This window comes from Olavius algarvensis spirochete endosymbiont (genome assembly GCA_900608495.1).
Lineage (GTDB): Bacteria > Spirochaetota > Spirochaetia > DSM-2461 > DSM-2461 > UBA2779.
In genome coordinates, this window is sequence record UWYT01000094.1 from 1 (window position 1) to 49,640 (window position 49,640).

Here is a 49,640-nt window from a genome sequence, read left to right on the forward strand (position 1 = left end):
CGCGCGGAGTTCGTCAGGCATTTCTCAAGCACCGCATCTTCAAGTTTCTTTATCACCCTGGCAGGGGAACCCAGCACAAGCGAGCGTTCGGGTATGCTCATGTTCTCCGTAACCAGGGAACCCGCGCCTATAAGGGAGTTTTTTCCAATCACCGCACCAGTCAAAATAACACTGCCCATTCCGATTAGGCAGCCTTCTTTGATTTCACATCCGTGAATAACGCAGTTATGACCGATAGTAACATTCGCTCCAATCATGGTTGGGGCCCCATCATCTGTGTGGACGGAGCTGCCATCCTGTATGTTGCTACTCTCGCCCAGAAATATCAGCTCGATATCCCCTCGCAGTGTGCAATTGAACCATACGCTGCTATTCTCACAGAGTATCACCGATCCGATAATATCGGCGCTGGGCGCCACAAAGATTCGCTCTCCGCGAAATTCCGGGTTTTTGCCTTCAAAATTATAGAGCATAGATCAATTCTACCAAGTTTTGTCTCATCATGCCTCATCTGCCCGCCTGGGTGCTGCTCAATTGTTTGCCAGTGTTAACTGCGGACGTGAGAATTCTATTCCAACAGAGATTTTAGTTCGGGACGCGCGATAAGCTGTGCCGGACTTAGCCCGGCATTATCTTTCGTTCTGGGATTAGAGCCAGCCGAAAGCAGTTTGCGAATCGCCTCTTCGTTTTGAGCAAATGCCGCGTAGTGCAGAGCTGTTCTACCTTCGCTGTCTTTGCCGACAGGCAATGCCCCTGCCGCCAAAAGATCGGCCATTATATGCCAATGTCCAAGGCGGGCGGCAATCAGCACTCCCGAATAACCGCGTGAGTCCTTCTGATTGGGATTAAGTCCAGCCGCCAGTCTGTTTCTCACGAGATAGATCTGCCCGTTGATTATCGCGGATATCATAGCATCTGAGTTGGATTTTGTCGAAGCCTCGTTCGATATACGGATAAAACCAAGGGTTAGATGGGCACCGATGAAACGATAGGAGTCGCCCTCGTAAACAATCGCCAATGCACGACTTTCAAAGGGGCTTACGACCGCGCCAAGCAGTTTAACTTCATTCGCCCGCTTGTCTGGAGGGCTGTTATAAACTTCCTTGGAATCGCCCCGAGAAGATTTGATGCTGAGACTGTAGCCCCGGTTCGATTGTTCGCTTGCTTCCAGTACAAACTCGTAGGTATATCCTCCAGTATAAAGGCGAGCATCTCTAACATCGGGACGAAGGGATGATTCTAACTTGTAAGTGGCGATTATTTCGTCAACCCGTCGGCCATAGCGTTCCCAGAAGACATCCAACGATGTTTGCCCGCTCCAGGGCAGGGGATTGGAGCGATGGAGTATTTCATCGGTAACGGCATCAATTACCAGGATAGTGATTTCTGATTGGTCGAATTTCCTATCAGTGCCGATTAGGGTGCCCCATCGCCCCTCAGAAGACCAGCCAAGCGGATAGAGATGGAGGTTGCCTTTTGAAAAACCTCTGGCTTCCGAAGGTGCCTGGGCGAAAACTATCTGAATAGGTGAGAAACAAGTGCTTAACAGTAGTACGGTGGCGAAAAGTGTTCTATACTGAAGCCGAAACATTTTGAACAGCATAAGTCAGGAGTGGTGAGCGTGCAATGGCTCAATAGACGAATCGAGGCTCTAAAGGGCGATATTACGGCGCTTGAAGTTGATGCGATAGTGAACGCGGCTAACTCTTCGTTACTTGGCGGAGGTGGTGTTGACGGCGCGATTCATCGCGCGGGTGGTCCGGATATCCTGGCCGAGTGCAAGAAAATTCGCGACATCAGATATCCATCCGGTCTTCCCGTCGGGGAGGCTGTTGTAAGCGGCGCGGGGAATTTACCCTGTAAGTGGGTAATCCATACTGTCGGACCTATCTGGAATGGAGGAGGGAATCGAGAGGAGGAGCTACTTGCGGCAGCATATCGAAATTCCCTGGAGGCTGCTGCTGAACTGGAGGCGCATAGCATAGCTTATCCGGCCATTTCGACTGGCATTTACAGGTTTCCACAGGACAGGGCGGCTAAGGTGGTTTGGAAGACTCTGCCATCCCTGCTTCGCTCTCTTGAATTTCCCAAGAAAATATACTTAGTATTCTTCTCGAACTCTGCATTATCCACTTTTTTGAACCAGGTTTCGCCACCGGAGGTACCGCAGTGAAGGAAGTCACTTCTTCTGAAGATCGTAAAAGCTTGCTCGCCATTGCTCGAAACGCAATTTCAGAGAGCCTGGGCCTCGCTCCGGGACCACCAATCCCTTCTCCTCCTGGGAGTGGCGGCGTCTTCGTAACCCTTAAGTTGAATGGCATGCTTCGCGGCTGTATTGGACGCCTGCGTTCAAACTCACCCATAGGCATTACGGTGGCTCAAATGGCCAGAGCCGCCGCTTTCGAAGACCCACGCTTCCCTTCCCTCACAAAGGAAGAGTTCAATCGAATAGAGATGGAAATCTCAAGACTCTCGGGATTCTTCCCCATCGACGCCAATAAGGTGGAGGTGGGCCTCCACGGCCTGTTGCTGTCGCTCGGCTCAAGAAGCGGACTTCTTCTGCCCCAGGTACCAGGCGAGCAAGGCTGGGACAGGGAGGCATTTCTCTCCGGACTTTGCTCGAAGGCCGGCCTGGACGATAGAAGCTGGGAAAATCCAAACGCCAAACTAGAGGCATTTACAGCCGAGGTTTTCGGCAATGAATGATAAAAGCCACACACGCCAGGCACACTTCACTACAATATAGGCATGGACGACAAAACTCTTGGCACAATTGCAAACCAAATTCGCATTCTCTCAGTAGCCATGGTGGAAAAAGCCGGCTGTGGTCACCCCGGCGGTGCCATGGGCGGTGCTGCATACGCAAGTTTGCTCTTCGCGGAATATCTCAATTTCGACCCCTCGGACCCTAACTGGTTCGAGCGCGATCGCTTCTTCCTGGACCCCGGCCACATGTCGCCCATGCTGTATGCAACACTCAGCCTCTACGGATTCTACAGCATCGAAGAAATAAAAAATTTCCGCCAGTGGGGAAGCCCGACACCGGGCCATCCCGAATTGGATGTGTCTCGCGGCGTCGAAAACACCTCCGGCCCCCTGGGCCAGGGTCATTTGTTTGCCGTGGGTTCTGCAATCGCCGATAAGTTTCTGCAAGCACGCTTTGACTCCCACTTGGCACACAGGCATTTTTCCTTCATTTCCGACGGCGGAGTGCAGGAAGAGATATCCCAGGGTGCCGGACGCATAGCAGGTAACTTGGGATTAGACAACCTGATACTCTTCTACGATTCCAACGGCATCCAGCTCTCCAGCCCAACTTCCGAGGTTAGCTCCGAGGATACTGCCGCTAAGTACCGCAGCTGGGGCTGGAATGTGATTGAAGCTGACGGAACGAATTTTACTGAGTTACGCTCGGCGCTGGATGATGCAATCTCCGAAAAAAACCGGCCTTCGATTATCATTGGCAAAACCGTTATGGGCCTAGGCAGTCTCGATGCCGATGGCAAGCCCTTCGAAGGCAGGGTATCGACTCACGGCCAGCCGTTAAGTGCCGCGGGGGCTGATGTGAAGCTTACCATCGCGAATCTTGGCGGAAATCCCGAAGATCCCTTTGCGACTCTTGCAGGTGTTTCCGATGCCATAACCGAAATCATCGAACTTAAGAAAGGAATTGCAGGCAGGAGGAAGAAGATTAAGGCGGCTTGGGCCGAGAACAACAGTGAAGAAGCCGCCAGGCTTGCCTCCTGGATAGCCGGCGAAATTCCCAATCTGGATTTCTCCGAGGTGAAACAGAAATCGGACATTGCCACCCGTACCGCGTCTGCTACCGTTCTATCCTGGCTAGCCGACAAGGTTGAGAACATGATTGTTTCATCAGCAGACCTTTCAAACTCCGACAAGACCGACGGTTTTCTGAAAAAAACTCGGGCTTTTAGAAGTGGTGATTTTGGCGGCGCATTCCTTCAAGCCGGTGTCTCCGAGTTGAGCATGGCAGCCATACTGAGTGGTCTTGCTCTACACGGCGGCGTAATTCCCGCTGGAGGTACTTTCTTAGTGTTCTCGGACTATATGAAACCAGCCGTGCGCCTAGCCGCCCTGATGGAACTGCCCGTCATCTATATATGGACCCACGATGCATTTCGCGTCGGGGAAGATGGTCCAACCCATCAACCGGTGGAACACGAGGCACAGATACGACTTCTGGAGAAATTGAAGAATCACTCCGGCAAGCCCTCTTTGCTGGTCCTGCGCCCTGCCGATGGCGCCGAAACCACCGTTGCATGGAAGCTCGCTCTGGAAAATCGTTGTACGCCAACGGCGCTTATATTGAGCCGCCAAAACATAGCCGATCTACCATCGACAAGTCAGAATCGCTACCAGGAAGCCCTGCAAGCTGAGCGCGGAGGCTACATAGTGCAAGACTGCCCTGGTAAACCGGATATCATCCTGCTGGCATCAGGCTCGGAAGTCTCCACCATGACGGCGGCGGTTCCCCTGTTACGAAGCAGAGGAAGAAAAGTTCGCGTGGTTTCAATTCCCTCCGAAGGTTTATTTCGTAGACAAGACTCATCCTATCAGGAAATCGTTCTACCGACCGGAGTACCCAAACTCGGACTCAGCGCCGGACTGCCTATAACTCTGGAAGGGCTAACCGGCCCCGAAGGCAGGGTATTTGGACTAGAAAGCTTTGGATTCTCCGCACCGGCCAAGGTACTTGATGAGAGACTTGGTTTCACTGCCGAGAACGTCCTCAAGGAGGCAGAAGCACTCCTAAACTCTCTCACGCCGAAGTAGAAACACATACAGAACCGCCGCTGCGACAATCATAATCAGAGAGAGAAGCTGTCCCATCGAAAGCCCAAGGATTATCAACCCTAAGTTGCTGTCCGGCTCTCTCGTGTATTCGATAAGAAATCTAACTATCCCATAACCTGCAAGATATAGCGAAAGAGTAGCTCCCTCGACTCCTAAACGGTTTCTCAACGGCCAGAGTATACAGAATAGAACTATCCCCTCAAAGAAACCCTCATATAGCTGGGAGGGATGTCGCAACGCCGCGCCCGGAGCATTCGGAAAGTACATTCCAATTGCCATGTCGGTTGTCTGGCCATATAGCTCCCCGTTAATAAAATTGCCAAGTCTGCCAAAAGTATAGGCTATCGGAATGCACGGCACAATGAAATCGCTAACCGGAAAAAAATCAAGCCGGTACTTGCGAAGAATGATGATGGCCGCTAACACAATTCCTATCACGCCGCCATGATAGGACATGCCGGCAAAACCAACAAAACGAATCCCATTCTGAAACTGGAAGGGCAAAAATATCTCCAGTGGGTGCTGAATGTAATACTCAAAGTTGTAAAGGAATACGTATCCAAGTCTCCCCCCAATCAATAAGCCTATCAGCAGAGCCATCATGATGTTTTGCAGCTGCGCGGAACTTATCTCGAAACGGGGCTCCCGTTTAAGTCGCCAGCTTGCCAGCCCATACACTGTCAGGAACGCCACTATATACATTAACCCGTAATATCGCACTTCGAAGTGACCAATCGAGAACGCCACTGAGTTAATCCGCCCAGGTAAGTGCTGCCACCAATCCACCATTCCAAGCCCTCACTAAACCCATATTCTGCCTACCCATCGTGGTGCTTGTCAAACAGAAGCAACACTTCATATAGTAGTAAGTCGAAAATTATGGGAGGAATCAGCCTAAAGGGCACTCGCGCATTAGTAATGGGGTTGGGTTTCCATGGCGGCGGTATCGAAACCGTGCGCTATCTTGTTCATATGGGAGCCGAGGTTCGATGCACTGACTTGAATCCGGAGAAATCCATTCGGTCTTCGATTGAAGCGCTTTCAAACCTTGATGTCCAATACATCCTTGGCGAACATCGTCCGGAGGATTTCGACTGGGCTGACATCATAGTCAAAAACCCTGCGGTGCCCTTATCGTCGCCCTGGATTGCGGGGAGAAGCAATGTTGAAACCGATCTCTCACTATTCTTGAGACACTGCGAATCACCAATTCTCGCATTAACCGGCAGCAAGGGTAAATCTACTGCGGTATCGGCGCTTCTGCACTTTCTGAAACTTCGCTATCCGGGAACACGACTCGGAGGGAACAGCACTGTAAGTCCTCTTGCATTTGTCCATCTTCTAAAGCCGAGCGATCCAGTGATTCTGGAGCTTTCGTCTTGGCAGTTGGCCGATCTTAGGGGTCGAAACCTCTTGCGGCCAGTAATAGCGGGTATAACCAATTTAATGCACGATCATCAGAACCGTTACGAAAACTTTGCCGACTACGAAACCGATAAAACCGCAGTATTCGAGCTTCAAGGCGCGAACGATTTCTCTGTTTTCCCGGATGATGAATACGGACGAAAATGGAGTGAAACGTCGACGGGCAAGTCATATCTGGTGAAAAAGAGCGAGCCGCAGGAAAAGTTTTTTAAGGGCTCGTTTGTCGGCAACGAACAGATAGGATACTTCAGCAACGGGATTGAGAGGGAACAATTGCTGGCCAAGGAACTTCGGGTGCCAGGCGAGGTTTTTCGCCTGAATCTTCTGTTCGCCGGCACAATGGCGCGGCTTTGGGGTTTAGACTCCCAGGAGATTTTGAAAGCCTCGGCTAGCTTTGCGGGTATACCCTATCGCATGGAGTTTTTTCTGGAGCGTGATGGAATACGTTACTACGATGATACAGCTTCCACAATTCCAAATGCCACTGCGGCCGCGCTGCTGGCAATGAATCGCCCGGTGATACTGATTGCCGGCGGCACCAACAAGGAACTGGATTTCGCCCCCTTCGACAAGCCCGCAAAAAAGGCAAAACGCATCATCATGCTGGCTGGCAGCGCAACGGATATTTGGCTCCCTCGCCTGCGTGCCATGGGTTTGGAAATCGAAGATGCCAAGCACAGCATGGCCGCCGCCGTCGCAGCGGCACAAAAGGAAGCTGGAAGCGGCGATGCGATTATCCTTTCACCTGGAGCCGCCAGTTTTGGTATGTTCCGCCATGAATTTGAGCGGGGCGATGCCTTCAAGGCCGCAGTACTGCAAAAATCATAACTGCCCAGCTTCGGAATCACTGCCAGCAAACTCGTTACTGGCCCCACCTGCGGGCCGAATACTCTTCAGTCCCCGCCGAACTCGCTACTTGCACTTGCTCCATCCACAAGCCGGACAAGTGGTGCACCCCTCATGAAAAATAAGCCCGGTGTCACACTCGGGACAGCGCCAATCGCCAGTGATTATCTCCTCTCCATCCCGGATATACTTTTTAAGTACCCGTCCCACAACTCTTTCAAAATCAGTAAACTGGGTGTCCTTCTGCAGTTGTCCTATGATGAACTGCAAGGGGGTACCATGGCGAAGAGCCATCGAAATAAATCTGGCAAGCGATGCATTAGGGGTATCATATACCTTCGTAAAATCCTCGAAAACCAGACGGGGATTTCTATCTCCTATAACCAAATCGTATCGTTTCTTCTTCACTTTGCGCACCACGCCCTTCGTCCATCCGTTGATGCGAACCTTTTCGTCGTCTGGCACATCAATCCAGAATATCTCGTAAGGACTGCCATTTAGATTCCCAGTTATTACAATGTACTGCTTACCCCTCACCTTCACATGGTGTATTTCACAAGGCAACTCGAGGGGGCGAGGAGGCGCAGAGCTGCGGGATATGAACTTGTTGTCACTCTTCCCCGAATGTTCTAAAACGCCCTTCATACTGCCCTCGGGGTTGAAAGTGGTAAAACCCTTGAGTCCCTTTTTGTAGGCATAGAGGAAGAGGTCTTTGTATTGATCGAAGGTGGTGCCTGGTGGAAGATTTAGAGTCTTGGAAATTGAGTGATCGATGTTTTGTTGAATGGCGGCCTGAAGGTCTATAGAACGGTATGGGTCTATGTCCGCCGCAGTTACCATCCAGGGAGGAGCGGCCTGATCGTGGCCTTTTTCCTCCTTCCAGGCTAGCCACGCTGCATCGTAGACCGTTTCAGTGGTAACCTCATCAGCCCTGCCCACCCGAATGTTACGCTCATACTGTAGCGCAAAGGCGGGCTCGATTCCGCTGGAACAATTCTGTCCCACCGAAAGGCTTGTTGTACCAGTGGGAGCAACGGTATTCATCTGTATGTTTCGCAATCCTTGCTTCCCGATTAAAGCTCTAATATCTTCGGGTAAATCCCTAACGAAATTAGCGGCCAGGATGGGAGACGCATCGAAGGCAGGGAAGGCACCCTTTTCGGCGGCCAGTTCGGCCGAGGTTCGATAGCTGGCATCCCGCAACGTGGCCGACATTTTTGATGCAAATTCGATCGATTTATCGGACCCATAAATGATGCCTAGCATAGTCAACGTTGTTCCCAGGGCTGTGAAGCCCAGTCCGATTCGCCTCCATTGCTTGGAGAATTTCTCAATTTTATCCAAGGGATATGCCGTTACATCGAGTACATTGTCCAGGAAACGTATCCCAACTTTCACGGACCTGGCAAAGGCCTCATAGTCAAAGCTTGAATCTGAACTAAAGGGGTTGGTTACAAATTCCGAGAGCTTCATCGCAGCCAGGCAGCATAAGGAATAGGAGGGCATCACAAGCTCCCCACAGGGATTTACTCTGTCCATCGCAAAAGCCCAATAACCGTTGTTGAATCTTTCGACGGTGTCTGCATTGAAAATTCCAGGCTCGTTGTGTATAAAGGCATGCCTTGCCAACTTGTCGTAAAGCTCTCTTGCACGAACAGTTTTATACACTCTGTCGCCGAAATGCAGTTTGAACTCTTCATCATGCTCTACAGCTTTCATGAATTCATCCGTAATTTTCACCGAGATGTTGAACTGGGTGAGTTCCTTATTTGCATCACCCTGTTTCACCTCAATAAATTCCTCTACATCGGGATGAGCAATATCCAGCAGAGCTATGTGAGCGCTTCTTCGCTGCCCCCCTGTCATGATTGTCTTCGCGCTTTGATCGAATATTCTTAAAAAGCTAACTACACCGGAAGATTCACCTCCCCGTGAAAGAAAATCGCCTTTGGGTCGAAGCTTGGAGATGTCGAATCCCACTCCCCCGCCCATCTTACTGATTACAGCATCTTCTTTTAAAGAGTCGTATATACCCTCCAGGGAATCTTCGACATCGATGGTGAAGCAATTATTGTAATTCTTCATGGGACTGTCGGGCCGGGCATTTGCCAGAATACGTCCCGCTGGAATAAGACGCCCTGAATGAATCTCCCGATAGAAACTTTCTTCTATTTCGGCTCTTAAGGGCTCAGCTTCCACCGAGGCGATTTCCTTGGCTACGCTCCTAAACACCTCTTCTGCCGACTCCTCGCCATGCAGCATATACTTACGTCTGAATATTTCCTCGCAGAGCGGTTGCTTGAATGTAAAATTCTTCTTCAAAACAACGGACATGAACCCTCCTAACTTCGTGAATGCTCATTTTGTCCCCATTGGGCCTTAAATTACAAGGTGGGAAAATGCATAAAACGCTATATGTATGGCATTTATTTCCTTATTTGTCGGCAAAAACGCTACTAGCCGACTTCCAAGTCAGCGCAGTGAAGCAGTCTGATGGGTTACTCGGCAGTCTGCAATTGCGGTGGCCTTAATCTCCACCAACACATCCAGCGGAAGTCCAGCCACTTCCACAACCGCTCTTGAGGGATAAGGCACTTCAAAAAATTGTTCATAAACCTGGTTCATCGCGGCAAAGTCGTTCATATTTTTCAAGAAGATTAGAACTTCAACAACATCGTTCATCGTGCAGTCAGCCGATTTCAGGACGGCCTGCACGTTTCTCAAACTCCGTTCGGTTTGATTCGCAATTCCTTCGGGAATTTCATTATTATTCGGATCTACCGGGAGTTGTCCGGAAACGAAAACAAAATCCCGAGTGCGGATTCCCTGGGAATAGGGTCCGATGCTCCTGGGTGCCAAGGCTGTCTTAATACTATTTCTCATTTTGACTCCTGCCAAGCCTTATTCTATCAACACTGCAATTCATGGCCTATCTCAAAATAGCGCGCTCAAGCCCTATTCCGTGCAACTCGCCAAACTTTTTCTCGCCGCATGCCAGGCAAGCGTGGCACACTTCACCCGCAAAGGAAATTGGGTAACTCCCCCAAGCACCATCAAGTCTCCCCATTCCTCCAAGCTATCAGAGTTCTCCTCGCCGCGTAGCACTTTTAAAAAAACATCTATTAATCGTCGAGCCTCTTCGGGAGTCTTGCCGATAAGCCGCTCGCTCATCAGAGAGGCCGATGCGGTGCTAATGGCGCAGCCATGGCCATCAAAACACACCGACCCAATCTTTCCATCTCCCCCCACAACAAGTTCCAACTTGAGTGAATCGCCACAGGAGGGGTTTTCGTGCAAGTATTCGTCGGCTATATGGGATAGATCGGCCTTATTGCGTGGGAATTTGTAATGATCGAGTATTATTTCCATGTAGAGATTATCCAGTTCGTTCACTATCTAGAAATACTCTCTCGCGCCGACTATCGCGTCAACCAGGCGGTCTACTTCATGGATGGTGTTATACACCGCCAAAGAGGCTCGAGCAGTGGATTGGATACCCAAGTGTCGCATTGCCGGCTGAGCACAGTGGTGACCTGAGCGAATGGCTATCTGGGCTTTGTCCAGGTACTGGGCCACATCATGGCTGTGAATTCCTTCCAAATTGAATGAAAACACCCCCCGGCGTTGATTTAAATCGACCGGGCCATAGAGCTTCAAACCCTTAACGGATACAAGTTTTTCATATGCATGTTCGCCCAGCTTCAGTTCACGGGTCTCTAAGCGAGAGAGGCCGGTCGCGATCATCCAATTCAAAGCCGCAGCCAGGCCCACGACGGCGGCGACATTTGGGGTTCCGGCTTCAAATTTATACGGTAGTTCGTTCCAGGTGGATTTCTCAAGCCTCACAGTGGATATCATCTCTCCACCAGTCTGCCATGGAGGCATTTTTTCCAACCATTTCTCATGCCCCCAAAGGACTCCCGCACCCATCGGCCCGTAGGTTTTGTGCCCGCTGAAAACCAGGAAATCTGCACCTGTGGCCTGGACATCAATCGGAAAATGAGGTAGCGACTGAGCTGCATCCAATACCATGGTGATATCATGCTTGCGACACCAGGCAGAAATAGCTCGTATAGGATGGATAGTCCCGAAGGCATTTGAAATGTGAGCGACGGCGAGGATACGTATTTTTTCTGCCCTCCCATCTTTCTCCAGCGTCTCTAGGAAATCAATGTTAAGCGTGGCATCCTCGTTAACCGGAATAGCTACGAGTTTCGCATCGGCACGATTTGCCGCCTGTTGCCACGGAACAAAGTTGGAATGATGCTCAAGCGCGCTCACAAGCACAATATCGCCCGGACTGAGGAGCAACTCTCCTAAGCTCCAGGCACAAAGATTCAGACCCTCGGTGCTGCTCTTGGTAAAAATGATTTCTTGTGACGAGGCGGCGTTTAAATACTGCCTCACAACAGCTCTGGAATTCTCCAGCGCCAGAGTGGATATCTCGGCCAGTTTATACAGGGAACGATGAACATTGGCATTTTCTTCCCTGTAATAGCGGTTCATTGCGCTAAGCACTGATTCGGGTTTCTGACTGGTGGCAGCGTTATCAAGATAAGCAAGCTCTGAATTGTTGGCAAGTAGTGGAAATTCTTCTCTGATTTCCTCACCCAATTCGGCCTTGGAATCAACACTGAAAACACCGGAGATCATTTAAAACACCCTTTAACTGTAATCGGGTAACTGTATATAGACATTCTCGCCCCTCTGTTCAACAGGGAAGGCGCTAACTCCCTCGGTTGCAGGCAAACCACTAACTTCGCCGGTTATACAATCAAAAGACGAGCCATGCTTCTCGCAGTATACACGCCCGTTCCAAACTTCACCGGACGAGAGCTCCGAGTATTCATGCGAACAGGTATCATCGAGTGCACCCCATCCATCGGGTAGTTTGAAAATCACAATATCGTAGCCCTCCACGTCAACCGCCAGGGATGCCCGGTAGCTGGGAAAATCAGCAAACTCCGACAAACTGGCCGCTTTCACCCATCGGCCCATAAACTGCTCACACTCATCGCGGCATCTATGTCACTTTCAAGCATTTTCCACACAGAAGCCGGGGCATTGTCAAAAGCCTTCAACAAAAACCCACGGATAAGCTCGCGGGTGGCCTCTTCTGGCGAATAACCGCGAGTTTCCAGATAAAAAATCTGATTTTTATCAAGTCGCCCTGTTGTCGAACCGTGACTGCATTTGACATCGTCCGTCAGAATATTTAGTTTCGGAAGCGAATCTGAGCGCGCTCCGGCACTCAAAATGAGATTATTGTTGGTGAGATAGGCGTCTGTTTTCGCTGCATGAGGCCACACATCTATCAGACCTTGGAAAATGGCGCGGTGTAAGACCGCGCCATTGTAAAGCGCGTTCGAGGTGGTATGAGCGGCTCGATGTTCTTGAATCGTGCCGATATCATAGTGTTTGCCCTCCCCTGCCACATAAATACCATTTAACTGGGCATCTGCTTTCATGTCCTTTAACAGAACTCTGGTACGAGTCTTCAGCAGGGTTGTTCCAAAATGGGACTCACGAAATTTCACGCTGGCATTTTCTTCTACTTCAATTCTACCGTGTAAAAATGCCACAATCGATGCTCCAAGATTCTGTCGCAGTGTAATATCCAATTTTGCTCCGGGTGAGACAGAAGCAGTCAGGCCCCCATTGAGGATTGGCGTTATGGATTTATCATGTTCTGGAGTTCCTTCCAAAGACCAGATAACAGCACCCTTCGCGCCCGATGCCGCTACGATGTGTAAGTGAGGAGCCGAAAACAGGGACTTCCGAGTATATTTGGAACACTTCAGTCGTTCTTCCACCAGTACTGGCTTGTCAGACTCCCCAGTCAGCTCAAGTATTAAACAACCAGGCATATCACGATAGTGCCACGCCGTGATTCTCTCTGCAGAATCATTCAGTTCGGCTTCGCCCACCACCTTGAGGGTTTCAGGGACATCATCCAGTGCACACCACCACAGATTGAAACCGGCATCTCGGAGCAGCTCGGGGGAGGACAGCCCTGTCACAACTCCATTCTCACTTATGACTCTTCCAGCAAAGCCCTCTGGCAATGAGGAGGTAAGATAATTCTCCTCATCCTGTATTTCGCCGGCCAAATTGGCATTCGAATCCAGGATTCCTCTAGGCAGGAGACGAGCCAGGTCAGTACGCCGCCAATCTTCCTCGTCGGCGCTCGGCCAAGTTATCCGCCCGAAGAGTTCTTCCGCCGATTTCCTAAGCGAATTTATCATCCCACACTCCCCTCCATCTCCAGCTCTATCAGGCGATTGAGTTCTACCGCATACTCCATGGGTAATTGCTTTACTAGCGGATCCAGGAACCCATTGACAATCATCATCGAGGCCTCTTCCTCCGACAGGCCTCTTGCCATCAAATAAAAAATCTGATCCTCGCTAATTTTGCTGACCCTCGCCTCATGCTCGATGGACACATCCTCAGATTCAATCTCCATATATGGATATGTCTTGCTTACGGAGTTCTCATCGAGAATCAGCGCATCACAAACCACATGGCTCTTTATGTTGTTCAAGCCCTCGGCCACCTTAATTAAACCGCGATAAGTAGCAGTACCGCCATCCTTGCTAATCGACTTGCTGGTAATCACGCTGGAAGTATTGGAAGCCGCATGGATAATCTTTCCCCCTGCATCCTGCTCCTGTCCCTTGCCCGCAAAAGCGATGGAAAGTACTTCTCCATGTGCGCCCTCACCCATCAGCCATACAGCCGGATACTTCATCGTACGTTTAGAACCGATATTCCCATCCACCCATTCAACTGTTGCCTTTTCGGCGGCATAGGCCCGCTTAGTGACAAGGTTATAAACATCGCCCGACCAGTTTTGAATCGTCGAATATCGAACCCTTGCTCCTTTCTCAGCCACGATTTCCACCACCGCGCTATGTAATGAATCAGTGGTATAAACCGGTGCGGTACAGCCCTCGATATAGTGAACAAAACTATTCTCGTCCACTACAATGAGAGTACGTTCGAACTGGCCAAAATTCTCCGAATTGATTCGGAAATAGGCCTGAAGAGGAATCTCAACCTTAACATTCGGCGGAACATATATGAAGCTTCCACCCGACCAAACCGCCGTATTCAAGGCTGCAAACTTGTTGTCATTGAATGGAATAATTGTTCCAAAATATTTCTGAACAATCTCTGGATATTCCTCCACTGCTTGTTCCGGCGACAGGAACAGCACCCCTTTGCCTCTCAACTCCTCATGAATTGAATGATAAACCACCTCCGAATCATACTGGGCGCCGACGCCCGCCAGGAAATCCCTCTCAGCCTCTGGCAAACCCAAACGATTATAGGTTTTCAAAATATCCTCTGGCAAATCCTTCCACGAAGAAACCTGGCCCATCGAGGATTTGGCATAGTAGTAGATGTTATCGAAATCAATATCGCCAATCTGTGCGCCCCAATTTGGCATTGGCTTCCGAAGAAAGGCCCGCAAACCCCTCAGTCGATATTCCAGCATCCACTCCGGTTCGTTCTTCTGCTCACTAATCGCTCTTACCAAATCCTCGGAAAGTCCCTTTTGTGGTTTGAAAACGGATTTGTCAGGATACGAAAACCCATATTTATAGTCCGTAAACCCCGCTATTGGTGCAGACCTCATGCTCCAAGTCTCACTTTCATGTCCTCGAATTGCATGGTATCCCTAACCCACTCATAGCCTTTTGCCTCCAGTTCATCCACTATTTCCGGTCCCCCGGAAAGAACAATGCGCCCATCAACCATTACATGAATCTTATCTGGTTTAACGTAATCGAGAATTCGCTGATAGTGAGTTATCAGAAGCGCCCCGAAACCCTCCTCCCTCAACCTGTTTATCCCCTTGGCCACTATCTGAAGCGCATCAATGTCCAAGCCAGAGTCGGTTTCGTCCAAAATCGCAAAATTCGGCTTCAGCATCAGCATCTGGAGTATTTCCATCCGTTTTTTCTCTCCACCCGAAAAACCTTCGTTTAGGTAACGGTTGATGAAATTCCGATCAATGCCCATGTAATCCATCATATGTCTAAGCTCCCTGATATACTCGGTGACACTGAATCGTCCCTCCTCGCCCCGGCGTAGTTCCACAGCCCGCTTAAGAAATTTCCCCACCGTAATACCCGGAACTTCGACTGGATACTGAAAAGCCAAAAACAATCCGGCACGAGCGCGTTCAAAGCTTTCCATTTCAGAAATTTTCATTCCTCCCATGGAAAAACTGCCTTCAAAAATTTCAAACTGGGGATTTCCGGCAATAACGCCTGCAAGCGTACTTTTACCAGAACCGTTAGGTCCCATCAGCGCGTGAACTTCATTGTCAGGTATCTCAACAGTGATTTCCCGCAATATTTTTTTCCCCGGTAAACCGGCTACTAAATTATCAATTACCAGATTCATAAATCTCCTTAACTATTATAAAATGAGGCTTCCGCCTGCCTAAATCGGATAACCCATCATAAGCCTAGCATTTTCGCTCATCATATTTTGATTCCAGGGTGGATTCCAGACTACTTGAGCGCGTACATCCGTTACATCCGTTTGTGTTCTGATTTTCGATATGACATCGGAAGTAATCACATCTCCAAGAGGGCACCCTGGGTAGGTAAGAGTGAAATCAACCTCCGCTATGTTTTCCTCAACAACCTGAACCCGATATACCAATCCCAAATCGACAATATTCATATTCAGTTCCGGATCGATAACATCGTAAAGTGCATCCTTTACATCCTGATCACTTGCCACTCGTACCAGCCTCCAGTGCTAAAAACTTATCCAGAGTGGTATTCTCAACGAAGTCCATCCACCTATCTTGAAATATCTGAATAAGAGGTTTGATTGTACAACCGCATTCATCCTGCACGCAGTGCCCATCCACCGTTAGACAGTCAGCAATTCGCTCGTCCCCGCGAACAGCCTCGATAATCTGCTTCAATCGAATCAAACCTGGCTCCCTAGCCAGCCGATAACCGCCACGTGGTCCCATCTCAGCAAGAAGCACTCCTCCTCCTCTCAATTTTTGAAGAATCAAGGCCAGGAGTTTGTATGGGATGGTGTATCGTTTTGATAACTCTCGGGCCGAAAGCAATGTCTCATCCACCTGCCGGGACATCTCCACCAGGGAGATTAACGCATATTCCATGTCCTTATTTAATCGAAACATTAACGCTCCATTTATCTTGTCTTTATACTACCAAAAAACTAGTATAAGTCTGAAACAAAAACTGAGTCAACTCTTTTTTGTGTCAGAATCCTAAAAACACGCGGTCTAATCAAAAGAACCGCATCCCGCCTGAAATTGTTGTCAGCTTTCTTCCAAAAGACGATAAAATCTTGATTTTTTTGTGTGTGTTAAGATTTTTTTGTCATTTTGATTTTTTTGTGTTAAAATGAAGACTATGAAGAAGAACATTCTATTAATCGTAACAGGGCTGTTAATTCTACTTTGCTTAACTTCACCTTTGAGTGCCGTGGATCTCAAAATAGACTATCTTGACGGTAACCTTGAATACCGAAGAGATAACAACGCTTGGCAACAACTGGCAATTGGAGATCTCATTCCGGAAGAGGCGTCTATTCGACTCTCAGGCAATGGCTTCGCTGAGCTTTCCGCCGGAGCCAGGAAGATTACTCTTACGAAGGACGGAGTATACAACAATGACGACTTAGCCAGCGACAATACCAACTCCATCAATCTTCGTCAACTAATCGGTTCCAAGTTTTCATCGTTGATCAATCGCGCTGACACTTCGAAAAACACCGCTGCTGCGGTCCGGGCACGCAGGGCCAGTGACTATGGCTCCATTGCTTGGGAAGATGATTCAACCGACTATCTCCAGGATGGAATGACTCTTATGAGCAAGGGTGATTTTCTCGGGGCCAGGGAGTTGTTCAAAAGAGGAGCTCTGTGGGAATCCGGTGCTTTGCAACGTGAATGCTTATTCCGACAGGGAGAAGTTGAGCAAATACTGGGTAATCCTCGAATAGCGCGTGATACTTTGACTAGCATTGCCCCCCTCGAAACCGACCCATTTCTGGGTGAATACTCGGTTGTAATGGCTACTCTGTACATTGAGAGCAGGGAGTACGCGAAAGCCGACTCAATACTTGCTCTCTATCTGGATACTAATCCAAAGGATGAAGCAGCTCAGTCTGCCTGGTATCTTTCCGCACTCAGTATGGATGCGCAGGGAAACAAATCTGGCAGTCGGAGTAATTTGCAGAAAGCTGTAGAGCTCAACCCGGACACCCAAATTGGTATAAGTGCCGCACAACTGCTGAAATAGCGATACCCTCATCCCCCCTAGACATTGTGGCAGGCTACGAAATGGCCTGCTCCCTTGTCGATAAGCTCTGGGGTTGCTTTCGTGCACAAATCCGATACCAGGGGACAGCGTGTTGCAAAACGGCAACCATCCGGTGGATCAATTGGCGAGGGCACATCACCACGGAGGATGGTTCTCTTGTTTTTCCTTGTCAAATCGGGATCCGGTATTGGTATTGCGGACAGGAGAGCCCTGGTGTATGGGTGCTGTGGATGTGCGTATAGCTCATAGCTTTCGGCAACTTCCGCGAACATACCGAGATACATTACGCCAATCCTGTCGGAGATATGCTTTACCATAGATAAATCATGGGCGATAAACAAATAAGTGAGTTTCATCTCGTCCTGAAAATCTTCCAGCATATTGACAATTTGAGCCTGAATTGAAACGTCGAGAGCCGAAATCGGTTCATCGCAGATTATCAATTCTGGTTCCACCGCCAAGGCTCTGGCAATACCTATTCGCTGACGCTGTCCTCCGGAGAATTCATGAGGATAACGATTCGCGTGTTCCCGCTTCAATCCAACATAATCGAGTAGTTCGAAAATTCTTTCCTGCCTTTCCCGATCCTTGAAAATATTGTGAACCAGAATGCCCTCTCCGACAATATCTGTAACTGTCATCCGGGGATTCAAAGAAGCATAAGGATCCTGGAAGATCATCTGCATGCGTTTACGAAAAGGAAGGAGATTCTTCTCACTCATAGCCGTAAGATTGGTACCATCAAGGAAAATTTCACCGCCAGTAACGTTATATAGACGGATTATCGTTCGACCCATAGTCGATTTGCCGCAACCGGATTCACCAACAAGTCCAAAGGTTTCCCCGCGATCAATATGAAAGGAAACATCATCCACTGCCTTCAAAAACGATTTCCTGAAGATGCTCCCTCTCCGAATCCGAAAGTATCTGCGGAGATTTCTAACTTCCAGAAGGTGTTTTGTATCGATCAACAATCTTCCCCTTGCTATAGCCGTTGATTTTTGGCGCATTCTCATGAAGCAGCCAACACACGGATATATGAGTATCGCTCAAGCGAATAGTAGGTGCGGCTTCTTCGAGACATATCCTCATTGTGTATGAACAGCGCGGCGAGAAAGGACAACCTTTCGGCGGATACATTAAATTCGGAGGCGTACCCCGAATGGGTACTAGGCGCTTTTCGCTAATTGCCAGGTTACTCGGTATAGACTGGTGCAGCCCCACCGTATATGGATTTTGAGGATTGTAAAAGATATCTCTCTCGTTCCCCGCTTCCATAATAGTTCCACCGTACATTACAATTATTCTGCTGCAAACTTCGGCTATTACTCCCAAATCGTGAGTAATCAGTATTATTGAAGCATTAATGCGCGCTCTCAAATCGTTCATCAAATCCAGAATTTGAGCCTGGATGGTTACATCTAAAGCCGTCGTTGGCTCATCGGCTATTAGTAATCCGGGATTACTGGATAGGGCAGTGGCAATCATTACTCTCTGGCGCATTCCTCCCGAAAATTCATGTGGATAGCTCTTAATCTGTTTCTCGGGCTCCGGAATTTTAACTAGTCTCAACATCTCAACCGCCTGCGCGACAGCCTTTTTCCGACTTAGATTTCGATTATGATAACGAATAACCTCAACCATTTGATTTTCGATGCGATAGACAGGATTTAAAGATGTCATAGGATCCTGAAATATCATGGATATTTCATTTCCGCGCAATTCGCACATCTCGCGCTGACTCTTTTTCATCAAATCTTCGCCATTGAATATAATCTCACCCTGCTTAATCTTCCCGGGTTTTTCGATCAAACCCATTATCGAGAGCGCGGTAACACTTTTCCCCGAACCAGATTCACCGACAATGCCCAATACGTCCCCTCGATTCAGATAGAACGAGACTCCTCTAACCGCTTGAATTTCGCCCAAATGCGAAAAAAATGAGGTGCTGATATTCTTGACTTCAAGCAATGGTTCGCCGCTCATTGTTTCAGCCCTTTCTCAGCCTGGGGTCTAGCGCATCGCGCAGTCCGTCTCCCAGGAAATTGAAAGACAACATAGTAATTGCAATGGCCATCGACGGGAAAAACAACTGATATGGAAAGGATAGAAGCGCAGAGAGCGCATCCTCGGTTAGGGTTCCCCAAGATGCCATGGGAGCTGAAACCCCCAAGCCAATAAAGCTTAAAAACGCTTCAGTGAAGATGGCTCTGGGAATCATCATCGTCATGGATATGATAATCGGGCCGATTGTATTGGGTATCAGATGCCTCGATATGATTGATCGCTTCTTCACACCCAGCGCTCTGGCGGCTAAAACAAATTCCTGCCCCTTCAGGGATAATACCTGTCCTCGTACCAGTCGCGCCATAGTAACCCAATAAACACTTCCCAACGCGATTATCATTGTCCATAGGCCGCGGTTACCCACCAGAACCATAATGAGAATCACATAGATGAGTAGGGGGATAGAATTAAGGATATCGACAAATCTCATCATGAGGATATCGGTGCGGCCCCCCTCATATCCGGCAATACTGCCATACACGGCCCCTATTAGCAGATTCGCCAATGAGGCCACGAAGGCCACAATAAGCGATATTCTGGCGCCGTACATAACTCTAACTAGAATACTCCTGCCAATCGAATCGCTTCCAAAGGGATAGGTTCTGTTGAATACTGTCTTCGTAGCTTCGGTTATCGGATCACCCCCGTTAGCCACGAGGGTGAAATTATAGTCGGCCTCTTTGCCTGGCAGCAGATTATAAGAAAAATCCAATTCTATTTCTAAACCCCGCCTGGCATCAAAATATGTGTAGGCTTTCCTCTCCAAATCTTTGTTCGTATCGAAAATCCGCTCAAGTATTTCACCCTTTTCACTAACACGAAGCAAATTATAGTCTTTCGTCAGGAAGACATAGTAATCATCAGCCACTTCGTAAATGTCCAGTCTAGGTGGTGTCCTGGCATAGTCCAAAATCTGATCCGAATACGAAAACCGCGAAAAGAACGGCCCCAAGACTGCAAATAGGATGGTGCTTATTACCCCGGCAAGCCCAGCCATGGCCAATTTGTGCTTCTTCAATCGACGCCATGCATCCTGCCAATAGGTAAGAGATTTTTCAAGTGTTTCCAGATTCTGACTTTCTTCTTTGCTCACAAATCCGAAATAATCAGCTTCGGATGGCATGTCTAAGGGATTTCCTTATCAAATCTTATTCGCGGATCAATCATAGCGTATAAAACATCCACCAGATAAATCATTAAAACGTAAAAGGAAGCATAGAGCACCGTAACGCCCATAATTACAGTGTAATCACGGCTACTAACGCTCTCAACAAAATATCTCCCGATGCCAGGAATAGCGAAAATGCGTTCAATAACAAAAGATCCTGTCATAAGAAGAGCAATGGTGGGTCCCAGGTAGGTAATCACAGGTATCAGGGCATTTCTCATTGCATGTTTGCCGATTACAGACAGTTCCTTCAAACCATTTGCGCGTGCGGTTCGAATATAGTCCTGCCTTAGCACCTCCAGCATACTCGATCGGGTAAGTCGCGCCACAAAAGACAACGAATATCCGCTTAAGGCAAGTATAGGCCCGATATATGCCCATGGAGTTCTCAATCCAAAACTGGGTACCCACCCAAGTTTTCCAGCAAACAGATAGATATACAAGGTGGCTATAACAAAATTCGGGATTGTAACTCCCAAAGTCGCCATGAACATAACAAAGTAATCAACAGGACGATTCTGCTTCAGGGCAGATACTATCCCAACAGGGATACCAACTAGAATTATGAGCAAAACGGCAAGAAACCCAATCTTTGCGGTAGCTGGAAAACCAAGTCCAATCAGCTTATTTACGGAAACACCCACCCTGGAAAACGACGGACCCAAGTTAAAAGTCAACAAGCTTTTCATATAGTCGAAATATTGAACAATTAGCGGCGCGTCCAAGTTGTATTTAGCATTCAACGCCCGCATGATTTCATCTGGCACCGGACGTTCTCTTGTAAACGGCCCTCCGGGTATGGAACGCATCATGAAAAAGGTTACCGTCGCAATCAAAAAAATCGTAAACAGGGATTGGATAAATCGTCTAAAAAAGTAATTTCTCACGATGCTGTCACCCTCGAAGAGTATTTTGAACTAAAAAGGAAGGCCGATCGTCTCCGAACGGCCCACTTCCTTACGCTTTATCTTTCAAGATAGGCACCACTAAAATCCAGTGCGCTGAGCACGCTCCTTGTCCAGTTCTTCACTTGCGGTGATGATAAGTAAATCTCGGTGTAATAGTACACAGGGGCAATCGGCAAATCAGTCATCAAAATCTTTTCTGCTTCATAAAGAGCTTCAAAATGCTCCGCGCCGACTGTCTTATTGGCATAGGATACAAGCTCGTCAAAGGTGCTATTGTTATAATGGCTATCGTTATAGTCATTATCTACCTGAAATATAGCAAGTAAACCCATGGGGTCCATGAAGTCTGTCAGCCAGCCGCCTCGGCAAACTTCGTATTCACCTTGCTTCCGCGTATCTTGGAATACTGCCCATTCCTGGTTGATAAGGTCGGTTTCGATGCCCAAATTTGTCTTCCACATTTCCTGCACCACTTCGGCCACCAGCTGATGGTTCTCGCTGGTGTTGTATATGATGGTGAATTTTGGGAATCCTTCACCATTGGGATATCCGGCCTCCGCCAATAAGCGTTTTGCCTCTTCAATCCCACTTCCGTCAGTCGGTATTCCACTGCTGGCGGCAGTTTCGGCGAAATCGTTTCCCTGGTGATCAATGAAACCCACGGGTACAAAACCAGCTGCTGGAATTTTTCCTCCACCCACAATCTCACAAATTTTTTCCCTATCAATGGCAAGGGTAAGCGCCCTTCGCACCCTCTCATCCTTCCACATGTCTAAATCCAGATTGAAGCTGTAATAATATGTACCAAGTAAAGGGAATATATAGAATTCTGGATTTTCCGCAGTCAGTCTGGGAATTTCCGATGGAGGCACATCATTTAGAAAATCGAATTCACCTGCCTGATAAGCGGTGTATGCAGTGGTTAAATCATCAATGAATGCAACTTCGATAGCAGAGAGTTTCACATTGTCTGCCTTCCAATAGTTGGGATTTTTCTCCATCCTCAAACCTTCACCAATTGTGTATTCCGCGAGTTTGAAAGGACCGTTGCTGATAGCCAGTTCTGGATCGCTTGCCCAAATCCCATCCGGACCGGCCTCAACAGAGCTTTGCTTGACAGGCATGAAATGATAAAAAGCTACAAGCGAAATGAAATATGATGTTGGGTTTGACAGTTCTACTTGCAAAGTATAGTCGTCCAGGGCTTTGATTCCAACATCTTCCAAAGAGCCTTTACCTTCCGCAACATTCTGAGCGCCAACCACGTTGGTATACTCCCAAATCCAGGAATACTCAGATGCCGTTGCGGGATCCATAGCGCGCTTCCAGGAATATTCGAAATCGTGCGCCGTCAATCTGGAACCATCAGACCACAGCGAATCACGAAGTTTGAAGGTAACAGTTTTTCCGTCGTCGGAGATTTCCCAACTCTCTGCAATACCAGGTTTAACAACACCTGCCTGTTCACGAACCAGGCCTTCATACAGGTTACTGATAACATCGCCACCATCAGTTGCGCCGTTCAGAGCGGGATCTATAGTTTTCGGACCGGAAGATGAAAGATTCCAATAAAGCGTTGATGCAAAATCCGAATCCCTGTCATCCCTGTCTCCTTTGCCGCTAACGATGGTTGTCACCCCTAGTAGCACAAGCACCAAAGAAATCAGTTTTCTTCTCTTCAAGATAATCCTCCTTAAAATTGAATTTTATACCTTCTCAACATTGTTGTCTACTGGTGATTGGCTTCTGATTTCATTCAAGTCTAAATATCTAAGGGTCGCAAAATTCCTTATGCTTTCTCATCGTTGAAGAGCGGTCCCTAAAAAATTGCCGTATGTTTTGTGTAAGCAGGCTGTCTGAACTAATCAAGTATCAGTCATGTCAATTTTCCAGAATAACTATCTCTACCCTTCGATTCTTTTTCCTGCCTTCAGTGGTGGAATTGTCGCCAATTGGCTGCGAATGCCCCATGCCGCGAATCACCACTTGTGACTCTGTTCTTACTCCCCGCTCGATAAGAAACCGAGCTACGGCCTGTGCGCGTTGATAAGAAAGCTCCCAACCATCCGAACTTCCCGGGGGTTTTGCAGTATGCCCAACAACTAGAATATCTCTATCTGGATAACGTCTAAGCACTCCCACAATTTCCTCCAGCTTCTCCTCCTCCCCACTAAGCATCCGCGCCTCGTCTGGCACAAAATGTATATCATTCAGTGAGATACTAACTCCCTCGTCAATGGATTTGGCCCTAATATCATCGCTGGTTAAATCTTCAATCTCTTCGATTATCGAATTCTTATCGAGCACAGTATAATATACTGCCTGACCTTTCGAGGTACCCTTGAAAGTGAACACTATCCCATCGTTCATAAGATAGCTGTATTCGAACCCTCCCGTTTCCGCATAATTCCTACCAGAACTGGCATCCCATAATACTTCCTGCCAAAATGTTCCAATAATTTCAACGGGAAACCAAGCATAAGCATCAAAAAGTTTAAGCGTGTCCAAATCCGGAGTCCACTGATAACTGCAATCTATTGAAACTCTTTCCATCCGTCTCCCGTCACGCTCGATCGATTCCAGATATTTGTAGTGCGCTGCAAATGGAATCTCCAGAAGCATGTCAATTTGAAAGAACAGCTTCTTGAAGTCGAAAACTTCTACACCGCTGGCTGTCCATCCCGCACCCAAAGGAACAAAACCATCAGGATAAACTGGGATATTGCGGGTCATCGGTACCGGAGATTCCGTTCTGATACCTGATATACGCCCTCGAACATCTCTCCGATACTCAACTTCATAATTTTCAAACCAGGAATAAATATCAGAGTCTGTCGCCTTTTCGGATATCTGATAATTGACTCGCAACAAACCACCATCTCCCTCTCCTTCAACAACCTCAACAGAAATCTTGTTTCGGATCTGCGAACTGGAACTGTACTCGCCATTTACCAACACTTCCTCATCTATAATGCTGGTTAAATGCCACTTGTCACCCTTGTTGTGGATGTAGTTAAAGCGAGTCTGAGGGAAAATTCGAGAACTGGAAAAGAATGCGAATAGAGCGAACACAAGGCATCCGACACGAACTCGCCACATCACCAACCGAATGGTTCCGAGTGCTAAGGTTTCAGGTCGACTACAACACGCAAACACGGAATTAATCTGTCTCACGCGCTCCAGCAACATTACGATTATCGCTTGGGAAACGCTTGAGCGAGCAGTATCGCAAATGATGAGAATTCAGGCACTGAAGTTAAGAATCAACCCTGCCTTTACCTGACTTGACACCGCACCATACTCCTTAATCTCGGTTTGTTGCAAACCAGCAAGGCCGGAATTGCTAACTAGATGCTTCTTTCTTGCCTGCAACATGCTGACAATGCGATTAAGTAAAAACAGTCTGGAAATCGGCACCGTGTTCTCACCCGCGGAAGCAGGGGTGCCTGAAACGTGTCTGAATTGTGCGAATACAGTATGAGAGGGTTTAACGGGAACCGATACGCGTCCGTCGGACTGGGAAACACGCACTATCCGAAGAGGTGATAACTGGCCACTTACCGCAACGGAATCCATTTTAATCCTCACAACAGCATTATCGGAGAATTCAAGTATGAAATTAACTTAATAGCTAATGCATTCTTCGGTGTTCGGAATTGGTTTGACAGTTTATGCACATAACCGCATAGGGAATGGCGCTAAGACGTTCATCAGTGATTCTTTTCCCACAGCTCACACAAATCCCGAAGCGACCATTCTCAAGACGGCCAAGAGCCGCTTCAATTCTTTTCAACCTCACTGTATCCTTTGTTCCAATGACTTCCAGAATTCGAGCATCTATATCATTGGAAGCCACATCCGCAAGGTCTTTCACACCCATGTCCTCTACGGCCGCTCGGAAATCTTTGTTTTCATTGATTAGAGTATTGAGAACTTCTTCCTTGAGTTCTGTCAATTTCCGCTGCATTTCGGTTTTGAACTTCTCGTTCATAAAAACTCCGTGTAAAAACGCACACAATTTGAATGATAGTTCTCAGTTTGTCAATAAGCTTGGGAGATTGTGGGCACAATCCAGATTGGAAGATAACCGAATGCAACATTATTTTTGCGGCCTTGACTGGACGCTACGCCGTAAAATATTGTACGTTCGGAACTAAAGGTGAAAACAAAGCTTCAGGAGGACGCTTTTTGAAGGAAGAGGCCATAGAAGTGGAGGGAGTTGTGAAAGAGTCACTTCCCAATACAATGTTTCGAGTTGAACTGAAAGCAGGTCACCTGATTTTGGCCCACCTATCAGGAAAAATGCGGAAACACTACATTCGTATCGTACCTGGTGACAGAGTTCGCGTTGCCCTGTCCCCCTACGATCTCACTCGGGGCAGAATAATCTACCGAGAACGCTGACGTAACAGAAACCAGGTTACGCCCGAACCGCCGTCCTTTGCTTTAGCTCTTCCAAACCCTCCAACTTCGGTGCTACTCTCAAGACAATTGCGTACCACAGACCCCAGTATCGCCTGGCCTTTAGAGTGCAGCCCTTTGCCATGAATAATCAATCCCTTTCGAAGCCCACGCCTCCGCATTGAGCCAATAAAGGCCCCTATCTCCCTCCTCGCCTCTTCCTCAGTTGAGCCATGCAGATCCAACACATCCTGGTGAGCCTTCCGCCTCCAGTTCACTCTCATCTTGTTAAGATGGTTAGAATCTCCCTCCTCCTTATCTCCAAGCGCCCGGGCATCAGGTGGATAATCATCAAGCCAGTTCCCGCTAATCGCGGCCGTGCTGAGAACCACCAGAAAAGCCTTCCGAACCACAGAGCCATCGAACCAACTTACCAGGCCGCGCCTGCTCTGTCCGTTTTCCCGGTCACTTCGACGATTTTTCCATCTATCCAATATCGTATCGAAACTCATCCCTAATATCTCCCCGAAACAACAATCAGCAAGGAACGCGGTAACCAACCCCCCAAGCCATAACCGGTCCGTACCAGGCAATAATCATCCTTAAAAAACAACAATTCTCAACATTTCACCTGCGAAAGTTGAATCAAGTCGGCAGCCAGCGAGCCCGGAAATTTCTTAAGCGGTTTTGAATCTTCTTTCACCCCCGCTGTATGTCGATTCCAAAGATGATCGCAAACTCCTACAAAGACAGATGATGAAAGCAAAAAGAACGTACATATTATGAAAAAAAATTCACTTCCCTTTACACCCCTTCAAAACATCAAAATAGCCAACGACAGCAGAAGTGGAATAAAAACAGAAGCCGGTGGAAAAGACAAGGTGGAGGGAATCTGGTTTGAAAGTTCCAGGCGATTCTCCGGGATGCTGTTTCAACTTGAGAGCCGGGCTCCTGGCGGAAGCCAACAGCAAGGGCACAGACAACACGAGAATCAGCGATAACGCCGCCAAGACTCCACTTGAACAGTTCCAGGCTCAACTTCCTCTGTCCGAGAAATATCATCAACACTGGAAAACCCGACAGGTACGAAACGTCCAAAGTCCATTTCTCACAATGAAAAAAGATTTCTCAATAGCGAAACAGGCTGGGTTCCAAGAAGCAAATCAGCATTGGAACCATGCCCCGCGGTCTCGATATCTGTGCCGTCCACAGTGGGCAAACCAGGTTCCAGACGGGCGGCTCAAAGATCCAGCATACCCTGGCTTTTGTCATGGGCACCGCAAGCATAGCCTCATCCCTTAAATGCAACGAGCGAAAATTTCGATAAGGAATCCAGCCTCATCTTCGGGGCGCCTTCTAACGGGAAAGAACTGGAGAGCCTCGACACCTTCTTCATCCGTGCCAACCTCCAAAACATCCGACTTGGAAGCTCGAAAATCCGCGAGCCACTTCTATCTCATCTTACCCATTCCCAGAATTCTTCATATTCCTTCTTAAATAAATTCTTATAAACGAAATAAATTCTTATAAACGAGTTAAAAGAGTAAAAGAGCAGTTTGGAATATCCAAGGACTGTAAATCCCGCCTTGCTTCCTGCATCTAAGAAATCCAAAAGGCCTGAGGGAATCTGCACCTGTCCTTTATTCGACTCACGGCAACCAGGGAAACAATGCAGCGTCGAATCTCCTGCCGGCTTTGATTGATTCTATGGTTTCTTAGAATTTGATGTCTGAGTTCAACACTTCCTTACAATGTTATCTTAATCTTATCCACCACCTGTTCAAGAACCGCAAGTTCCTCATACCGGGCTGGAATAGTCAACATTAATCTTGATTGGAAAACAATCAAGCCGGCTTCTGGAAGTCGATAGGTTCCTTCCTGCTCAATCGAATTCCGGGTGGCCATAACAAGAAGTGGCCTGGGTAAGTTCTGTTCCCCAATTGTAACCTGGTTCTCGAACACCGCCTCCAGTAAGGCAGATTGAACCTTCGCAGTTACTCTGCTGATTTCATCAGCCAATACAACATTGTAAAAAACGGCCCTCTGCGAGTACAAATTCGCCAGTCTGCTGTCTGCTTGAGTCTGCCGGCAGCAAATCCGGAGTAAACTGAGCATCCAACCCTTTAATGACTTCGTCAGGCCGGATACGCCTTCAACCAGTATATGACCCGACGCAATCAGTCCAATCAGCCAACTCCCTCATGTCCCACCCGCCGTCCTGTTGTCTTACGAGCTTCATCCACACAGATTCATTGCGTTATTGATTTGTGTCGCGATATCCACGCAATTTCCCCTTAAGTCCGGTAATCGGAATTTATTTTTACGTACTCTTCAGACAAATCTGAAGCAATCACCGATGCGGAGGCCATTCCCATATTCAAGGCAATCTCAATCTCCACCTTCTTCTCGTGAATCGGCCAACCATGCGGGGGTATGGGCAGCTCCGAATCCTTAAGATAGCTGTGCAAGAATTCCTCCATCTTTTTTCCCAAATGGAACGCGCCATTGCGGAAAACAGTTCTGCCTCCAATGCCCAGTTCCAACTTCTTAGGATTGATTCCAATCCCCAGGCGTCCGCACTCCGCTCCAAGCGACTGGAGAATTCGCCCAACGTTAGGATCGTTGCCCCTTATCGCCAACTTGCTTAACGGAGCATTGGCCACAGCGCGGGCCAATCTATGGGCCTCGGCGGTATTTGAGGCACCAGCAACGCTTACCCTGATTACATGGGCGCAACCTTCACCGTTTCTAACTACATCCTCAGCCAAATTGAATGAAACTTCCATCAGAGCATTTCTGAACTCATCGTTGCCAGGGTAGGAATGCAGGCAGGAGGACAAAAGAAAAACTGAATCGCTTGTGCTGGTTTCGCCGTCTATGCTTATTCTGTTGAAGCTTCCATCCACCACCTCCAGGAAAATGCGCCTTCCGACGTCCCGTGGAAAATCCACATCGGTGAGAATAAAGGCGAGCGCTGTCGCCATATTCGGCTCAACCATTCCCGCTCCCTTGGCAATACCCAAAATTCTTCCCGCACCACAGTCGTGTGAACGCACCTTTGGCCAGGAATCAGTTGTCATGATTGCTTTGGCAAATTCGAGAATCAAACCCGTACTCATATTACCTTTGAGGTCCGTGAGCGCGGCTTCTATCTCTTTCAAAGGCAAGGCCCAGCCAATAACCCCCGTCGAAGAGGGGAAATAAGGTGCAGAGTCGCCAAAAATTTCGCTACAGAATTCCGAAAGTCGCCAGGAAGCTTCGAGTCCTCCCTCTACGCCAACATTGGCCACCCTATTGTTTACGAGGACTCCCTGAATCTGAGAACTCTCAAGCAGTTCTCGTCCAACAACAATGGGCCAGCCAGGAAAGGCGTTTCTTGAAAAAACCCCTGCAAACGACGCCGTAGGCTGCAGCATTCTTATTAAACCAAGATTCATTTTTTGAACGCCACCATTCGGTCTTTCCGGCGGCACAAATTCCAGCGAGCCCACCCCAACCTCAAATCCGTCGGGAAGAACCGCGTCTTTTCTCAATCTACGTTGATATGCAGAAAAACTAGGGTAAAGCATTCGGCCACATAATAGCCAGTTTTACGGAGCTAAGCCAACTCCGACCGCGATTTAATTATTCGCGTAATCAAACCGTATTCCAAAGCCTCTTCCGCATTGAGCCAATAATCCCTATCGGTATCTCCGGCAACCTTTTCCAGCGACTGGCCCGTCTCACGTGCAATCAGGACATTAATCTTTTCCCGCAGTCTTTCCAGTTCCCGCGCATGAATTTCAATCTCGGTGGCCACCCCACGCATACCCGAAAGAGGCTGATGAATCAGGAAATGGGCGTTGGGTAGGCTCAATCTGTTCTCTTTGTTGGCGGCAAGATGTACCAAGGCAGCCGCGCTGGCGACAGTGCCCATTCCAACTGTTATAATTTCCGGTTTCACAAAACGCAGCATGTCGAAAATCGCATATCCGGCATCCGCATCCCCTCCAGGCGAATCAATAAACACTTTGATAGGGATATCCCCCTCGGCCTCCAGCAAGAGTATGTTCCGAATCAGCCTCTCCGCCAGTTCTTTATCTATGTCCCCTGACAAAAGCAGCGTCCGGGTTTCAAGAAACTTGGACTGCAAGCCATCATAATCGTTTTTCTCCGCCAATCTTTCCTTTTCATAACTGTTTCGCATGCAACTCTCCTCCGAAATACTGGCAAGGTTCGCCTTCGCAACAGATGGATAACCTGGCCTTGTTCTCCCCTTTTGACACTCCTGGATATCAATAAGTATAACATGGTGTTCCGAGTTTGCCCATCGGATTATTTTTGCTGGATACCCTAAAGCAATTGTCAACAGGGCGGGGACAAAGCAGAGTCCGAACAGAGGGTGCTAGTATAGCGCAAGCAGCTCCGATACTCGCCTGGCTCCCAGAATGTGTAGAAAATTTACCATCCGCGGCCCTTTCGTCTTGCCGATTAAAACCAGGTAGAATACCGCAAAAAAATCCTTCGAATCGAGTTCATATTCATGAATGACATCGTACATCGCCGTGTTAAAATCTCTCTCGAACACTCTGCCGAGTTTCGTTTCCACCAGGGTCTTCATGCTCCTCAGCGCTCCCAGCAAAGCGGGAGAGACATTCGGCAAATCAATTGGACCGTCGGAGGGGTTCCTCAGGTTGAAACGAAAATCCTCAGGTGCGCAATTATTCAACCAGCTTTGGGCACAGGCCGCGCGTACTCTGAAACCATCCCTGTCTTCCGCAGGCACATCGCCAAGAAAATTGATTACCGCATCCGTTATTCCGGAATAAATTTGAAGGAGGGTGGTAAGATGGCGAAACTGAATCTGATAGGGTTGTCTTGCTGGCACGGCGGCCACCTGTGAAAGTTCATAGATACGCGCGTTCTTATACCATTTCGCCTTGGGATTTTGTGGCTTATTGAAGTAGTCGCGCTCAATACGATCGTAGTCCTCGTACATTTTAATCACATCCAAATCGAAACTGATGGCAAATTCACTATTTGGCCGCGTGCCGACAAACATGAAGCGCACTAGCTCGGGTTGATAATATCTAAGCACCTCCGACAACGGCACCATCTGCCCCTTGGAAGCGCTAATCTTTCCGCTCCCACCCTTAATCCGCACGAAATCATATTGGAAAGTAATTGGCGCAGCATATTTGAAAACCTCCCTGGCGATTAGCTTTGCCGTATCAAAACTCCCTCCCTCACTATGATGATCTTTCCCAGCCGGCTCGAAATCCACTTTTTCAAAGCGCCAGCGCATCGGCCAATCAATCCGCCAAGGCAGCTTGACACCTCCGAAGCGCCGAAAATCCACCGTCTCATTATTGCCGCAAGCATCGCACACATAAGAAATCACATAATCAGCGGGCCTGGCCAGCACTCTTGTTGTATCCCTCCCGCACGCGCCGCAAAAAACTTTCAGGGGATACCAATCGCTATCCAGCTTCTCAGTCCGAAAGGCATCCAGCGCCTGGCGAATCACATCCCCCTTATCGAGAGCCAGCCTTATATCTTCCGCGTAACACCCGGCCTTGTAGCGCTCGGTTTGATAGATGTATTCCGGTTCAATTCCCAGAAGAGGTAAAATTCTCTCAAGTTCCTCCTCATTGTGAGCCGCATAGCTTTCCCGCTCTCCTATCATATCGGGAACACTGGTAATTGGCCTTCGCAGGTAAACCTCCAAACTTTGCGACATGTTTTCCGGAACTTTGCGGAACACATCATAGTCATCCCAGAAGTAGATGAAACGGACTTTTACCCCCCGTTCACGTAGGGCCCGAGCCACCAATTCCACCGAAATAATCTCCCGGAAATTTCCAATGTGTACCGTACCCGAAGGTGTAATCCCGGAGGCGCACACATAAACTTCCTTCCCCTGGCGATCGCGGATAATCTTAGAGGCGGTTATATCCGCCCAGTGGTTTAGTCTACCCTCATCCTGTTTCATAATTCGCCGATCCTACCCACACAAGGCACCTCCAATCAAGGGTAGCCGGAATCGAAACCCGAGAAGTCGAAAAAACTGTAAACCAGGGCTTTCTCAAATTTGCACCTAATAGAATGCACCCGCGCGTCCGATACACTATAGCGATGTCTCGTTTGGCTTTGCCGATAATCTGCGTCTTACTATACACGAACGTCAGCCAACTTCCTGCATGGGAGGATACAGGGGTGGCTTCCTGGTATGGCGGTGTTTTTCAAGGAAGAAAGACGGCAAATGGCGAAATCTACGACGCCATGCAATTCACCTGCGCGCACAAAACTCTGCCCTTTGGTACTTACTTAACGGTTACGAACCTGGAAAATAACCGGACTGTCCGAGTTCGAGTAAACGACAGGGGCCCCTTTGTCAACGAGCGTATTATCGATCTCAGCTATGCCGCGGCCAGGGAACTCGGGATGATCCAAAACGGAATCGCGAAAGTGCATATAGAGGTAGAAGAATCGGCCATACCGCAAGTGCGCTTCAATATCCAGGTTGGCGCATGGAAAGATTTCGATAGGGTGCTGGCTCACAAAAATCGCCTGGACGAGGCCGGAATAGATTCGCGAGCCGATTTGCAACCCAATGGGATTACCCGCCTCATTGTTGCGGAACTTGCCGAGGAAGAAGTATTCCAAACTGTAATTGAATTGGAACGCCTGGGATTTACCAATCTTTTCATTTATCAGCTCCAATAGCACAAGGCAGCTTTAAGGGCCTCCCCATCCTAGTACGCCAAGCACATCCCCCCGATAAGAATTATGCGTTTATGAGACGTCGCCAAGTGAACTCTATACACACTCGGTGGCTGGCTGACAAAACAACCGAAATCCCAACACCAAATTCCTACGATGGTCGTCTCAAATCCGCTGCTGCTAATTGACGCCAGGCTTTCTATTCAATCTCTTCCCAGAAAGCCACCGAAACTGATCGTATTTCAGTTTCAATAATTCGGCCGCCTTCCCCTGATGCCCACCGGCTTTCGCAATTGCCTTTTTCAGAAGTCTGTATTCCAGTTCCTGCACTTCCTTTTTCAAATCGATGGGCCATGCTGTGGATTCTTTCAGCTGGTTTTTACCTGTATCCTGCCCACCCTTTCCAACTTCGGCAGTTTGTTCTTTGATGAGCGTTTCAGTTGAGCCGGCGGTCTCAAGCACAACTTCGCCGTTGGATTGCCAGGGGCTTGCAAAGGGGTTGACTGTCAAACTCTCAAGCACCGGGGCTTCTTGCCTGTATACTGCCCTCTCAATGACATTCTTGAGCTCCCTTATATTTCCAGGCCAGCGATACCCCCGAATAATACGAAGCGCCTCATCTGAAAGAATTGGAGACTGCTTCCTTCCCAGTTCCCGGGCCATTTTAACGGCAAAATGATTAGCCAGTTTTACAATATCATTCCCTCTCTCCCGCAGGGGCGGGAGAAACAGCACCTCGAAGGACAGGCGATCGAGCAAATCCAGCTTGAACAAGCCATTGTCACAGAGTTTAGGCAGATTTTGATTTGTGGCTCCAATAATGCGAACATCCACCTCAACCGTCCGCGAGTTCCCGACTCTTTGGAAAGCGCCATACTCAACCACTCTCAAAATCTTCTCTTGAACCTCAATCGGTATCAATCCAATTTCATCGAGAAACAAAGTGCCATTGTTTGCCTCCTCAAAACGGCCTTTCCGAAAGTCTGTCGCCCCGGTAAAGGAACCTTGTTCGTGACCGAAAAGTTCGGATTCAATCAAGCCGGGTGAAAGAGATGCGCAGTTTAGTGCTACAAAAGCCCCTTTCCAGCGCTGAGAAAGATAGTGCAGACGGTTGGCCGCAAGTTCTTTTCCAGTGCCTCGATCGCCGATAATAAGTACTGGGCGGTCCACCCGCGCCACTCTCCCAAGTAAGTGCTGAAATTCAAGGAACACCTCTGATTCGCCGAGGGCTTCTTGCGGTCCTCCTGTATATTTCATCCGGATATTTTACAAGAATTTGATATTTCATGCCAGAGAATTTGGTATTTTTTACCATTTTCTGCAAGCATCTCCTCCATAACAACGATTGGCATGATACTTGCTTTCTTAAAAGTAAAAAGTAATACGGAGGATAACATGGGAGTTTTTAGCAGATTGGGTGATATTGTCAATTCCAATATCAATGCGATGCTTGATAAGGCAGAAGACCCTGAAAAGATGATTCGCCTTATGATTCAAGAGATGGAAGACACGCTTGTAGACCTGAAATCTTCGTGCGCCGCAAAGATGACGACTCGGGCCGAGATGGAGCGCGACCGCAACGAATTCACTGAAAAGATTGAGCGCTGGGGAACGCGAGCGATACTTGCCGTCGAGAAGAAGCGGGATGATTTAGCCAAAGAGGCTTTGCTTGAGAAAAAACAACACCAGACTCAACTGGAATTTGTACAAAAGGATTTAGAGAACTATAATCGTCTTATAGAGGAGTGCAAAATCAACATCAGTCAGCTTGAATCGAAGCTTGATGAGGTGATAATGCGACATAAAATGCTGATTCAACGTGGTATTCATGCCGTCGAAAAAAAGAAGGCTCGGAACCTTGTATCCAACGCAACCGGTGCCCGGGCGATGATGCGTTTCGGAGAGCTGGAAAACCGTATTGAGAGGATAGAGGCCGATGCCGATTTGGCGGGCAGCACAAACGATCTTGAGAAGCAGTTTAACAGATTGGAATCCGATGGGATTGTAGAGAAAGAACTGGAAGCATTGAAGAAAAATTTGGATACGGCCAGGAAGCCCACGACAAGCAAGAGCCAGAGCGTTGGGAAAGACGCATAAAGGGAGGAGTTAAGGATGTCCACTCGTAAAAAATTATACCGATCGCGAGATGGCCTGATATTGGGTGTATGCAAGGGAATCGCCGAATGGAGAGAATTCCCAGTCGAGCTGGTTCGCTTGGTATTTATCCTGCTGGTTGTTCTTGCAGGGATGTCCATTTGGATATATTTCATCTTGGCTCTGATTTTTCCATTGGAACCGCGCTATGGAAAGGATAGGCGCAATCATTATAGTAAAAATATGGATGAGGAATACGAAGAACTCAAAAAGGAATATCGAAAAATGGCCGATGATATCAACAAGGAGCGAGATTGGGAGAACCGTTTTTCCAAGAAAAGCTAATCAACATGAGGTGGATGGTTTTGAAAGCCCGCGTAGGCCCGCCGAAAAAACGCGGTGTGAGACTGTTCACCTCTTTGCTTCTGTTTGCCCTTTCCGCGAGACTAAGCGCGCTTCCCGTGCCCATTGGAGAGGTGGAAATCGGACTGGAAAGCTTCGATGGGTATCAGGAAGGCATGGCCTATGTCAGTACTGATGAGAGTGGAACTATGCTGGAACTTTTCATCAGCTATAAGGGCTTTGGTTTGGACAATGTCACCTGGACACTCAATTCGGAAGATTTGCTTACATTTCGCGAGGTTTCGACGAACGCCGCCTGGTGGCGTTCGCGTCTGCTGGAAATGAATATTGAGCAGGCGGTGGAAAACGACGCGGCCCTGATAAATCCCAAACTGGTGTATTCCCATCGCAAGAGACTCTATCCTTTTGAAGGTGCCGAGCATCTTCTGAAGTTTGTTCGACAGGGCCGTGATTACGCCCTGACTGTCGCTGAAACTTCACCCGGGGCCGGAACCAAGCAAGTGGAAGAGAAGACTCTTCCCGTATTCACACTTCATTTTGCGGGAGCTCAGTTGCCTATATTGAGAGACATAATATCTGATGAAAACGTAAGCTTCCTTCTGAGTGAATACGCCGCGGAAAAGGCGAAAATCCAAGCGGTTCTGGAAGGCGGGCCGAGCGGGAACTAATAGCTGCGCTCCCCGCGAAGCACGCCGAGTAGTTCCACTTTGGAACGGACTGAAAGTTTCTTGTAGAAATTGGACACATGGTTGCGCACGGTGTTCGGGCTTATGCCGAGATTCAGAGCAATTTCGACATGGGTTAAACCCTGAACGATAGACCGCGCAATATCACGCTCACGTTCGGTGAGGGGGAGGGTTTCCGGAATGCTCCGCTCGGCAATGGACACCTGAATATCGACGCTCATTTCTCTTACGTAGAATACAATTCCTGCCGTAGCCATCCAGAAATAGTAGAGAGACAAAAACAAGAAGCGTATGGAACGACTCAACATCGGAATTCCACCGCTTTCCCCCAGCAGCCTGCTTGCCATAACAAGCGGTAGGAAAATAACCGTTAAGAGCGTGATTAGCAAGACGGTTACCCTGGTGGGGCCTCCTTTTATCTGCGATGCGCTTCGAACTATGTCCACTAAGATTACGCCGAGCGCAAGAAAGTATAGGAAGCCGGCCGCAATTGAAATCGGCCGCAGGAAACCTGTTAGTAAATACACCGCGCCCAAGGCAAAATAAACTGCACATGCAATGATCGATGCAATCCTTCGAAGCCAGGTCCAATTACGGGCAATTATGTGATTCACTGTCGCCGGTAAGTAGTACAGCAATAACGCATAACCAGCGAATTCGGCCATACCAGTTCCAATTGTCACTCCCCGGCCACCGCTAAGGAGCTCTGCCCAGTAAAATCGGACTCCTGCAAGCAAAAGGAGTATGGCTAAATAAGAAATAAACAAAAACGTGTTCAATCGCCTGGTATTGCGCTGTCGCAACCAATAAAGCAGGCTCATCGACACAGCGGAAAAGGTTGCCCCTACGGCGAATATGTATATGAACAAAAATATATGATCAATCAACTTGCTTTGCCTTCGAGTCTTAAATTCATGTATTTTCGCAACGTCGGGGTATTTTGCATTTCGATACCCTTGATTTAATCGTCGCTTTGTTTCCTAGTATAACATATGACATCGGTTAACTGAATCCAACTATGTTAAGTGGCCTTTTTTTCGCGTTTATTCCAGTTGCCATCACTAGCCGTTTTTGTTATACGTCCTTGTAACATTTTTATCCATACCCAAGGAGTTGTTATGGAAAAACATGAGCTTGCAGGCTATATAGACCATACACTGTTAAGGGGAGGGACAACTAAAAGGCAGATTCGGCTGTTGTGTCTGGAGGCAAAGGAATATGGCTTCAGATCTGTTTGTGTTAACAGTTGCTGGACTTCGTTTTGTTCGGAGTTTCTTGGGGATACTGACATTGCTACCTGCGTGGTGGTTGGGTTTCCACTGGGGGCGATGGAAACCATGTCAAAGGCATATGAAGCCAGAAGAGCAGTGGAACTGGGAGCCCGGGAAATAGACATGGTAATGAATATTGGAGCCTTCAAATCGAACGATTCGAATTTAGTTCGAGATGATATTGCCACGGTTGTGGATGCTGCCGGCGATGCGGGTGTCAAGGTAATTATAGAGGCTTGCTTGCTTACAGATGCAGAGAAAATAAACGCCTGCCTGATGGCCAGGGATGTAGGGGCCAGTTTTGTAAAAACTTCAACTGGCTTTAGTGAGCATGGAGCCACTGTCAGGGATGTTCGTCTGATGCGAAAAACGGTTGGAACGGATATGGGAGTGAAGGCCGCCGGCGGAGTGCGCACTGCTGAAGACGTTATTGCGATGATTGAGGCCGGGGCCACGCGCATCGGAACCAGCGTAGGGGTAAGTATCATTGAGGGCGAGAAACTGCCATCCTCTTATTGACAGTGGCAAGACGAGAGGGTGAAATTCCCGATTGAGGCAACAGCTGTTTCCATTGGCTTTGCCCGAAATCATTGACCAATAGTGGAACTGTCAAGTAGCATAGCTTGGTGCGCTCTGTAGGGGCGTTTTTATTTACTCCTTGGTAGGTGAAGAGCAATGGCGAGAAACACGAAGGCTCGTGGAAAAATCGTCCGTCGTCTAGGTGTCAACATTTACGGTAACAGTAAATACGATAGATTGCTTAAGAAGAAGCCACAGAAACCAGGTAAGGAAAGAGATTTTCGGAGCAGAGGCAAGGTTAGCGATTACGGACGCCAGCTGCTTGAGAAGCAGAAGCTTCGACTATCCTATGCTTTAAGCGAAAAACAGTTTTTCAACACCTTCGTGAAAGCGAAGAAACTTCGCGGGCTTACTGGCGATAATATGATGATTCTGTTGGAACGACGTCTGGATAATGTGGTTTATCGTCTTGGTTTGGCAACTACGCGGGCACAGGCGAGGCAATTTGTCAGCCACGGCCATATTCGCTTGAATAGCAGGCGCGCGAATGTACCGTCAATGGTGGTTCAAGTGGGAGACAGTATCAAAGTGAAGGAATCAGAATCGAGCAAGAAACTCCTACGGGAAAGTTTGGCGCATAGCAACCAGATTATGCCGGGCTGGCTGTCAATTGATGGAGATGCTCTTGTTGGATCGGTTGAGCGACTGCCTGACCGGGTTGATATACCATTGATTGCAAATGAACAGATGGTGGTGGAGTTTTATTCGAAATAGAGAGCATAATGTCTCTGTTTAGCGGGTTTCATCATGGAAAGCCGAGATAAACCCGGCAGAATCTATGGCCGCTTTTTCCCCGAAACTTCCGCAAGCGGGAAGTTTGATTAGCATGTGATTGATGCGTAGGAAGGAGAACTTTGGAGACTCTGATCAAATAACTCTGTGATTACCCGAGACAGTGGAGGTGCTCTCAATATACGCATCGAATGAAATGGGCCGAGTTGCCCCGCCGTTAACCGGGATTATATAAACACAATCGAAACTGGAAACGCCTTCTGCGCCGGCCTAAGCTACATCCGGGGCCTCAACATTGGAAGAAGCTGTGCGGGAAAGGGCCCCGCCGCAACTCTGTCTTAACGCAGAACTACTGAAGCCAGGCACGCTAAGCGCAACCCTTCACCGCAAATAATCACCATCCCACCGTTCCAGCCCTATCATTTTCTACCCAGAGTAACTAGAATTACCGCGATATCAGATGAACGCACTCCTGGTATCCGAGATGCCTGACCAACACTCGCGGGCCTGATGATGCTCAATTTTTCCCTCGATTCGGCGGACAAACCCGATACAGATTCCCAATCCATCTTGTTTGGAATTGAAACACCTTCCATTTTACGAAAAAGTCGAACATGTTGCTCCTCCCGTCTTAAATATCCCTCGTATTTGATATCCAGTTCTATTTGCTTAAGCCAATCAGTATTTGCTCCCATGGCGATTGCGGGGTCAAGTTTAATCAAATCCTCAATGGACACATAAGGATCGCGCAGTAAATGCTCGAAATTCTCACCCTCCCGGCATGTAGCCTTCCGTGCAGCACCCACCGTAGGAACTCCTTCCAGCCTCCGTGTTGCCCCCTCTCCTAATTCCGTCCCGACTTCAAGTTCACCCTCACCCAGGATTCTCTTCCGAAGCAAGCAGCGAATTTCCTCGATCTTTGAACATTTAGCCTCAAAACGTTCAATATCCCCCTTGCCAAAGAGACCCGCCTCCTTCCGTCGAGCAAAAAGCCGTCTATCGGCATTATCATGCCTGAGCGCAATGCGATACTCCGCCCTGCTGGTAAACATTCGATACGGCTCCCTGGTTCCTGAAGTAACCAAGTCATCAATAAGAACACCGATATAGGCCTCCGATCTATCGAGCACTAGCGGCTTCTCACCCTGCAGACGCCGCCCCGCATTTATACCCCCCATCAAACCCTGCGCCGCCGCCTCCTCATAACCACTCGTTCCATTAGTCTGACCCGCTATAAATAGATTTTGAATCCTCTTTGATTCCAGATTCGCCATCAACTCCAAAGGATTCAAATAGTCATACTCAACCGCATATCCCGGCTTTATTATCTGCGCGTGTTCGAGTCCAGGGATGCTTGTAATAAACTCTCGCTGCGAATCCTCAGGCAAACTAGTGGAAAGGCCATTGAGGTAGATTTCCTGGCTATCAAATCCCTCGGGTTCCACAAAGACATGATGTCTCTCTCTATCTGGAAATTTGACAACCTTATCCTCAATCGAGGGGCAATAACGGGGGCCAACTCCGGCAATTTTGCCCGAAAACAAGGGCGAACTGCCAAGATGCCCGCGAATAATCTCGTGAGTTTTCCGATTCGTATAGGTTATATAACAGGGCAGCATCGGTCGTCTTGACACCTCCGCTCCCCCAAAGCTGAAGCCAAAAACCTCTTCATCACCGAACTGGATTTCCATCCGATCGACATCAATCGAACGTCGATGAACCCGTGCCGGAGTTCCAGTCTTCATACGCCCAACATCAAATCCCATCTCCCGGAGTCGATTTCCCAATTCCGGGGCGGCCATTTCGCTAATTCGTCCTCCCGGCCCCTCCCACTCGCCAATAAACATTTTCCCATTCATAAAGGTCCCGGTCGTAAGGACAACCACTCTCGCTCCAATTCTGCCGCCCCGCTCAGTTACCACTCCCTTTACAGCAATCGACTCTCCATCCCCGCTTCCAAGAATGAAATCCACAACAGTATCTTGATATAGATGCAGATTGGCCTCAGCTTCCAGGGTTTTCTTCGCCCTAATACGATAGGCCATCTTGTCCGCCTGAGCTCTTGGTGCCTGAACCGCCGGACCTCTGCTGCGGTTTAAAACTCGAAATTGAATCATCGTCTTATCGATAATTCGCCCCATTTCCCCGCCCAACGCATCAATTTCTCTAACCATATTCCCCTTCGCCAGGCCCCCAATTGCCGGATTACACGAAAGCTGCCCAATCGTATCCAGATTTTGCGTAACCAGCATTGTCGAATAGCCAAGTCGACTGAGCGCCAATGAAGCTTCTATCCCAGCGTGGCCTCCACCGACAACAAGTGCTTCATAATCCACTCTTCTTCTCCTTCAAATCTCACATACAACCCATTCTAACTCAACAGACCGCGACTTCCTATTCCGCCTGAGCCATATCATCCATCGTAGGCGGGTCCGCCCCCCTTCTGGCACAGTTCAAACTGGATGCCTTTATCGCAAACTTCAAAGCATCGAGCGCCTCCGCTCGGGTTAAAACCTCCCCGCAGCGCATCGAAAGCCTGCCCAACTGACTCAATCGCACTAGCAGCGCACCGTGAAAGCTATCCCCGGCACCAACCGTATCAATCACTTCAACCGGATACTCTCCCGATTCCACACGAAAGCCAGGTGTCAATAGCACAGCTCCGTTCTTTCCCCGAGTCACAACCACAATACCAGCTCCGGCAGCCAACCAGGCACGAGCGCTATCCTCTCTATTCCTTCCAGGATAAAGCCAATCCAAGTCCGCGCCGCTAACCTTCACAATAGTTGCCAGAGTAGCCAGTTCTTCCGTCTCCCTTCTAAACGCCTCCACATCACTCACCATCATAGAACGAATATTCGGATCGTAAGAAAGGGCCCGTCGTCCCACCTCCCGTCGAATCAGGTTTCTAATCGTTCGCGCCCCTGGCTCCAGAAGAAGCGAAATCGAGCCAAATTCCAAACACTCCACCTCGTCCGAAAAACTCGCAGGTACGTCAAGCAGGTGTCTATCAGCCGAGTCGTGCGTATAGAAGGCATAACGCGGCTCTTTGCCCTGCTCTATTCCTACAAAAGCCAAGGTAGTAAGACGATCCGATCGACAAATAAGGCTCGTATCCACTCTCTCCGCAAGCAATCTATTAAAGAGCAGATTTCCGAAAAAATCGCTCGAAATTTTACCGAAGAACCCAGCCTCAGCGCCCAGCCGTGACACGGCGATAGCCAAATTATAAGAAGAACCCCCAGTGCACGGCGCATATGTTAGTTCGTCTCCCTCTCGAGGAACAAAATCGATTAACGCCTCACCACAACTAACAATCACAAAAAACACCTCCTTAACATATCAAACCCAGAAATTCAAACCCAGAAATCTTTCCGTCCGGCCGCACCCTCACTTTCAATTTTAGCACTGAACTCCGAGAAATTAACTTGCAGACTTGCCTTGGAATCACCCCAGCTTCTAACAATGGTTAGCACCTCGCCTCCCTCATTCAAACTCACATCCATTTCCCGAAAGCCATGTTCGGCCCGGCCAGGTTTTAGACTGCCCGCCCTCAAATCCACCTTCGCGCCCACTGCCGTTCCACCGACGCCAAAGACTTCAAAACTGTTGCGAAACTCCATCAGACGAAGGAGTCTCTTCACAACCGGCCGCTCCAGCTGGGTCTCCGCTTCCTCCAAACTATAGCCATGCCTGTTGATATCTCTTCCCTGCCGCGTCTTCTGCACAAGCTCAATATCATTCGGGCCCGCCAATAGTCCAACATAGTAAACCTGCGGAATACCAGGCACAAAGAACTGTAGCGCCCGCGCTACCATATAAGCATCGTCGTTTTCTCCAAGCGCCGAATAATAAGTGCAGTTAACCTGGTAGATATCCAGATTCCCGAAGTCCGCCGTCGAATACCGTCTATTCACACTGGAACCTTTTTCGTAGAGCATGTTAATCGTGAAGTCAATCTGCTCTGAACTAAGCAGGTCTGCCACATCCACAATTCCAATCCCATCGTGAGTGTCCAAGGTAGTTACACAGTTTCCAGGACGACGAAGCAGCCAGTCTCTAAGCGGCACAGCGTTTCCCGAATAACAGGCATGAAGTAACAACATCGGCAGAGCAAAATCATATATCATCACCCTTCCCAAGCCAGCCAGCCGCTCCTGGTAACTGAAATGCTCATGTATCTCCGGCAACAGGGTTACTCCGTGGCGCTCGGAAATATCCACGCAGCGTGTTAGCAAATCAACAATCTCCGGTTCTTCAAAGAAAAACCTCGTGCCCCGCCTCTTAGTTGCGTACCCAATCGCGTCGAGTCGAATCGTGCCAATTCCCCGCCGCGCGCAGAGTTCTCCTAATTCCGATTCAAGCCAACACCTGCCGACATCCGAGAACACATCAATATCAATCTGTTCCTCGAAAAAAGTGCACCAAACATCCCTCACAGTCCCATCTTCAAAAGTCACCGATGTCCACGGATTTCTGGGTTTGCGGGTGTAGATGAGAGCACGCTCGTCCTTCGGGATTCCATCCGGAAAAAGTTTATCAACCGGAATAAACAAATCTGCCCAGCGCGAATTTTTCCCCTTCTCCAACCAATCCAAAAACCAGGCCGATCGCACTGAAATATGATTCATCATGAAATCAACGGTCAACTCAAAATCACTCCCAAGCGTCTCTACATCTTTCCAGCTCCCGAAGGCGCTATCCACCTCTCGATACGTAGTTGGAGCAAAGCCTCTATCTGCCGTAGACGGGAAAAACGGCAGCAGGTGCACGCCTGCCAAACAATTTGAAAGTCTCCGTTTCATAAAACCATGCAGTTCCGCAATATTGCGGCCCAAACTATCCGGATAAGTGATTAGATGAACTCCATTAATCATCTGCAGCTCCTAATTTCAAAGATATCTCAACTCTGTCTTGAAAAACAACCTCAACTGGATTTCCACAAGACTACTTGCTGCATCCAACAGTTCTCAATCAAGCCACAGTCGCATAGTGAGTCATACCTTACACTCATTGCCTGGTTTCAACTGCGATACCGACAAGCCGGCACTCTCATCGTTGACACCCTTGTTCGCGAATACTATAGTTCACGCAATCAGGCGGGCTGTAGCGCAGGGGTTTAGCGTACATGTCTGGGGGACATGGGGTCGGCGGTTCAAATCCGCCCAGCCCGAATTCGGTGCCTGACTACTGCATAATAAACTCCACTGAAGCTGGAATGAGGGGGATGAAAATGACAAACTATCTGATATACAGAACTCTGAGCAGGAGTCTCTATTACACCTTGGCTGCGGCGTTGGTGGTTTCTCTATTGGTTAGTTGCCCTAAATCCAAAGATAATAACGTAATCGCGGGTGACAAACTGTGGAAATCTATTGCGATATCCTCCGATGGATCCAAGCTTGCCGCAGTAGTGGAATACGGCCATCTGTATACCTCTGCGGATGGGGGGGCCACCTGGATAGATCGCAGTAACGCCGACAACTCTGCAATTGCAGGAGATAAATCCTGGCAGTCCATCACGATGTCTTCCGATGGGTCCAGGCTTGCCGCAGTAGCGGAATACAGCCATCTGTATACTTCCTCAGATGGAGGAACCACCTGGATAGATCGCAGTAATGCCGACAACTCTGCAATTGCAGGAGATAAATACTGGCAGTCCATTGCGATGTCTTCCGATGGGTCCAAAATTGCCGCGGTAACGGGTTTCGAGCATCTCTATACCTCCTCGAATGCGGGAGAAACCTGGATAGATCGAAGTACTCTCAACCCTGCAATAGAAGGGAATAAATGGTGGTTTTCAGTTACGATGTCTTCCGATGGGTCCAAAATTGCCGCGGTAGCGGATTTCGACCACTTCTATACCTCCTCGGATGCGGGAGAGACTTGGACAAGAAGCAGAGTTACTGATTCTGTAATTACGGAAGTTGTATTCTGGCAATCCGTTGCGATGTCTTCTGACGGGTCCAAAATTGCTGTGGTACCTTATGATGGCCGCCTGTATACCTCCTCGGATGAAGGAAACACTTGGACAAATCACAGCACTTTCGACTCTGTAATTGCTGGAAATAAGAATTGGTCTTCAATCACGATGTCTTCCGATGGGTCCAGGCTTGTCGCGGTAGAGGAATACGGCCATCTGTATACCTCCGGGGATGGAGGAGTCACCTGGATAGACCGCAGTATTCGCGACTCATCAATCAGGGGAGATAAGCGATGGAAATCCATGGCGATGTCTTCTGATGGGCTTACAATTTTTGCAGGGCTATATGGCGACCATCTGTATATCTCCAGGAATGGGGGAGTGGACTGGACAGATCTCAGTGAATGAAATTGCGTATCTTTAAGGAGGCTATTGAGATTTCGGCAGACGCCGAGGCGCTTAGTCCGGCATCTCCTGGCGGCTGTTTAACTGAAAATACTCCGTATAATACATGCTAAAGCGACAGTGATAAGGAATCGAAGTTCGGAGCCCTCGAGGCGATTATTCCGGGGAATGAGATTACCTCCGACATCGCCGAAATGGGCGTTGACAAGATTGCCTCTTTCATCTTCAGGAACAGCAAAGTACCAAAGCGATATTCCGATTGTCAAATGGCTTGCTGGCGGGGCTTACATCTCTTAAGATGGGTATTAAATTCGTGTGAAGAAGCAGTCCGCGAGTATTTTGAGGAGGTTGGGAGTTCTGAAAACCACATGTCATGAAACAGCCGTTGATGCGCTCGGGCGCTAAGTGCATGGCGTTAAGCACCTTATAGAGCCATAATGAAGCAAAATTTAACCTTGAACCTAGAAGTATCAGGACGCAGCGAAATGACAATCTTCGGGCCGGTTTTCTCTTTTCATATTTTTTCGATTTTTTCTGTTGACAGGTTGTTGGAATTTTTTATAATGAAAATCAAGTGTAAACGTATTCTGAAATAAAAACGTTTCGACAAAGGAGTATACAATGAAGAGAATTCTCGCAGTCTTCGCGACGGCATCTATTCTGATCTTTTCCGCGTTTGCTAACGGCGATGCGGCGATTGGAACGGGGGACGCAGGTACATTGAGAATTGGCATTATCCTGACCACTTCCGGTCTGGGGGACAAAAACTTCAACGACATGGCCTACGACGGCCTGGTTATGGCCGAGAATGAACTTGGCATCACTTTTGACTATGGTGAGCCGGAAACTGTCAGTGACTACGAAACCCAGCAGCGCTCTTTCGCTTCTGCGGGCATCTACGATCTGATAATCGCGATTGGTGCGGATCAGACTGAACCACTGACGAGCGTCGCAACGGATTTTCCGGATCAATCCTTCACTCTCCTCGACGGCTCTATCGACGGCCTCTCCAATGTGCATTCGATTGTCACGCAGTTTCAAGATCAAACCTTCTTAACCGGTGTTCTTGCGGGATTGATGACCAATCGCTCCGATTTCCCGATGATAAATCCTAAAGAAAAAAGAATCGGCATTATCCGAGGTTTGGACCTCCCGGTGCTGCGGAATGCTACCGCAGGGTACATGGCCGGTGCGCGATACGTCGATCCTGATGTGGAAATCCTTGTTGGAGACGTTGGATCGTTCAACGATCCGGGGAAAGCCAAGGAGATGGCGTTGTCGATGTACGATAAGGGGGCAGACTTCATTCAGCTGATGGCCGGAGGATCGGGATTGGGTATCATCAGCGCTGCAGTGGAAGCAAATGCATATGCGTTTGGAGTTGGAGACAACCAAAACGGTGATCAGCCAGACCATATCCCGGCCACTGCTATCCGATACGTCAACGATATCATCTTCAACGACGTGAAGAACTACCTCAACGGTGCGTGGTCCTCAGGTAAAGATGTGTGGGGCTTCAAGGAAGCCGTCGTCGGGTATACAACAGAGAACAGTATGGTGAGTCTTCCCGAAGATGTGGTTGATATCATTGAAGATATCAGGATGAGCCTCGTCGCCGGTGAGATAGTTCCTCCCAGTGAAGTTGACGACGTAGATGCTTGGATAGCGGAAAATCAGTACTATTAGAGTGTTATTGAGCCAGAGCCCCCCGTAATCAACGCGCATCATGCGGGGGGGGCCCTCCCGAGATTTCCCATATACCTATAGGAGTAGCCTATGATCGAGATACGGGGCCTGTGTAAGGCCTTTGGCGTAATTCAAGCCCTTAAGGATGTGAACCTCCGGATCAACCAAGCCAGCGTCAGAGTTCTCCTTGGCGAAAACGGCGCGGGTAAATCCACTTTGATGAAGGTTTTGTATGGGATGTACGCTCCGGACCAAGGAGAGCTTTTCTTTGACGGTCGGAATACAGTGCTAAGAAACTCCCATCAAGCGATCGACCTTGGGATTGGAATGGTACATCAGCACTTCATGCTGGTGGAAGAATTTTCCGGATACGAAAATGTTGTCCTTGGTTTCGAACCGAAGAAATCTGGACAACTTGATCGGGGAAGAATGATTTCCGAGGTGAACAGGCTGAAACACGAGTCTGGTATCGACATTGATCTCTCCCGCCGCACCGGAGCAATGACTGTGGGTGAGCGACAGAAGGTGGAGATTCTCAAGCTCCTCCACCGGAAGTCGGATATTCTTATACTGGACGAACCCACAGCGGTCCTCACACCAAATGAAACCCATGATTTGTTTGCAATGATCAGAATCTTAAAGGACCAGGGCAAAGGTGTAGTTCTCATCACCCATAAACTTCACGAGGCTCTGGAGATTGCGGATGAAATCACCGTGTTGCGGGACGGTGTGGTGGTATCTGACGGTATCGACCCGGAAGGAAAGTCCCGAGAGGACCTCGCGAAAATGATGGTGGGGAGAGATGTTGCACTATACTCGCGGAAGCCCTCTCCAAAGGTTGGCGAGCCCTTGTTCGTCTGTGAGGATATCACAACCGAATCCTCCGGCGATTGCGCCCTGAAAAGCATCCATTTCTCCGTCCATGAAGGTGAAATCCTGGGCATCGCAGGAGTGGATGGCAATGGCCAAAGAGAGCTCGTCGAGGCCATCGCCGGGCTGCGCGAGACCGCAGTTCGACGTGTCTTCGTACAGAATCAACCCGTCCCAGCCGGGACGCCAGATATACTCAAGAGCGGAATCGCCTTCGTGTTCGAAGACCGCAACTTCAACGGTCTCATTGAAAATATGTCCGTCAACGAAAACGCAATCCTCGGCTATCACCGAGAAAGCTCATTGAAAAGGGGTTTTCTCTTAAGCCAGAAGAAAACTCGGGAAAGGGCGAAACGACTTATCAAAGAGTATCAGGTGCGGACTCCTTCCGACCAAACCTCTGTAGGTGATCTCTCCGGAGGCAATCAGCAGAAAATATTGATCGCGAGGGCATTGGGCGCAGGACCGTCTATAGCGGTTATTTCTCAACCAACTCGCGGCGTCGATATTGGTGCCATGGAGTATATACACGAATCAATTCAGCTATTCCGGGATCTCGGTAACGCGATACTGCTGATTTCAGCAGACCTGGACGAAGTGAAAAGCCTTAGCGACCGAATTCTCATCATTCACGAAGGTGAGATAGTCGTGGAGGGAAAACCCACCGAGTTAAGCGATACCGAGATAGGGCTCTACATGACGGGATCTCACCCGGATTGACAATTTAGGAGTATCTACATGACAGAAAGACCCCTGGCAAGTCGCCTGAAAAACGTTCTAATCCCATTCACTGCACTGCTTCTCGCACTTCTAGTCTGTGCAATTCTCATCCGTTCGTTCGGATACTCGCCGCTCTCGGTTTATAAGGGAATTATCATTGGGGCTGCCGGCAATATGCGCTCCTTGCTTCAAACCTTGAGCGAATCTACAGTGCTTATCCTCACTGGGCTTTCGTTCGCAGTAGCTTTCAAAGCGGGGCTTATCAACATCGGTGCGGAAGGTCAGCTTTATATGGGTGCGGTGTTTGGCTCCCTGGTGGGACTCTACCTGCCCCTGCCTGGAATAATCCACAAGGCAACCGTAATCCTCGTCGCAGCTGCCGCAGGTGGAGCTTGGGCTGCGCTCGCAGGTTACCTGAAAGTCAAATTTAACGCCCATGAAGTTATTACCACCATTATGTTGAACACCATCGCGGCCAATTTTTGCAGCTACCTGGTGAACTACCCGTTGCGGGCGAGCGAGGCTATCGCTCAGTCCGATCGTCTCCTCGAAACAGCTATTATCCCAAGATTTTCCGCTCAAAGCCAATTCAACCCAACGTTTTTCCTGGCCTTGATTCTCGTAATAATCGTATACATCATTGTTCATCATACGGTATTCGGATACGAGATGCGGGTTACCGGGAGGAATCGTAATGCGGGACTGGCTGGTGGAATAAACGTTAATCGAATGATCATCGCCTCCATGGCTCTCAGCGGGGCAGTCGCAGGCTGTGCGGGCAGCTTCCATATCATGGCAATCAATACGCGGCTGATTGATGGTTTTTCCACTGGATTCGGGTTCGCCGGTGTTGCTGTGTCCGCACTAGCCGGTGGAAATATTCTGCCGATCATCTTTTCCGGAATTTTGTTCGGTGTTTTCAAGAACGGCGCGCTAGTCGTCCAGCGGATATCCCGAATTCCCTCGGACTTCATACAAATTCTGCAGGCACTGGTTATCATATTCGTGGCGGCTCCAATGATGATTCTGGCGTTTATGGATTTCGTAAGGGGTGGAATCCGCAAAATCACGAACTTTACCGGCCTGAGAAAGAATAGACGGAGGACAGCACCATGAATGTCTTTGATTTGGTTATTTCTTTATTGTCGACAACACTGCGGATGTCGGTCCCACTGCTGCTCGCCGCGCTTGGAGGCATGTACTCAGCGAAAGTTGGCATCATGGCACTCGGTCTGGAAGGCATGATGCTCTCCGGTGCATTTGGTGCGATTTTAGGAACGTATTTATCCGGCAATCCCTACATTGGACTGCTTATGGCAATTGCCTTTGGGGTGATAATTGCGTTGCTGCATGGACTTCTAACAGTACGCTTCCACGTCAATCATATCATTAGCGGCATAGGTTTGAACTTCCTGGCATTGGGTATGACCACTCTTCTTATGCAAGTTATCTGGGGGAGTCGCGGAAATTCCCCGCAGACTGCCTCCTTTGGTCCTATTTTGCCCGTAGCTAAGGGGAGTTTCTTCGGGCTGCTTACCCCGATAACCCTATTCGCGATTATAGCAATCGTGGGTTCACGCTACATTTTCCGAAGGACAGTTTTTGGTTTTCGTTTAAGCGCCGTGGGCGAAAACCCCTATGCCGCAGCAACTGCAGG

49 protein-coding genes and 1 tRNA gene are annotated in these 49,640 nt (G+C 48.6%); 19 read left to right on the forward strand and 31 right to left on the reverse strand.

Annotation, left to right across the window (positions count from 1 at the left end):
• Positions 1-473: gamma carbonic anhydrase family protein (locus tag S1OALGB6SA_RS02125; RefSeq protein ID WP_148084002.1), on the reverse strand; the 473-nt coding region annotated here is incomplete at its 3' end.
• 95 nt (positions 474-568) lie between these two features.
• Entirely contained in the window at positions 569-1,591 is a 1,023-nt protein-coding gene (locus tag S1OALGB6SA_RS02130; RefSeq protein WP_161786806.1) for an ankyrin repeat domain-containing protein, read from the reverse strand.
• A gap of 24 nt (positions 1,592-1,615) precedes the next feature.
• Here S1OALGB6SA_RS02130 and S1OALGB6SA_RS02135 point away from each other — a divergent pair, with 24 nt between their 5' ends.
• From S1OALGB6SA_RS02135 to S1OALGB6SA_RS02145, 3 genes are read left to right on the forward strand one after another with little or no spacing between them, the layout of a single operon-like run.
• On the forward strand, positions 1,616-2,173 hold the full coding sequence (locus S1OALGB6SA_RS02135) for an O-acetyl-ADP-ribose deacetylase (protein ID WP_230204363.1): 558 nt from the start codon (positions 1,616-1,618) through the stop codon (positions 2,171-2,173).
• Entirely contained in the window at positions 2,170-2,706 is a 537-nt protein-coding gene (gene amrA / locus S1OALGB6SA_RS02140; protein ID WP_037563353.1) for an AmmeMemoRadiSam system protein A, read from the forward strand. Before S1OALGB6SA_RS02135 ends, amrA begins: the two co-directional genes overlap by 4 nt.
• 42 nt (positions 2,707-2,748) lie before the next feature.
• A complete protein-coding gene (locus S1OALGB6SA_RS02145) occupies positions 2,749-4,794 on the forward strand; it encodes a transketolase family protein (RefSeq protein ID WP_124032399.1) in 2,046 nt (681 codons plus the stop codon).
• Here S1OALGB6SA_RS02145 and lgt read toward each other — a convergent pair.
• Positions 4,771-5,562 carry a prolipoprotein diacylglyceryl transferase gene (lgt, locus tag S1OALGB6SA_RS02150; protein WP_230204364.1) on the reverse strand — a complete coding sequence of 264 codons (792 nt, stop codon included), beginning with the start codon at positions 5,560-5,562 and terminating at the stop codon, positions 4,771-4,773. The genes S1OALGB6SA_RS02145 and lgt overlap by 24 nt on opposite strands.
• A 132-nt stretch (positions 5,563-5,694) precedes the next feature.
• On the opposite strand from lgt, the gene murD reads away from it, so the two are divergent.
• Positions 5,695-7,068 carry a UDP-N-acetylmuramoyl-L-alanine--D-glutamate ligase gene (gene murD / locus S1OALGB6SA_RS02155; protein WP_037561134.1) on the forward strand — a complete coding sequence of 458 codons (1,374 nt, stop codon included), beginning with the start codon at positions 5,695-5,697 and terminating at the stop codon, positions 7,066-7,068.
• A gap of 84 nt (positions 7,069-7,152) precedes the next feature.
• On the opposite strand, the gene S1OALGB6SA_RS02160 is transcribed toward murD, so the two are convergent.
• The 10 genes from S1OALGB6SA_RS02160 to S1OALGB6SA_RS02205 form a co-directional block, all read right to left on the reverse strand.
• Positions 7,153-9,420, reverse strand: a complete 2,268-nt coding sequence (locus S1OALGB6SA_RS02160) for an adenosylcobalamin-dependent ribonucleoside-diphosphate reductase (protein WP_037561133.1) — start codon at positions 9,418-9,420, stop codon at positions 7,153-7,155.
• A 138-nt stretch (positions 9,421-9,558) separates the two neighbouring features.
• On the reverse strand, positions 9,559-9,969 hold the full coding sequence (locus S1OALGB6SA_RS02165) for a Rid family detoxifying hydrolase (RefSeq protein WP_052079874.1): 411 nt from the start codon (positions 9,967-9,969) through the stop codon (positions 9,559-9,561).
• A gap of 72 nt (positions 9,970-10,041) precedes the next feature.
• Positions 10,042-10,479, reverse strand: coding sequence for a Fe-S cluster assembly sulfur transfer protein SufU (gene sufU / locus S1OALGB6SA_RS02170; RefSeq protein WP_230204365.1), 438 nt, complete (start codon positions 10,477-10,479; stop codon positions 10,042-10,044).
• A 3-nt stretch (positions 10,480-10,482) separates the two neighbouring features.
• Positions 10,483-11,739 carry an aminotransferase class V-fold PLP-dependent enzyme gene (locus tag S1OALGB6SA_RS02175; RefSeq protein WP_052079873.1) on the reverse strand — a complete coding sequence of 419 codons (1,257 nt, stop codon included), beginning with the start codon at positions 11,737-11,739 and terminating at the stop codon, positions 10,483-10,485.
• A 12-nt stretch (positions 11,740-11,751) separates the two neighbouring features.
• Positions 11,752-12,084 carry a Rieske (2Fe-2S) protein gene (locus S1OALGB6SA_RS02180; RefSeq protein ID WP_052079872.1) on the reverse strand — a complete coding sequence of 111 codons (333 nt, stop codon included), beginning with the start codon at positions 12,082-12,084 and terminating at the stop codon, positions 11,752-11,754.
• Entirely contained in the window at positions 12,069-13,331 is a 1,263-nt protein-coding gene (locus S1OALGB6SA_RS02185; protein WP_037561131.1) for a SufD family Fe-S cluster assembly protein, read from the reverse strand. The genes S1OALGB6SA_RS02180 and S1OALGB6SA_RS02185 overlap by 16 nt, the downstream gene beginning before the upstream one ends.
• Complete coding sequence (sufB, locus tag S1OALGB6SA_RS02190; RefSeq protein WP_037561129.1) at positions 13,328-14,728, reverse strand: Fe-S cluster assembly protein SufB; 1,401 nt, start codon at positions 14,726-14,728, stop codon at positions 13,328-13,330. Before sufB ends, S1OALGB6SA_RS02185 begins: the two co-directional genes overlap by 4 nt.
• A complete protein-coding gene (gene sufC / locus S1OALGB6SA_RS02195) occupies positions 14,725-15,501 on the reverse strand; it encodes a Fe-S cluster assembly ATPase SufC (protein WP_037561127.1) in 777 nt (258 codons plus the stop codon). Before sufC ends, sufB begins: the two co-directional genes overlap by 4 nt.
• A 39-nt stretch (positions 15,502-15,540) precedes the next feature.
• Positions 15,541-15,846, reverse strand: a complete 306-nt coding sequence (locus tag S1OALGB6SA_RS02200; protein WP_200881596.1) for a metal-sulfur cluster assembly factor — start codon at positions 15,844-15,846, stop codon at positions 15,541-15,543.
• Positions 15,836-16,264, reverse strand: a complete 429-nt coding sequence (locus S1OALGB6SA_RS02205) for an RrF2 family transcriptional regulator (protein WP_037561125.1) — start codon at positions 16,262-16,264, stop codon at positions 15,836-15,838. Before S1OALGB6SA_RS02205 ends, S1OALGB6SA_RS02200 begins: the two co-directional genes overlap by 11 nt.
• 235 nt (positions 16,265-16,499) lie before the next feature.
• Here S1OALGB6SA_RS02205 and S1OALGB6SA_RS02210 point away from each other — a divergent pair, with 235 nt between their 5' ends.
• Positions 16,500-17,387 (forward strand): tetratricopeptide repeat protein, encoded by an 888-nt coding sequence (locus tag S1OALGB6SA_RS02210; protein WP_037561124.1) that lies wholly within the window; start codon positions 16,500-16,502, stop codon positions 17,385-17,387.
• 17 nt (positions 17,388-17,404) lie between these two features.
• Here S1OALGB6SA_RS02210 and S1OALGB6SA_RS02215 read toward each other — a convergent pair whose 3' ends face one another.
• From S1OALGB6SA_RS02215 to S1OALGB6SA_RS02250, 8 genes are all read right to left on the reverse strand, one after another.
• Positions 17,405-18,283, reverse strand: coding sequence for an ABC transporter ATP-binding protein (locus tag S1OALGB6SA_RS02215; protein WP_503465865.1), 879 nt, complete (start codon positions 18,281-18,283; stop codon positions 17,405-17,407).
• Between the two features lie 64 nt (positions 18,284-18,347).
• Positions 18,348-19,394 (reverse strand): ABC transporter ATP-binding protein, encoded by a 1,047-nt coding sequence (locus tag S1OALGB6SA_RS02220; protein ID WP_124032401.1) that lies wholly within the window; start codon positions 19,392-19,394, stop codon positions 18,348-18,350.
• A 4-nt stretch (positions 19,395-19,398) separates the two neighbouring features.
• A complete protein-coding gene (locus S1OALGB6SA_RS02225; RefSeq protein ID WP_230204366.1) occupies positions 19,399-20,568 on the reverse strand; it encodes an ABC transporter permease in 1,170 nt (389 codons plus the stop codon).
• Between the two features lie 32 nt (positions 20,569-20,600).
• The gene (locus tag S1OALGB6SA_RS02230; protein WP_230204367.1) at positions 20,601-21,530 is read right to left on the reverse strand and encodes an ABC transporter permease; all 930 of its coding nucleotides are present in this window, start codon (positions 21,528-21,530) and stop codon (positions 20,601-20,603) included.
• Between the two features lie 77 nt (positions 21,531-21,607).
• On the reverse strand, positions 21,608-23,233 hold the full coding sequence (locus S1OALGB6SA_RS02235) for a peptide ABC transporter substrate-binding protein (protein ID WP_195910245.1): 1,626 nt from the start codon (positions 23,231-23,233) through the stop codon (positions 21,608-21,610).
• Positions 23,234-23,432: 199 nt separating this feature from the next.
• Entirely contained in the window at positions 23,433-24,623 is a 1,191-nt protein-coding gene (locus S1OALGB6SA_RS02240; protein ID WP_195910246.1) for an OmpA/MotB family protein, read from the reverse strand.
• A 171-nt stretch (positions 24,624-24,794) separates the two neighbouring features.
• Positions 24,795-25,127 (reverse strand): hypothetical protein, encoded by a 333-nt coding sequence (locus S1OALGB6SA_RS02245; protein WP_124032405.1) that lies wholly within the window; start codon positions 25,125-25,127, stop codon positions 24,795-24,797.
• Between the two features lie 55 nt (positions 25,128-25,182).
• The gene (locus S1OALGB6SA_RS02250) at positions 25,183-25,542 is read right to left on the reverse strand and encodes a TraR/DksA family transcriptional regulator (protein ID WP_124032406.1); all 360 of its coding nucleotides are present in this window, start codon (positions 25,540-25,542) and stop codon (positions 25,183-25,185) included.
• A 197-nt stretch (positions 25,543-25,739) separates the two neighbouring features.
• Between S1OALGB6SA_RS02250 and infA the strand changes: the two genes are divergently transcribed.
• Positions 25,740-25,955, forward strand: a complete 216-nt coding sequence (gene infA / locus S1OALGB6SA_RS02255; protein ID WP_124032429.1) for a translation initiation factor IF-1 — start codon at positions 25,740-25,742, stop codon at positions 25,953-25,955.
• On the opposite strand, the gene S1OALGB6SA_RS02260 is transcribed toward infA, so the two are convergent.
• Positions 25,940-26,464, reverse strand: coding sequence for a Smr/MutS family protein (locus S1OALGB6SA_RS02260; protein ID WP_124032407.1), 525 nt, complete (start codon positions 26,462-26,464; stop codon positions 25,940-25,942). The genes infA and S1OALGB6SA_RS02260 overlap by 16 nt on opposite strands.
• A 270-nt stretch (positions 26,465-26,734) precedes the next feature.
• On the opposite strand from S1OALGB6SA_RS02260, the gene S1OALGB6SA_RS02265 reads away from it, so the two are divergent.
• On the forward strand, positions 26,735-26,953 hold the full coding sequence (locus tag S1OALGB6SA_RS02265) for a hypothetical protein (RefSeq protein WP_124032408.1): 219 nt from the start codon (positions 26,735-26,737) through the stop codon (positions 26,951-26,953).
• Between the two features lie 745 nt (positions 26,954-27,698).
• On the opposite strand, the gene S1OALGB6SA_RS02270 is transcribed toward S1OALGB6SA_RS02265, so the two are convergent.
• The 4 genes from S1OALGB6SA_RS02270 to lysS all read right to left on the reverse strand — a co-directional run bounded on the left by S1OALGB6SA_RS02270 (position 27,699) and on the right by lysS (position 31,923).
• Positions 27,699-28,007, reverse strand: a complete 309-nt coding sequence (locus S1OALGB6SA_RS02270) for an AAA family ATPase (RefSeq protein WP_230204368.1) — start codon at positions 28,005-28,007, stop codon at positions 27,699-27,701.
• A 239-nt stretch (positions 28,008-28,246) separates the two neighbouring features.
• Positions 28,247-29,521: a bifunctional ornithine acetyltransferase/N-acetylglutamate synthase gene (locus tag S1OALGB6SA_RS02275; RefSeq protein WP_124032409.1), complete on the reverse strand. Its 1,275-nt coding sequence runs from the start codon at positions 29,519-29,521 to the stop codon at positions 28,247-28,249.
• Between the two features lie 29 nt (positions 29,522-29,550).
• On the reverse strand, positions 29,551-30,138 hold the full coding sequence (locus S1OALGB6SA_RS02280; protein WP_124032410.1) for an ATP-dependent Clp protease proteolytic subunit: 588 nt from the start codon (positions 30,136-30,138) through the stop codon (positions 29,551-29,553).
• Between the two features lie 198 nt (positions 30,139-30,336).
• Positions 30,337-31,923: a lysine--tRNA ligase gene (gene lysS, locus S1OALGB6SA_RS02285; protein WP_124032411.1), complete on the reverse strand. Its 1,587-nt coding sequence runs from the start codon at positions 31,921-31,923 to the stop codon at positions 30,337-30,339.
• 224 nt (positions 31,924-32,147) lie between these two features.
• Between lysS and S1OALGB6SA_RS02290 the strand changes: the two genes are divergently transcribed.
• A complete protein-coding gene (locus S1OALGB6SA_RS02290; protein ID WP_230204369.1) occupies positions 32,148-32,657 on the forward strand; it encodes a septal ring lytic transglycosylase RlpA family protein in 510 nt (169 codons plus the stop codon).
• 177 nt (positions 32,658-32,834) lie between these two features.
• Here S1OALGB6SA_RS02290 and pspF read toward each other — a convergent pair whose 3' ends face one another.
• The gene (gene pspF / locus S1OALGB6SA_RS02295) at positions 32,835-33,911 is read right to left on the reverse strand and encodes a phage shock protein operon transcriptional activator (RefSeq protein WP_124032413.1); all 1,077 of its coding nucleotides are present in this window, start codon (positions 33,909-33,911) and stop codon (positions 32,835-32,837) included.
• A 138-nt stretch (positions 33,912-34,049) separates the two neighbouring features.
• Between pspF and S1OALGB6SA_RS02300 the strand changes: the two genes are divergently transcribed.
• From S1OALGB6SA_RS02300 to S1OALGB6SA_RS02310, 3 genes are read left to right on the forward strand one after another with little or no spacing between them, the layout of a single operon-like run.
• Positions 34,050-34,751 (forward strand): PspA/IM30 family protein, encoded by a 702-nt coding sequence (locus tag S1OALGB6SA_RS02300; protein WP_195910247.1) that lies wholly within the window; start codon positions 34,050-34,052, stop codon positions 34,749-34,751.
• Positions 34,752-34,766: 15 nt separating this feature from the next.
• Positions 34,767-35,093: a PspC domain-containing protein gene (locus S1OALGB6SA_RS02305; RefSeq protein WP_124032415.1), complete on the forward strand. Its 327-nt coding sequence runs from the start codon at positions 34,767-34,769 to the stop codon at positions 35,091-35,093.
• Positions 35,063-35,779: a hypothetical protein gene (locus S1OALGB6SA_RS02310; RefSeq protein ID WP_124032416.1), complete on the forward strand. Its 717-nt coding sequence runs from the start codon at positions 35,063-35,065 to the stop codon at positions 35,777-35,779. The genes S1OALGB6SA_RS02305 and S1OALGB6SA_RS02310 overlap by 31 nt, the downstream gene beginning before the upstream one ends.
• Here S1OALGB6SA_RS02310 and S1OALGB6SA_RS10750 read toward each other — a convergent pair.
• Complete coding sequence (locus S1OALGB6SA_RS10750; RefSeq protein WP_124032417.1) at positions 35,776-36,684, reverse strand: LuxR C-terminal-related transcriptional regulator; 909 nt, start codon at positions 36,682-36,684, stop codon at positions 35,776-35,778. The genes S1OALGB6SA_RS02310 and S1OALGB6SA_RS10750 overlap by 4 nt on opposite strands.
• 231 nt (positions 36,685-36,915) lie before the next feature.
• On the opposite strand from S1OALGB6SA_RS10750, the gene deoC reads away from it, so the two are divergent.
• Both deoC and rpsD read left to right on the forward strand, forming a co-directional pair.
• Positions 36,916-37,587 (forward strand): deoxyribose-phosphate aldolase, encoded by a 672-nt coding sequence (gene deoC / locus S1OALGB6SA_RS02320; protein WP_124032418.1) that lies wholly within the window; start codon positions 36,916-36,918, stop codon positions 37,585-37,587.
• 156 nt (positions 37,588-37,743) lie between these two features.
• Positions 37,744-38,361: a 30S ribosomal protein S4 gene (rpsD, locus tag S1OALGB6SA_RS02325; protein ID WP_124032419.1), complete on the forward strand. Its 618-nt coding sequence runs from the start codon at positions 37,744-37,746 to the stop codon at positions 38,359-38,361.
• Positions 38,362-38,798: 437 nt separating this feature from the next.
• On the opposite strand, the gene mnmG is transcribed toward rpsD, so the two are convergent.
• Genes mnmG through gtfA form a run of 3 tightly spaced genes read right to left on the reverse strand, consistent with a single transcriptional unit; the run spans position 38,799 to position 43,256 of the window.
• Positions 38,799-40,715 (reverse strand): tRNA uridine-5-carboxymethylaminomethyl(34) synthesis enzyme MnmG, encoded by a 1,917-nt coding sequence (mnmG, locus tag S1OALGB6SA_RS02330; RefSeq protein ID WP_124032420.1) that lies wholly within the window; start codon positions 40,713-40,715, stop codon positions 38,799-38,801.
• Positions 40,716-40,773: 58 nt separating this feature from the next.
• The gene (locus S1OALGB6SA_RS02335) at positions 40,774-41,700 is read right to left on the reverse strand and encodes a carbohydrate kinase family protein (protein WP_195910248.1); all 927 of its coding nucleotides are present in this window, start codon (positions 41,698-41,700) and stop codon (positions 40,774-40,776) included.
• Between the two features lie 35 nt (positions 41,701-41,735).
• The gene (gene gtfA / locus S1OALGB6SA_RS02340) at positions 41,736-43,256 is read right to left on the reverse strand and encodes a sucrose phosphorylase (RefSeq protein WP_124032422.1); all 1,521 of its coding nucleotides are present in this window, start codon (positions 43,254-43,256) and stop codon (positions 41,736-41,738) included.
• Between the two features lie 223 nt (positions 43,257-43,479).
• On the opposite strand from gtfA, the gene S1OALGB6SA_RS02345 reads away from it, so the two are divergent.
• From S1OALGB6SA_RS02345 to S1OALGB6SA_RS02370, 6 genes are all read left to right on the forward strand, one after another.
• Positions 43,480-43,553 (forward strand) — tRNA-Pro (locus tag S1OALGB6SA_RS02345).
• Between the two features lie 59 nt (positions 43,554-43,612).
• Positions 43,613-44,710 (forward strand): WD40/YVTN/BNR-like repeat-containing protein, encoded by a 1,098-nt coding sequence (locus S1OALGB6SA_RS02350; protein ID WP_124032423.1) that lies wholly within the window; start codon positions 43,613-43,615, stop codon positions 44,708-44,710.
• Positions 44,711-45,328: 618 nt separating this feature from the next.
• Positions 45,329-46,393, forward strand: a complete 1,065-nt coding sequence (locus tag S1OALGB6SA_RS02355) for a BMP family lipoprotein (RefSeq protein ID WP_124032424.1) — start codon at positions 45,329-45,331, stop codon at positions 46,391-46,393.
• A gap of 90 nt (positions 46,394-46,483) precedes the next feature.
• Positions 46,484-47,983, forward strand: coding sequence for an ABC transporter ATP-binding protein (locus S1OALGB6SA_RS02360; RefSeq protein ID WP_124032425.1), 1,500 nt, complete (start codon positions 46,484-46,486; stop codon positions 47,981-47,983).
• Between the two features lie 18 nt (positions 47,984-48,001).
• Entirely contained in the window at positions 48,002-49,099 is a 1,098-nt protein-coding gene (locus S1OALGB6SA_RS02365) for an ABC transporter permease (RefSeq protein WP_124032426.1), read from the forward strand.
• On the forward strand, positions 49,096-49,640 hold a 545-nt coding region (locus tag S1OALGB6SA_RS02370; RefSeq protein WP_148084003.1), incomplete at its 3' end, for an ABC transporter permease. The genes S1OALGB6SA_RS02365 and S1OALGB6SA_RS02370, both read left to right, overlap by 4 nt.

What these genes read in the sequence shown, in the direction of transcription:
- S1OALGB6SA_RS02130 (WP_161786806.1), bottom strand. Translation starts at nt 1,591, where the DNA reads ATGTTTCGGCTTCAGTATAGAACACTTTTCGCCACCGTACTACTGTTA.
- S1OALGB6SA_RS02145 (WP_124032399.1), top strand. Translation starts at nt 2,749, where the DNA reads ATGGACGACAAAACTCTTGGCACAATTGCAAACCAAATTCGCATTCTC.
- murD (WP_037561134.1), top strand. Translation starts at nt 5,695, where the DNA reads ATGGGAGGAATCAGCCTAAAGGGCACTCGCGCATTAGTAATGGGGTTG.
- S1OALGB6SA_RS02160 (WP_037561133.1), bottom strand. Translation starts at nt 9,420, where the DNA reads ATGTCCGTTGTTTTGAAGAAGAATTTTACATTCAAGCAACCGCTCTGC.
- S1OALGB6SA_RS02165 (WP_052079874.1), bottom strand. Translation starts at nt 9,969, where the DNA reads ATGAGAAATAGTATTAAGACAGCCTTGGCACCCAGGAGCATCGGACCC.
- S1OALGB6SA_RS02175 (WP_052079873.1), bottom strand. Translation starts at nt 11,739, where the DNA reads ATGATCTCCGGTGTTTTCAGTGTTGATTCCAAGGCCGAATTGGGTGAG.
- S1OALGB6SA_RS02180 (WP_052079872.1), bottom strand. Translation starts at nt 12,084, where the DNA reads ATGGGCCGATGGGTGAAAGCGGCCAGTTTGTCGGAGTTTGCTGATTTT.
- S1OALGB6SA_RS02185 (WP_037561131.1), bottom strand. Translation starts at nt 13,331, where the DNA reads ATGATAAATTCGCTTAGGAAATCGGCGGAAGAACTCTTCGGGCGGATA.
- sufB (WP_037561129.1), bottom strand. Translation starts at nt 14,728, where the DNA reads ATGAGGTCTGCACCAATAGCGGGGTTTACGGACTATAAATATGGGTTT.
- sufC (WP_037561127.1), bottom strand. Translation starts at nt 15,501, where the DNA reads ATGAATCTGGTAATTGATAATTTAGTAGCCGGTTTACCGGGGAAAAAA.
- S1OALGB6SA_RS02205 (WP_037561125.1), bottom strand. Translation starts at nt 16,264, where the DNA reads ATGTTTCGATTAAATAAGGACATGGAATATGCGTTAATCTCCCTGGTG.
- S1OALGB6SA_RS02210 (WP_037561124.1), top strand. Translation starts at nt 16,500, where the DNA reads ATGAAGAAGAACATTCTATTAATCGTAACAGGGCTGTTAATTCTACTT.
- S1OALGB6SA_RS02220 (WP_124032401.1), bottom strand. Translation starts at nt 19,394, where the DNA reads ATGAGCGGCGAACCATTGCTTGAAGTCAAGAATATCAGCACCTCATTT.
- S1OALGB6SA_RS02245 (WP_124032405.1), bottom strand. Translation starts at nt 25,127, where the DNA reads ATGGATTCCGTTGCGGTAAGTGGCCAGTTATCACCTCTTCGGATAGTG.
- S1OALGB6SA_RS02250 (WP_124032406.1), bottom strand. Translation starts at nt 25,542, where the DNA reads ATGAACGAGAAGTTCAAAACCGAAATGCAGCGGAAATTGACAGAACTC.
- S1OALGB6SA_RS02260 (WP_124032407.1), bottom strand. Translation starts at nt 26,464, where the DNA reads ATGAGTTTCGATACGATATTGGATAGATGGAAAAATCGTCGAAGTGAC.
- S1OALGB6SA_RS02265 (WP_124032408.1), top strand. Translation starts at nt 26,735, where the DNA reads ATGAAAAAAAATTCACTTCCCTTTACACCCCTTCAAAACATCAAAATA.
- S1OALGB6SA_RS02275 (WP_124032409.1), bottom strand. Translation starts at nt 29,521, where the DNA reads ATGCTTTACCCTAGTTTTTCTGCATATCAACGTAGATTGAGAAAAGAC.
- S1OALGB6SA_RS02280 (WP_124032410.1), bottom strand. Translation starts at nt 30,138, where the DNA reads ATGCGAAACAGTTATGAAAAGGAAAGATTGGCGGAGAAAAACGATTAT.
- lysS (WP_124032411.1), bottom strand. Translation starts at nt 31,923, where the DNA reads ATGAAACAGGATGAGGGTAGACTAAACCACTGGGCGGATATAACCGCC.
- pspF (WP_124032413.1), bottom strand. Translation starts at nt 33,911, where the DNA reads ATGAAATATACAGGAGGACCGCAAGAAGCCCTCGGCGAATCAGAGGTG.
- S1OALGB6SA_RS02300 (WP_195910247.1), top strand. Translation starts at nt 34,050, where the DNA reads ATGGGAGTTTTTAGCAGATTGGGTGATATTGTCAATTCCAATATCAAT.
- S1OALGB6SA_RS02305 (WP_124032415.1), top strand. Translation starts at nt 34,767, where the DNA reads ATGTCCACTCGTAAAAAATTATACCGATCGCGAGATGGCCTGATATTG.
- deoC (WP_124032418.1), top strand. Translation starts at nt 36,916, where the DNA reads ATGGAAAAACATGAGCTTGCAGGCTATATAGACCATACACTGTTAAGG.
- rpsD (WP_124032419.1), top strand. Translation starts at nt 37,744, where the DNA reads ATGGCGAGAAACACGAAGGCTCGTGGAAAAATCGTCCGTCGTCTAGGT.
- gtfA (WP_124032422.1), bottom strand. Translation starts at nt 43,256, where the DNA reads ATGATTAATGGAGTTCATCTAATCACTTATCCGGATAGTTTGGGCCGC.
- S1OALGB6SA_RS02350 (WP_124032423.1), top strand. Translation starts at nt 43,613, where the DNA reads ATGACAAACTATCTGATATACAGAACTCTGAGCAGGAGTCTCTATTAC.
- S1OALGB6SA_RS02355 (WP_124032424.1), top strand. Translation starts at nt 45,329, where the DNA reads ATGAAGAGAATTCTCGCAGTCTTCGCGACGGCATCTATTCTGATCTTT.
- S1OALGB6SA_RS02360 (WP_124032425.1), top strand. Translation starts at nt 46,484, where the DNA reads ATGATCGAGATACGGGGCCTGTGTAAGGCCTTTGGCGTAATTCAAGCC.
- S1OALGB6SA_RS02365 (WP_124032426.1), top strand. Translation starts at nt 48,002, where the DNA reads ATGACAGAAAGACCCCTGGCAAGTCGCCTGAAAAACGTTCTAATCCCA.